Origin of the sequence: Pseudomonas fortuita, assembly GCF_026898135.2 — a bacterium.
GTDB classification, from domain to species: domain Bacteria; phylum Pseudomonadota; class Gammaproteobacteria; order Pseudomonadales; family Pseudomonadaceae; genus Aquipseudomonas; species Aquipseudomonas fortuita.
Genome location: NZ_CP114035.2, coordinates 283,331 through 339,258, shown reverse-complemented (window position 1 = coordinate 339,258; position 55,928 = coordinate 283,331). Strand labels below are relative to the sequence as shown.

The following is a 55,928-nucleotide window of genomic DNA, read 5'->3' as shown; positions in this document are numbered from 1 at the left end:
CCACGGCTTGACCGAAAGGACGCCAAATCATCGGATTACTGAAATACCCACTTACAAACGCACCAAAGGTGCTCCTCGGTAACACCCGTGCACCACCGCAATGCCAGAAAGTGCAACCTTGAGGTACAACCCTTTAGCCTGTGGCGCGTCCACAGATAAGGCTGCCCCCTGAGAACACCTTTGACCTAAAGGTCGGATTTACCCCTCGAATGGGCCAAAACCGCTTCCATGAGCGGGCTAAAGCTGGCACCATCGCGCCTTTTTTCATCAAGGCTCTGGTGCTGGGCGACACCTTCGCGGACATCTGCGCGACGTTACGCTGTAGCGATGCGACAAACTGCCCCACCAGTGCCCACAGTCCCTGGCAACCCTGTTGGCCGCCATAATGCCGCTATGCTAGCTTGGCGCACGCCAGGAAGGCCGCCAATAGCTGGGAACGCACCCGAACACATGAGGACCGCACATGGCTCAGGCCACGCCCGCGCTGGAAATCCGCAATCTGCACAAACGCTACGGCGAGCAGGAAATTCTCAAGGGCATTTCGCTGACCGCGCGCGACGGTGACGTGATCTCCATCCTGGGGTCGTCAGGCTCCGGCAAGTCCACCCTGCTGCGTTGCATCAACCTGCTCGAGAACCCGCACCAGGGCGAAATCCTGGTTGCTGGCGAAGCCCTCAAGCTCAAGGCAGCCAAAAACGGCGACCTGGTCGCTGCCGACAACCGCCAGATCAACCGCCTGCGCAGCGAAATCGGCTTTGTCTTCCAGAACTTCAACCTGTGGCCGCACATGTCGATCCTCGACAACATCATCGAGGCGCCACGCCGCGTGCTCGGCCAGAGCAAGGCCGAGGCCATCGAAGCCGCCGAAGCTTTGCTGAACAAGGTGGGCATCTACGACAAACGCCACAGCTACCCCGCCCAGCTTTCCGGTGGCCAGCAACAGCGTGCCGCCATTGCCCGTACCCTGGCCATGAAGCCTAAAGTGATCCTGTTCGACGAGCCCACTTCGGCCCTCGATCCGGAAATGGTCCAGGAAGTGCTTAACGTTATCCGCGCATTGGCCGAAGAAGGCCGTACCATGCTGTTGGTAACGCACGAGATGAGCTTTGCCCGCCATGTGTCCAGTGAAGTCGTCTTCCTGCACCAGGGCCTGGTCGAAGAGCAGGGATCGCCGCAGCAGGTCTTCGAGAACCCGAACTCGGCGCGTTGCAAGCAATTCATGTCAAGCCACCGCTAACGGAGCAATACATGCACACATACAAGAAGTTTCTCCTGGCAGCTGCTGCCACGCTGGTGATGTCGGCAAACGCCATGGCCGCAGAAAAACTGCGCATGGGCATCGAAGCCGCCTACCCACCGTTCAACAACAAGGATGCCAGCGGTAACGTGGTTGGTTTCGACAAAGACATCGGCGACGCCCTGTGCGCCAAGATGAAAGTCGAATGCTCGGTCGTCACCTCCGACTGGGACGGCATCATCCCGGCCCTGAACGCCAAGAAGTTCGACTTCCTGGTGTCGTCGCTGTCGATCACCGACGAGCGCAAGCAGGCGGTGGACTTCACCGAGCCGTACTACTCCAACAAGCTGCAGTTCATCGCGCCGAAAAACGTCGACTTCAAGACTGACAAAGAGTCGCTGAAGGGCAAGGTCATCGGCACCCAGCGTGCAACCCTGGCCGGCACTTACCTCGAAGACAACTTCAAGGGCGTGGACGTGAAGCTGTACGACACCCAGGAAAACGCCTACCTGGACCTGGTGTCCGGCCGCATCGACGGCATCCTGGCCGACAAGTACGTGCAGTACGAGTGGCTGAAAAGCAAAGACGGCTCCAACTTCGAGTTCAAGGGCGAGCCGGTGATGGACAGCGACAAGATCGGCATTGCCGTGCGCAAAGGTGACACCAAGCTGCGCGACGAGCTGAACAAAGCCCTGGCAGAAATCAAGGCCGACGGCACGTACAAGAAGATCAACGACAAGTACTTCCCGTTCAGCATCGAATGACCCGCCCTGACCGGCGCGCCCACGTGGCGCGCCAGTCCCTAAAATGACCTGCCCATGAATATCGACCTGCACGGATTCGGTCCGGCCATGATGGCCGGCACCTTGATGACCGTAAAACTGGCGCTTTGCGCCTTGCTGCTGGGGCTGGTGCTGGGCCTGCTCGGCGCCCTGGCCAAAACCTCACCGCTCAAGCCCCTGCAATGGCTTGGCGGCTTCTACTCGACCCTGGTTCGTGGCGTGCCCGAACTGCTGTGGGTACTGCTTATCTATTTCGGTACCGTCGGGCTGATGAACAGCCTCGGCGAAGCCCTGAACATGCCGGGCCTGGAGCTTAGCGCCTTCGCGGCGGGTGTAATCGCCCTGGGCCTGTGCTTTGGCGCCTACGCCACCGAAGTGTTCCGTGGCGCCATCCTGGCGATCCCCAAGGGCCACCGTGAAGCGGGCCTGGCGCTGGGCCTGTCCAAGGGCCGCATCTTGTCGCGGATCATCCTGCCGCAGATGTGGCGTATCGCCCTGCCCGGCCTTGGCAACCTGTTCATGATCCTGATGAAAGACACCGCGCTGGTGTCGGTAATCGGCCTGGAAGAAATCATGCGTCACTCGCAAATTGGCGTGACCGTGACCAAGGAGCCCTTCACCTTCTACATGGTCGCAGCCTGCATCTACCTGGGCCTGACCGTCATTGCCATGACCGGCATGTACTTCATGGAAAAACGCGCCGCTCGCGGCTTTGCGAGGGCTGAATAATGAATTGGGAAGTCATCTTCAAATGGCTGCCGCGCCTGGCCGAGGGTGCGGTCCTTACCCTGGAGCTGGTAGCCATTGCCGTGGTTGCCGGTTTGATCCTGGCCATCCCGCTGGGCATCGCCCGCTCCTCGCGCCACTGGTACGTGCGCGCCGTGCCGTTCAGCTACATCTTCTTCTTCCGTGGTACGCCGCTGCTGGTGCAGTTGTTTCTGGTCTATTACGGCCTGGCGCAGTTCGATGCGGTGCGCTCGAGCTCGCTGTGGCCGTACCTGCGCGATCCGTTCTGGTGCACGGTGCTGACCATGACCCTGCACACCGCCGCGTACATTGCCGAGATCCTGCGTGGCGCGCTGCAATCGATCCCCAAAGGTGAGATCGAAGCGGCGCGGGCGCTGGGCATGTCGCGGGGCAAGGCGCTGTTCTACATCATGCTGCCCCGTGCTGCGCGCATCGGCCTGCCGGCGTACAGCAACGAAGTGATCCTGATGCTCAAGGCCAGTGCCCTGGCCAGCACCGTGACCCTGCTGGAACTGACCGGCATGGCCCGTACCATCATTGCCCGTACCTACCTGCCGGTGGAAATCTTCTTTGCCGCAGGCGTGTTCTACCTGGTGATCTCGTTCCTGCTGGTGCAGGGCTTCAAGCTGCTGGAGCGCTGGCTGCGCGTGGATGCCTGCCAGGGTCGCTGAGACCTTACTGGCCATTTCGCGGGTGAACCCGCTCCCACAGGTACATCACAGGCCTTGAAACCTGTGCTAATCCTGTGGGAGCGGGTTCACCCGCGAAGAGGCCTTCAAACCCAACACACATCTACCCATGCCCAGCCACCTCCATAGCCACCACCTAAGCACCCGCTTCAAGGCCCTCGACCAGTTCCTGATCGAGCACCAACAGCTGTGGAAACCGCGCCCCTTCACCACCCTGCAACTGGCCTGGGAAACCACCCACCCCGAGCTTGCCGCCCATCTGCGCCAATGTTCCCTGGCAGACGCCGAAGCCGAAATCGCCACTGACCGCTTGCCCGCGCCCTTCCCGCAACTGGCCGAACAAGCCCAAAAGCTCGCCGCCCTCGGCAGCCTCCCGCAAACCGACCTGCCACCCGCCGCCCACCGCCTGGACGTCGCCGTCCCCGGCCGCAAATGGCAGCAGATCGAAGCCTTCGCCAGCCACCTGACCTTCCACCACCAGCCGCGCCACTGGCTGGACTGGTGCTCCGGCAAAGGCCACCTCGGCCGTCGCCTGCTGCAACCCGGCCAACAGCTGACCTGCCTGGAGTACGACGCCGAACTGGTCGCCGCCGGCCAGGCCCTTAGCGCACACCATCACTTGCCAGCACAGCACGTACACCAGGATGTGATGGCCAGCGACAGCGCCCGTCACCTGGCTAGCGACAAAAGCGTGGTAGCCCTGCATGCCTGTGGCGACCTGCACGTCCGCCTGATGCAACTGGCCAGCCAGCAAGGCTGCCGGCAACTCGCCGTAGCCCCCTGCTGCTACAACCGCATCGCGGCGCCGCACTACCAGGCGTTATCCACAGCCGCGAAAGCATCGAGCCTGCAGCTGTCGCTGGACGACCTGGGCCTGCCCCTGAGCGAAACCGTCACTGCCGGCGCCCGCGTGCGGCGCCAGCGCGACACCTCGATGGCCCGCCGCCTGGGCTTCGACCTGCTGCAACGCCAGCAGCGCCAGACCGGCGAATACCTGCCAACGCCGTCGCTGCCGGTCGCCTGGCTGGAAAAGCCCTACGAGCAGTACTGCCGCGACCTGGCCGATCTCAAACAACTGCCCTTGAACGGCAACCCGGACTGGGCCGCCCTGGAAGCAGCCGGGTGGCAACGACTGGCCGAGGTACGCAACCTGGAGCGCGTACGTAACCTGTTCCGCCGGCCGCTGGAATTGTGGCTGGTGCTTGATCGCGCCCTGTTCCTCGAAGAACAAGGCTATGAGGTACGCCTGGGCCTGTTCTGCGATTACCCGCTGACCCCGCGCAACCTGCTGATACTCGCGGAACGTGACCTTTAGCCGCAGCACAACCTGTGGATAAGTCTGTGAACAAGCTTTTGATTACCTGTTGGATCCAAGCGCTATTTCAAGGGTTTGGCTTATTCCTGGTCGCAGCTGCAGGCCAGTAAAAACAGGCATTTGCGCAAAGACCAGCGGCGTAGCGATGCGGCATGCCTTTCGCGCAAGCCGCCAATGCCACTTGTGCATAAACATTTCTTATGGTTGGCGCAAGCGGCTTTTGTGGAAGCGGCCTTGTGCCGCGAAAGGGCTGCAAAGCAGCCCCTCTCAAAGTCTCAGTGCGCCTTACCTTTGGCGATCTCGATATCGTTTATCAGCGCCTTGGCCATGTCGCACAGGTAATCGGCAGCCCCCAGGAATTTATGGTCGTCCTCCATATCCCCCTCGCGCACCAGGTGCTTGATGTAGCCCATCAGGATCGAGACATGCTCGTAGGCAGCGTCCACCGGAACGCCGGGTTGAACGCGAAGCAGATTTAGGGATGGGTTACCGGCTGCAAGGAAGGTTTCCACGCCTGCGGTGGTGACTGGCTCATCTTGTTTCATGGCAAATCCTCATTCACGAAAAAGGAGGCTGCCAAAAATCTTTCTCACGGATTTGGGGCGGCAGCCGTACGCGGGGTGAGAAACCGAGTGAATAAGGAAGCCCGGCCAGACCGAGGTCTGCCCACGTACGGCCACCATGACAGGTAGCGCTTATTCAAAGTCGGGCTCTCACACCCGGTCGCCTGAGCGACCCGAAAACGGTATCTGTGAGCCACTTCCCCGACAACAGCGATACTTCGGCGGCGCGCGTAGGATACTTCCGAAGCATCCAGATTCTGAAGCTTTTAGCCCCATGGTTCAGAATTGCCTTACACAGATAGCCGCGCTTACACGGCCCCCTGTGGGAGCGGGTTCACCCGCGAAGAGGCCATACCAGGCAACACAAGGCTAATGCTCACCCGCCGTAACGGTGTATCATCCGCCCCCAAATCATTAAAAAGTGACGTCGCGCGCTGCCCGCCAGCCCCGCGGCCGTCTGGCGTTGCGCCAGAACCGACAATGGACCAACGGACCCGACCATCGTGACCCGAGCCAAATCCTTCGCTTTGTTGACCCTTGCCCTGGCCATCACCGGCTGCGCCAGCGGCCCCTCGCCTCACCACAACAGCAACTTGGGCTGGAACCACCCCGGCATGCAACTGGGCGGCGACAACGGCCTGCCCCTGCGCACCGAAAGCCCCTGCCGCAAGCGCGGCTGCGACAACGACAAGCTGTTCTTCAACCCGGGCAAAAGCGAGCCAAGCGTCAACACCATCCACCGCGGCTGGTAGGAAAATTCTCCTTTTGGGCCGGTGACTTAGGTCTTTTGCGAACATTCGCAAGGAAGTGGTTTACAGGCGCCAAACGATCGTTATAATGACGCCCCATTGCCGGTATAGCTCAGATGGTAGAGCAACTGACTTGTAATCAGTAGGTCCCGGGTTCGATTCCTGGTGCCGGCACCATACGCAGTATCAAAAAAGGCTCACCGAAAGGTGGGCCTTTTTTGTTTTCAGTGTCGTTATGCCCCCTCACCCTCACCCCTCTCAAACCCTCCGCAACCCTCGCCGCACCTCTTTATCGGCATACATCAACTGATCCGCCGCTTTAAGCGCGGCCTGCAGCGAAGTCGCAGCGGGATCAACACTCGTAATACCAAAACTCGCACCCGCATAATCGAACCGGCAGTCGTCAAACTCGTAGCTACCAATCAGCAGCGGCACCAGCCGTCTGCGCATCGCTGCTGCAGTTTTGGCCATTTCGTCCGGGTGGACAGAAGCGGTCAAGCCGATCACAACGAACTCGTCGCCGCCCCAGCGCCCAAGTTCATCCGACGCCCGCAATCCACCCTGCAGGCGCCGGCTGCTTTCGATCAGGAACTTGTCCCCCACCTCGTGCCCGTACGTGTCGTTGATCGCCTTGAATTCATCGAGGTCGATAAACGCCACCAGCACCCCCTGCCCCGTTCGCTTCGCCAACGCGAAATGCCGATGCAAGGCAGCCAGGATTGCACGCCGATTCTTCAACCCGGTCAGCGCGTCATAGTTTGCCGCATAGCGTTCTTCCTGGCGGCGCAACAGCATCTGCCCGGCCACACGGCTGGAGAGCAAGATCAAGATCAACCCGAGCGCTGCTACAGAGGCACCGGTCCAGTAATACTGCTGACGCATCGGCTGCAGGTGATCAAGCTTTGCCAGCGTCAGCAGCTGATATTGCGCGTCGTTCAGAGGCTGGCGATGCACCAGATAAGGGTGCCCGTCAATGAGCCATTGATTGGCCTGACCCGCGTCTGCCACAGCGCGGATATCCATGGGCTCGCCCAGCTCTTCGTCGCCATCCAGGGGCCTGCGAATGTCGGGCGGAAGCAGTGCCGCCACGTTACGCAGCATGAAAGGTTCGCTGGACGCGGTGGTCACGCGCCCCTGACGGTTCACTATCAACGCAATGTGACGCCCCGTCAGGTACAGGGCTATGTCCGGGGCATCGAACTTGACCGTGACAGAGCCAAGTGGGTTGCCGTCGGCATCGTCGATGCGGCTGGCAACGAAATAGGAGGGGGTTTTGTTCAGGCGGGCGATGCCGAACATTTCACCACTGCCGGTGCGCAATGCATCGACGAGGTAGGCCCTGCCCGTATAGATCTGGCCAACGATGCTGAATGACTCCGCCCAGTTGCTGGCCGTCACCGTATCGTCTGAGAGGTTGTTCATGTAGATACGGGCATAGTGCAGATCGCTGGCCAATCTATCCATGAAATCACCGACGCTTCGCACCAGCGGGTCACGGGTGAAATTCGCAGCGCGCTCCTCCCGCGTGAGGGCCGCGAAGCCGGGTGGGTCATGGCGGTATCGGGCGGCGAGTTGGATCACCTCGCTTTGACGGGCCACCATGTTGGCCACGCTGGCCATCTCGGTGAACAGGCGGTCTACCACACGCCCCGTAATCTGGGCCTCGTATTCGGCGCCTGCCGACAGGTTGTCGAGCTCTTGTGCTGTAAGGCGCTGCGCTATCCACCCGCCCAGGCTTGCCACGAGTGCCAACCAGACGACCACAACGCCCAGCGTCACCCGGCGCATGATGGAAGGGATGTGCGTGCGTTGCCGCCGCTGCGGCGGATCGTAGCTCACGCCGCGCTTGCCGGTTGAATGGTGCTCCAAAGCAACTCCCTTTGCGATACAGCAAGGTGCATCATCGACTCTGCGATAGCCCACCACAGCAGGGCTCGCAAGATTGTAAAACATTCACCTCAGTGTATTGGCAGAACGTCTACTCACCAGCGACTGACTTTTTTCTTGAAGCAATCAGCTTCTTCTGCCGACACCCTACATGCGCCCATTTCGGATACCGAATGATGCCAGCCAAACCTTCTGGCCTGGCATGCGGTTGCGTGAGCTCACAACGCTATACGATTGTGACCGGCGCTTGTCGCTGCTGATCATTGATGCCATCGAACGGACTGAGGTCGCTGCGCGTGCCACCATCAGCAAGCACATGGGGCCATTGCATGGGGCGAGATTGATGCCGATCAAGCCATAAGCTTGGCCAGGGGTTTACGTTCAAACCAGGTAGCCCTGAGGGAGGATGAGCATGGCCAAGAGATTCCCCACAAACCCTCGCCACCCCGAGCGTATCTGCTGGGGTTGCGACCTGTACTGCCCTGCCAAGGCGCTAGCCTGTGGCAATGGCGCAGACCGGACCATGCATCCGGTGGAGCTGTTTGGCGAAGATTGGGATAGCTTCGAGGGCCATTTGGAGAAGCCGGTTGATACAGGGCACGCGGCAAAGCCCAGCTGAGAGAGGGCCGGTTGGGAGCGGGCTTACCCCCAAACCGACACCGTGGTGGATGGCACGGGCTTCGCCCGTGTTCGCGCAAGCCCGCTCCCACAGGGACCGCGCGCAGACCTGTGGGAACGGTTGGTCAGAACGCGGTGCTTACCGTCACCGACAAGTTACGCGGGTCACCATAGATGGCCCCGGCATAGAACCCGTACTGGGTGTAGTAATGCTTGTCGAACAGGTTGTTGGCGTTGAGGCTGACGCTGGTTTCATCGGTCAGCTGGTACTTGGCCATGGCATTCCAGATGGCATAACCGGACCAGTTCACATCAGTGGCACCATTGCTCACACCGTTGGTGGGCTGGCCAGCCGGGCTGGAAATGGCGCGGATGTTGGTTTGCGCAGTCACGCCGGCACCCACGGTCAGGCGGTCGAGCGGGCCGCTGAGGCGGTAGGTGGTCGAGGCCTTGAACAGGTGCGACGGGTCGCTGCGGCCGTCGCTGTCGACGCGGCGGAAGTGCAGGTAGGTGTAGCCGGCGTAAACGTTCCAGTTGGGGCTCAGGGCGCCCGCAACTTCCAGGTCGATACCGTCGGTTTCCTGGCCGGAACCGGCCTTGTACGCGTTGCCGCCAGTCGGGGTGGTCAGGTCGCCGTCGAGCACGGCTTTGTTTTCCTGCTTGGTGCGGAAGTACGCCGCCGAAGCGTTCAGGCGGCCATCGAACCACTCACCTTTGATACCCGTCTCGTAGCTTTGCCCACGAATCGGCTCGACCTTGCTGCCACTGCTGGTTTCAGATGATTGCGGGGTGAAGATGTCGGTGTAGCTGGCATATACCGAGTAGTTGTCATTGAGGTCGTACACGGCGCCCAGGTAGGGGGTGACGATGCCGTTTTCTTCCTGGCTGCTGCGCTCGCCGGCCACGCTGCGGGTCACAGAAGAATAGTTGCTGGTGCGCAAGCCAACGATCACCGACAGCGGGTCGGTGATGCTCAGGCGGGTGGCGGCATACATGCCCTGCAGCCGGGTGGTGGTCTTGCTGTGAAGGCCGGTGCGTGAGGCGATGAGGTCGTAGTCGTCATCCACGCCATTGCGCCAGTCCGTGACCGGGAAGCCGTTATTGGCGCGGAACTGGCAACCCAGTGCAGGTGCGCTGGCCATGCCATCGCCGACCATCGTGCAGGTGTACTGGGGCGACCAGCCGACGGTGCGGCTGTCGTTGTAGCCGACCATGGCCTGGTGGGTGCGGCCGAACAGCTGGAACGGGCCCGACAGGTCGATCTGCGCCGACTGCTGGGTGGTGTCGCTGGAGCTGTGCAAACCGTTCAGCACCGCGCCGCTGCCGTCCTGGTCCCAATAGCCGCCGTAGCTGCCGCGCCCAGCCGAGTTCACCTTGGCAAGGCCGCGGTGGTTCAAGGCCTCGGTAGTCGCCTGGGCGGCTTTCAGGTCCAACGTCCAGTCGTTGTCGAAGCGGTGCTCGAGCGAGCCGAACGCCGTACGGGTGGTGTACTCGCCAAAGCTCCAGCTGGGCACCACGTTGGTGCTGCGCGGCAAGTCGGTCTTGCTGCCGTCGCGGTACCAGATCGGGATGTTCGCGCCCCAGCCGCCACCCACGACCTTGTTGTACTCATACTGGTAACCGGCGCCCAGGGTGGTGGCGTCGTCCAGGTCGAACTCAAAATTGGCCAACGCGGCGCGAGAGCGCTCGGACTGGTTGTCGCGGAAGGAGTTGGCGTCCTGCTGGGTCATCACGAAGCGCGAACGCAGGCGGCCATCCGCGGACAGGGGCAGATTCAGGTCAGCACCCAGGCGACGTTTGTCCCAGCTGCCGTAAGTGGCGTAGGCGCTGCCGCCGAAAGTCTTGGTCGGTGCCTTGCGGATCAGGTTGACGGTGGCAGAGGGGTCGCCGGTGCCGCCCAGCAGGCCGTTGGCGCCGCGCACGATGTCGATGCGTTCGTACAGGTCCATGTTCAACGCATTGCCGCTGCCACTGAAATCGGACCCGCCCTGGGTCTGCAGGCCGTCGACCTTCCAGTTGCTGATCGAGTAACCACGGGCACGGTAGTCGGTACGCCCACCCACCTCGGATTTGTTGGCCGTTACCCCCGGCGTGGTTTCCAGCGCCTGCTCGATGGTGTGGATGTCGCGGTCATCCATCTGCTGGCGGGTAATGGTGGTGACCGATTGCGGCGTCTGGCGTGGCGTCAGCGCCAGGCCTGTGGAGCTGCGGGTGCTCTCGACCGTGTAGCCTAGCTGGCCAGCATCGTCGGCCGGCAGCAGAGCGCTGTCTTCGATCTGCGTGGCGTCCAGCTCCAGGGGTTTGCCGTCGGCAGCTGCGGCCCCGCCACTGATGGCGACGGCCACGAAGAACGCCAGCGGCTTGAGGCGACTGCCACTTTGGCTGATGGGGGTGAACACTTTCGGGATGCGCTTGGGATTCATTTGGGAAAGCTTCGTATTTGCAGATGATTTTTTGTTAGGATTCTAGGGATCGGCCCTCCCGGCTCCAGACCCGACATGTACGGGGATGTAATTGAACGTAACGAGCGCCACCGGCCCTCACCGAACAGGTGTTTTTCCGCATGAGCACGACCTTGCTGGTTGTCGACGATGACGACGAGATCCGCGAACTTCTTTGTGATTACCTGACCGATGCCGGCTACAACGTGCTAGCGGCAGCCGAGGGTGAACAGATGCGCGAACAGCTGGCCAGGCACAAGGTGGACCTGGTGGTGCTCGACCTGATGCTGCCGGGTGAAGATGGCCTTAGCCTGTGCCGCCAGTTGCAAGCGACGCGTGGTCTGGCCGTAATCATGCTGTCGGCCAAGGGCAGCACGCTGGACCGCATCATCGGCCTGGAAGTGGGTGCCGACGACTACCTGGCCAAGCCTTTCGAGCCACGCGAGCTGATCGCCCGGATCAAGGCCGTGCTGCGTCGCCCGCAACGCCTGGATCCCCCCGCCGACGAGCCCGCCGTGGTGGATGCCCAGCAGTTCGCAGGCTTTCGCCTTGAACACGTCAAGCGTCTGCTCACCCGCCCGGATGGCGAAACCCTTACCCTGCCGCGCTCCGACTACCGCGTGCTGCGCGAACTGCTGGACGCCAACAACCGGGTAGTGTCCCGCGACCAGCTGACCCGCAGCGCGTTTGGCCGCGACCACCTGCCCGACGACCGTTCGGTGGACATGTGCGTCAGCCGCCTGCGCCAGCAACTGCGCCGCGCGCCGGCGGGGGCCGCGCAAATTCTCACCATCCGCAATGAAGGCTATCTGCTGAGTATCGCCAACCTCGCGGCCGATGCCTGACATGCGCTGGCTTCGCCGGCTGTGGCCGCGCACCTTGTTTGGCCAGTTGCTGCTGATCATGGTCAGCGGCACGCTGTTGATCCAGTTGATGTCGAGCAGCATCTGGTTTGATGTGCGCTTTGCCCAGGTGCTCGAAGCCCCGGTGAGGCTAATCGCTGCACGCAGTGCACCGCTGATTGCCCAGGCCGACTGCCACGGTGGCACGTTGCAGGCGCCAGCCCATTACCAGCTGCGCTGCGCCGAGCACCTGCCCACGGCGGAGCATGACGAGCGTCGCGGGCGCAGGCGCATCGAGCTGTTGCTGCAACAGGCCCTCAAGTACGAGCTGGGGCATGCCCAGGACGTGCGCCTGATGCAGGTGCGACTGACCGATGAGCTGGGTCAGCCGATTGTCTGGCGCAGCCTGTTCGGCCTGCGCACGGCCCAGGCGCATATCCAGTTTGCAGTGCCGTTGGCCGATGGCCACTGGCTGACCATTGAGGGCCAGGAACTGCAGGGCTGGAGTGGCGAATCGGCCTGGGTGCTGATCAGCGACTACCTGTTGCGGGTGTATGCGCTGCGGATTGTCGCGGTATTGCTGGTGTGCCTGATTGCCGTGCGCCTGTGCCTGCGCCCGTTGCGACGCCTGGCCGACGCAGCGCGCGGCCTGGGCGGCAACCTCGAGCAGCCTCCCCTGGCGCTGGATGGCCCGGAAGAAGTGCGCCAGGCGGCGCAGGCGTTCAACGCCATGCAGCAGCGGCTGATTGCCATGGTCAATGACAAGGCCTACTTCCTGGCCGCCGTGTCTCATGACCTGCGCACCCCGCTGACCCGCATGCGCCTGCGCCTGGAGCGGCTGCCAGACGACGAACACCGCCAGCGCCTGCGGCAGAACATCACGCAGATGGACGACATGATCGGCCAGGTTCTGGACTACCTGCGCGCGGGGGAGCAGCAGAATTTGCAGCAGGTGGACCTGGACCGCTTGGTTGCGCGCCAGTGTGCGGACCTGGCCACTGCCGAAGAACCCCTTCCGGTGCACGGCCAGGTGGGTAGTTTGCGGGTAGATGCCTTGCTGTTGCAGCGCTGCCTGCAAAACTTGCTGGTGAATGCGTTGCGCTACGCCAAGCATGTTTCGGTCACGCTGGAACGGGCGGTAAGTGGAGTGTTCATCCATATCGACGACCGCGGGCCCGGGGTCGCGCCGGAGCTGCTGGCAACCATTACCGATCCGTTCGTGCGTGGTGAAGGGTCGCGCAACCAGGCATCCGGCGGGTATGGGCTGGGGTTGAGCATTGCCCAGCGGATTGCCGCCAGCCATGGTGGTGAGCTGAGGGTGTCGAACCGCGAGGGCGGTGGGTTGCGGGTCAGCATACTGCTGCCTGGCTAACGCTATTTTTCTGTGGGAGCGGCCTTGTGTCGCGATGGGCTGCGCAGCAGCCCCGGCGGTTTGTGCCGTGACACCAATACCTGGGGCTGCTGCGCAGCCCATCGCGACACAAGGCCGCTCCCACAACATGGGACTGCGCAATCAGGTAACAGTCTTTTACCGATTACCCAGGTTTTCCCTCCCCCGCCTTTGCCTATCCTATGCCCGGTCATCCTGCCTGCGATGGACCCATGAATCACTCTCTGCCCAGCCGCTACGCCTGCCTCGCCATCTGCCTGTTGCTCACCTTCGCCAGCCGGCCGCTGCTGCCCCAACATGCCTGGCTCTGGCCAATCACACTGATCACTGCCCTGCTCAGCCTGGTCGGGCTCAACGACCTGCGCCAGAGCCACCATGCGGTGCGCCGCAACTACCCGATCCTCGGCAATATCCGCTACCTGATCGAAACCATCCGCCCGGAAATCCGCCAGTACCTGATCGAGGGTGACGACGACAAGCTGCCGTTCTCCCGTTCGCAGCGCTCGCTGGTCTATGCCCGCGCCAAGAACGAAAGCGCCGAGAAAGCCTTCGGCACGCTCAACGATGCCTACAAGCCCGGGTTCGAATTCATTAGCCATTCGATGCTGCCAGTGGCCACGCCTGACCCGGCATCGTTTCGCATCGCCATTGGCGGGCCACAATGCCGCCAACCCTACTCGGCCTCGATCTTCAATATATCGGCCATGAGCTTTGGCGCGCTCAGCGCCAACGCTATCGCGGCCCTCAACCGCGGCGCGCGCATGGGCCGGTTTGCCCACGACACGGGCGAAGGCAGCATCAGCCCGTACCACCGTGAGCACGGCGGCGACCTGATCTGGGAAATCGGCAGCGGCTACTTCGGCTGCCGTACGGCGGACGGTCGTTTCGACCCGCACCGTTTTGCCGAACAGGCCCGCTCGCCACAGGTGAAGATGATCGAGATCAAACTCAGCCAGGGCGCCAAGCCGGGCCACGGCGGGATCTTGCCGGGGCACAAGGTCAGCCCTGAAATCGCCGAAACCCGTGGCGTGCGCGTAGGTGAGGACTGCATCTCACCGGCGGCGCACAGCGCCTTCCGCACACCGGTCGAGTTACTGCAGTTTGTGGCCAGCCTGCGCGAGCTGTCGGGCGGCAAGCCTGTGGGTTTCAAGTTCTGCCTGGGCCACCCGTGGGAGTTCATGGGCATTGCCAAAGCCATGCTGGCCACCGGCATCACCCCGGACTTCATCGTTGTGGATGGCAAGGAAGGCGGTACCGGCGCGGCACCACGCGAATTCAGCGACAACATGGGCGTGCCCATGCGCGAAGGCCTGATGTTCGTGCATAACACGTTGGTTGGCCTGAACCTGCGCTCCAGCATTCGCATTGGCGCTGCGGGCAAGATCGTCAGTGCTTTCGACATTGCCAGCGTGCTGGCCATCGGCGCTGACTGGGTCAACTCGGCACGCGGGTTCATGTTTGCCATTGGCTGCATCCAGTCGCAAAGCTGCCACACCAACAAATGCCCGACCGGCGTGGCCACGCAAGACCCACTGCGCCAGCGCGCCCTGGTGGTGCCAGACAAGGCTGAACGGGTGGCCAGCTTCCATCGCAACACGCTGCACGCACTGGCCGAAATGCTGGCCGCGGCAGGCCTGGAGCACCCTTCGGAGCTTAAGCCCAAGCACCTGGCCCGGCGCGTCAGCCCCAGCGAAATCGGGTTGTTTTCGGACCTGCACACGTTCCTCAAGCCAGGCGAATTGCTCAGTGGCTCGATTGAAAGCGAGTTTTATGCGCGGATGTGGCGGATGGCGCGTAGCGACAGTTTTGCGCCGGAGACAGGAGAACTGATGCCCGTTGCAGCAAAAACCGTGCGCCGAAAAGAAACAGCCCCGGCATAAGCCAGGGCTGTTCGATGCTTCAGATCAGGATCAGAAGATGCTGATCGGGTACTCGACGAATACGCGGACTTCGTTGCCGTCGTCGTTGTAACCGTTCTGCTGCACGGCATTGTTGGTACGCAGGAACGAGCTACGCAGTTTGATGGACAGGTCCTTGGCCGGGCCGTCCTGCACCACGTAACGGATCTGGTTGAAGATCTCGCGCTCTTTACCTTCGCCAAAGCCCTGTGGGTTGGCGACGTTACGGGTGTTGATGTTGTCACCCACCACGTAGGCCAGCTTGTAGGTCAGGCCCGGAATGCCGTAGGCACCGAAGTCCAGGCCGTAGCCCAGCTGCCAGGAGCGCTCGTCTTCGGCATTGAAGTCGGACCAGTACGAGTTGGCCAGGTAGATGGTCGAACCACCGTCACCCACGCCACCGGCGTTCTGGTAGAAGCCGTAGTTGTAGCCAGTGCTGCCGGTGCTGCGCTGGTGGGCGATGGTGAACGAGTGCGCACCGTACGCGTAAGTGGCTGCCAGGCTCCAGATGGTGTTGGAGTCGCCGTTCAGGCCAGCGGCTTGTACGTACTTGTTGTCGATGTCCGACTTGTAGCCGTTGAAGTCCAGGGTCAGGGACTGGTCGCTGGCGATCGGGAAGACGTAGTTCAAGCCCAGGTAGTGCTTTTTCATCACGTCTTCGTTGTCGGCGGTGTACAGCGAAGCGGTGAAATTGTCGGTGAACTTGTAGCTGCCACCGAAGACGTTGATCGACTTCAGGCCACCACCGTCGCGGCGCTCGGCGCTTTTGCGCGCTTCCTGGGTGAAGCGGCCGGCGTTCAGTTCCAGGCCCTCGATCTCTTTCGAGGTGATCAGGGTACCGGTGAAGCTTTCTGGCAGCAGACGCGCGTCGTCGTACTGCAGCACTGGCAGTGCTGGCATCTGGTCACCGTACTTCAGCACGGTGTTGGAGATGCGGAATTTCACAGCAGCGCCACCACGGGCCAGGTTGTGCGGCGAGCTGGCGTTGCCTTCGGCATTGGTGGTTTCGTGCGGCTTGAAGAAGTCGACGCCGCCGCCACCGTTGTGGCCTTTGCCGCCATCAAGGCGCACGGCGTACAGGCCGAATGCGTCGACGCCAACGCCGACGGTGCCTTGGGTGAAGCCGGAGGAGAAGTTGGCGATGAACGCCTGGCCCCATTCAACCTGGTCGTCGGTGCCGTGCTTCTTGTCACGGTTGATGTAGGCGTTGCGCAGAAGGACGTTGGCGTGGCTGTCCTCGATGAAGCCCTTGCTGTCGGCCTGGTCATTGGCCTGTGCCTGGGTCGCGGCGATCATCGCCAAGGCGACCAGGCTGATCCTGGTTTTCAACATGTTGTTTTCCTTATTTCTTAATCAAAAACGCTCTGCACTATGACGCCAGGAACCAACGCCCCTTCGTAGGTTCGACGCTATGCGGATCCAGCCTGGTGGGCCAGCCGGTAAGTGCACGGCAGCCCTCGGCAGCAGCATGGCCAAGATCATGGCCAGCAGGCGTTGGCCGAATCCTAGCCGTGTGCGATTACAAATGTCAAAAAGTCGTGAAATGCAGGTTGATATAACCAAAATTATCGGCAGCTCTAGTGCATTTCCATGCAGTGTTGGGCTATCAGCGGGCAATTTATCTTGTGTAGGAAATTGCCTTTGATCGAACGGACAGGTTCCCCTGAGCAGCCAAACACGCGGCCGCAGAGGTTGTTACAAACAGACACATATGTAAAGACAAGCCTTTACAAATACCCAAGCAAAGGCAAATAGCAAGCATTACCATTCGCGCCTTATTTTTCACCTGCCCGGTCCGGATGTGCCCATGCTTGTACCCTGCCGCCTTTCCCCCTTTACGCTTGGCCTGTCGCTCTTGTTCAGCGCCAGCCTGGCCACTGCTGCCACCACCACGCTGCCAGAATCGTCGGTTACCGCCGACAGCGAGCGCGAAAAGGACAACCCGCGCGTCAAGGAGGTGAGCACCGCCACCCGCACCTCGACGCCGGTGCGTTATGTGCCGCAGGCCATCGACACGGTAAAAACCGCCAATGTGCTGGACTACGGCAGCAACACCTTGGGCAAGGCGCTGGAGGGAATCCCCAACGTCAGCAGCGGCGCCGACACCCGCTTCGACAGCGTGCGCATCCGCGGCTTCGAGGCCAGCAACGACTTCTACCTGGACGGCATTCGCGACGACAGCCAGTACATCCGCGACCTGCACAATATCGAGCGGGTCGAGGTGCTGAAGGGGCCGGCGGCGGTGCTGTATGGCCGCGGTAGCCAGGGCGGCATTGTCAACAGGGTCAGCAAGGCACCGGAGCCTGGCCGCCGCTCCACCCTCGAAGCGCAGGCCGGCAGCGAAGACCTGCGCAGCCTGTATGCCGACCTCAGTGCCGACCCCAGCGACACAGTCAGCCTGCGCCTGAACATGGGCAACCAGGACAACAACAGCTTGCGCGATGGCATCGACGGCAGCCGCCAGCTGTTCGCGCCGTCGATCAGCTGGCAGATCACCCCCGACCTCAACTGGCTGGTGCAGTACGAATACAGCCGCTACAACCGCACGCCTGACCGGGGTATCCCCGGGGTGAATGGCCGCCCGGCCGACGTCAGCCGCAGCACCACCTACGGCGACCAGCGCGACTACATCGATGATCGCGCGCAGTCCCTGCGCTCGCGCCTGAACTACCAGCTGAACGAAACCTGGCAACTGCGCCATACCCTGGGCCTGATCAAGCTCGACAGCGCGTTCGACAACACCTATGTCACGGGCTACAACGCCGGCACCAATACCTTGACCCGCCAGCGCTGGCAGCAGGACCTGAACACCCGCAACCTGTTCAACAACCTGGAGGCCGAGGGCGACTTCGACACCTTGGGCCTGGAGCACAAGCTGCTGCTGGGCCTGGAGATTGGCAACCAGAAGCGTGACCCCGTGCTGTATACCGCTGGTAGCCAGACGCTGCCGGGCTTGGGCCAACCCAACCGTAGCCAGCAGCACAACGGCCGCCTGGTGCTGTCGAGTGACAACCACACGGTGGTCGATAGCCGCGGCATTTATCTGCAGGACCAGATCCGCCTGAACGATCAATGGCAGATCCTTGCCGGGGTGCGCTTCGACCAATTCGAGGTTGAAACCACCAACATGCGCAACCTGTCCGAGTCGCAGGACAGCAACAGCACCAGCCCACGCCTGGGCGTGGTGTACACACCGTGGCGTGACCATTCGTTCTACGCCTCGTGGAGCAAGACCTTCTCGCCGGTGGGCGGCGGCCTCATCGGCATTACTCCGGGTTCGCAGGGCAACACCAACGACACCAAGCCGGAGGAAACGCGCCAGAAGGAAATCGGGGTGAAGAGCGACTGGCTGGACCAGCGCCTGAGCACCACGGTGGCCATCTACGAGCTGGAGCTGTACAACCGCCGTACCCGCGACCCGCTCATCCCGGAAAACATCTTGCTAAGTGGCTTGCAGCGTTCGCGCGGCATCGAACTGACCGCCACTGGCAACATCGTCGGCAACTGGTATGTACGCGGCGGCATCGGCCTGCAGGATGCGATCATCGTCAAGGACAACAATGGCCAGGAAGGCAACCGCATCAATGATGTGGCCAAGCGCAACGCCAGCCTGTTCGTGACCTGGAAACCAGAGCTGGGCTGGTACGCCGAAACCGGCCTGACGCTGGTGGGCGAGCGTTATGCGGACAACCAGAACACCACGGTATTGCCAGGGTATGGCCGTTGGGATGCACTGGCGGGGTATCGCACCCATGACTGGGATGTGCGGGCGGCGTTGAGCAACATTGCCGACAAGACCTACTACAGCTCGGCGACCAGTGCGGCGCAGATTCAGGTGGGGGACCCGCGTAGCCTGGTGGTTACGGGTAGCTACAGCTTCTGATCGTTGTTGACTGTACTGGCCTCTTCGCGGGCGCGCCCGCTCCCACAGGTGTTTCACAGGTTTCGAGCCATGTGGTGACTCTGTGGGAGCGGGCATGCCCGCGAAGAGGCCGGTACAAGTAATACCGATCCGATCAGTGCCACACCGCCATCAGCGCCTGCATCTCTGCTTCGCTGATCAGCCCTTGAGGGTACCGCCCGGCAAGCAGACGTCGTGGGTCGGTCGTCCTGACCCTGATGCTTCCATGGTGTTTCAACCACTTCGCCAACACCTTGAGCGACTGGTGATTCACTGCCGATGGGCGCAAAGCCGACTCACTTGCTGCATTCATGTCTACACGTACTCCCTGGCCCGTGAGCGGCTAATTTACGTAAGTAATGTTACAGATCCGAGAGCGCGGCCAGGCCGAGCTATCTAATTGAAAAACAATACAAAACGTATGCCAGCCTGGGCGCCGGGTGTCGCCCGAAAAAAAGGCCCGTCAAATGACGGGCCTTTTTAATTCAAGCTGCGTTCAACGCTTGACCGGCGCCGGCTGCTGCTGAGTCAGGCAGTGGATGTTGCCGCCACCCAGCAACAACTCGCGGCCAGGGATCATCACCACTTCGTGGTCAGGGAAGATCTTTGCCAGAATCGCTCTGGCTTCAGCATCTGCCGGGTCGTCAAAGCTCGGCGCAATGATGCCACCGTTGACGATCAGGAAGTTCACGTACGAACCGGCCAGGCGTACCGACGGGTCACGCGCCTGGCTGCCGGCAACCTGATCGACACCGGCGCACTCTTCAGCGGTGGCAAACAGCGGCCCAGGAATCGGCATCTTGTGCACGATGAACTCACGGCCCTTGGCATCGCGGGTGTTTTTCAATACCTCCATGGCGGCGTGGCAGCGCGCATAATTGGGGTCGTTGGAATCATCGGTCCAGGCCAGTAACACTTCACCGGGGCGCACGTAACAGCAGAAGTTGTCGACGTGGCCGTCGGTTTCGTCGTTGTACAGGCCGTCCGGCAGCCACACCACGGTGTCGACCGTAAGCTGATCGCGCAGCACTGCTTCGATCTGCTCGCGGCTCAAGTGCGGGTTGCGGTTACGGTTGAGCAGGCATTCCTCGGTGGTGATCACGGTGCCTTCACCGTCCACGTGGATCGAACCACCCTCAAGCACAAAGCCTTCGGTCTGGTAACGCTGGCAGCGCTCCATTTCCAGCACCTTGGCGGCCAGTTCCTCGTCGCGGTTCCAGGGTGCGTACAGGCCCCCATCGAAGCCGCCCCAGGCATTGAAGCCCCAATCCACACCGCGTACTTCACCCTGGTCATTGATGACGAAGGTCGGGCCGGTATCACGCACCCAAGCGTCATCGTTGCTGATTTCGACCACACGAATATTTGGCTGGTCGAGCTGGCGACGGGCATTTTCGTACTGGCCAGCGGAGGCGGCGACGGTGACGGGTTCGAAGCGGGCAATGGCCTTGGCCAGGGTGACATGCGCGGCCTGCGCCGGCTTGCCGCCCAGGCGCCAGTTGTCCGGGCGCTCCGGCCACACCATCCACACCTGGGTTTGTGGGGCCCACTCGGCGGGCATGTGGAAACCATCGGCACGGGGCGTGGAGTTGAGGGTTTTCATGGGTGACCTCTGTGATGGCCCTGAGCCGGAGTGTGCTGGGGCGTTTGGCAATTTATAACCGATACATATCGATATTTGAAGCCCAATATATGCATAAAATCACACCATTCGGCGCTTTCAAATCGATAACAATCGGTAAATAAGTGGAATGGTGTGGGTAATGGAACGGGCTGCCGTCTACCAAAGCCACACCTTATGCATCCTTTTACAGGTACGCGCGGAAATTTCCGACAAGGCCGACTAGGGTCATTACGTGAGCAACGGGCCAGCGAGCCGCTATGAACATCATCCCTACCGCAATCCCTGAAGTACTGATCATCGAGCCGAAGGTTCACGGTGACAGCCGTGGTTTTTTCTTCGAGGCATTCAACGCACGTGAGTTCGCACGGCAAACCGGCGTGCGCACCGAGTTCGTGCAGGACAACCACTCGCGCTCCAACAAGGGCGTGCTGCGCGGCCTGCACTATCAGGTAGAAAACACACAAGGCAAGCTGGTAAGGGTGGTGCACGGGGAAATCCGCGATGTCGCCGTGGACGTGCGCAAAAGCTCGCCAACCTTCGGCCAATGGGTCGCCGTGCATCTGTCGGCCGACAACCACCGCCAACTCTGGATTCCACCCGGCTTCGCCCATGGTTTTGCGGTGGTGAGCGAGTCGGTCGAGTTCCTCTACAAGACCACCGACTACTACAACCCCGGCGCTGACCGCTGCATCCGTTGGGACGACCCGCAACTGGCCATCGACTGGGGGCTGCAGCAGCCACCGGTGCTGTCGGACAAGGACAAAGTCGGCCTGCCACTGGCAGAGGCGGAACTGCTGCCATAACTAGCGCATAATTGCGCCAGACTTTTCTGGCGCATTTACGTGATGATTGCAAAACCCACGCCCCCACGCCGTCCGCGCTGGCGCAGCCTGGCCTTGCTGGCCCTGTGCCTGGCCCCGTTGCTGTGGCCCCTGCATCACTTGGCCGAACGCTATTACCAGGAAGAGCTGGCCTCGCAGAACCGCCAGACCCTCGACCTGTACGTCGCCAACCTGCTCGGCACCCTGCACCGCTACGAAACCTTGCCGCAAATCCTCGGCGACCTGCCGGCGCTGCGTGGCGTGCTGGCCGACCCGTTCCGCCTGGAAGCGGTGACCAACGCCAACCGCCTGCTCAAGGACATCGTGCAGCAGACCGGTGCCGAGGTGATGTACCTGATGGACGTCAGCGGCAACACCTTGGCCGCGTCCAACTGGGACAAACGCGACAGCTTCGTCGGCCGCAACTTCGCCTTCCGCCCGTACTTCAACGAAGCCATGGCCGGCCACCTGGGCCGCTTCTTCGGCCAGGGCACCACCTCGGCCAAACGCGGCTACTTCTTTGCAGCAGCCGTGCGAGACCGCGAGCGAATCGTTGGCGTGCTGGTGGTCAAGGTCGACCTCGACCACACCGAGACCCTTTGGGGCCGCACCCCCGAGCAGCTGCTGCTGACCGATCACAATGGCGTGGTCATCCTGACGTCGCGACCCGACTGGCGCTTCCGTGCTACCCGCACGCTGACCGAGGCCGAGCGCCAGGCCATCATCGCCATCCAGCCCTACCCCACCCAGGCCCCACAACCGCTGATGCTCAACCCGGACGCCTGGATCACCCAGACCCGCGACATCAAGGAAACCGGCTGGCAGGTCAGCATCCTCGCCCCGCGCATGCTGGTCGATCGCTCGGTGCAAACGGTGATGGCCATCGGTGCCGGCACCCTGCTGGTACTGATGCTGCTGGCCGGCCTGGTCATGCAACGGCGGCGCCACTACATCGACCGCATCGACTTCGAAGCCCGTGGCCGTCAGGAGCTGGAAAAGCGCGTGGCCGAACGCACCGCCGACCTTGAAGGCCTGAACACCCGGCTGAAAAATGCTGTGCTGGAACGCGAGAACGCCCAGCAGGAGGCGGTGCGCGCCCAGGATGAACTGGTGCAGGCCGGCAAGCTATCGGTATTGGGCACCATGTCGGCCAGCATCAGCCACGAGCTCAACCAGCCGCTGGCCGCCATCCGCAGTTACGCGGAAAACGCCGAGATCCTGCTGGACCACCAACGCACCGATGACGCCCGCGGCAACCTCAAGCTGATCGGCGAGCTGACCGGGCGCATGGCCTCGATCATCGCCCACCTGCGCGCCTTCGCCCGCCGCGACCGGCATGCTCCGGAAAGCGTGGCCCTGCAGCCCGCCCTGGACGATGCGCTGGCACTGCTGGCCAAACGCCGCCGTGCAATGGCCGTGGAGCTGATCCGCGACCTGCCGGAGGCGACCTTGTGGGTACAGGCCGGTGAAACCCGCCTGCGCCAGGTGCTCGGCAACCTGCTGGCCAATGCCCTCGACGCCCTGACCGAAAAGGCCAACCCGCGCCGCTTGTGGCTAAGTGCCGAGCAGCGCGATGACTGCGTCTACCTGTACATCCGCGACAACGGCCCAGGTTTCAGCCGCCAGGCCCTGGAGCACGCCAAGGAGCCGTTCTTTACCACCAAGACCCGCACCCAGGGCCTGGGCTTGGGCCTGGCTATCTGTGAAAGCCTGATGCGCGCCTTGGGCGGTGAGCTGCTGCTGGCCAACCACCCGGAAGGTGGCGCACTGCTGACCCTGCAGCTGCGTGTGGCCGCGCCTGGCGCTACTTTGCCCAATTCGGAGGACCCCTCGGCATGACCACCGAGACATTGATCGACAGCCAAGCCCAGGTCATCCTGGTCGACGATGACCCGCACCTGCGCCAGGCCCTGAGCCAGACCCTGGACCTGGCAGGGCTCAAGGTGGTCGCCCTGGCCGATGCCCAAGGCCTGGCTGACCGTATCGAGGCCGACTGGCCCGGTGTGGTGGTCAGCGACATCCGCATGCCCGGCATCGATGGCCTGCAACTGCTGGAGCAACTGCACGGCCGCGACAGCGAGCTGCCGGTGCTGCTGATCACCGGCCATGGCGATGTGCCGCTGGCGGTGCAGGCGATGCGCGCCGGGGCTTATGACTTCCTGGAAAAACCCTTCGCCACCGACGCGCTGCTCGACAGCGTGCGCCGCGCCCTGGCCCTGCGCCGCCTGGTGCTGGACAACCGCAGCCTGCGCCTGGCACTGAGCGACCGCCAGCAACTGGCCACCCGCCTGGTCGGCCATGCGCCATCCATGCTGCGCCTGCGCGAGCAGATTGGCGCCCTGGCCGGCACCCGCGCCGATGTGCTGATCCTGGGTGAAACCGGCGCTGGCAAAGAGGTGGTGGCGCGCGCCCTGCACGACCTGTCCAGCCGCCGCGACGGCCCGTTCGTGGCGATCAACGCCGGTGCGCTGGCCGAGTCGGTGGTCGAGAGCGAGCTGTTCGGCCATGAGCCCGGCGCGTTTACCGGCGCGCAGAAGCGCCGCATCGGCAAATTCGAGTTCGCCAATGGCGGCACGCTGTTCCTCGACGAGATCGAGAGCATGAGCCTGGATGTACAGGTAAAACTGCTACGCATGTTGCAGGAGCGGGTGGTCGAGCGACTCGGCGGCAACCAGCTGATCCCACTGGATATCCGCATCATTGCCGCAACCAAGGAAGACCTGCGCCAGTCCGCCGACCAGGGGCGCTTTCGTGCCGACCTGTATTACCGGCTTAACGTGGCGCCGTTGCGTATCCCACCGTTGCGCGAGCGCGGCGATGACATCCTGGTGCTGTTCCAGCACTTCGCCGACGCCGCCAGCCAGCGCCATGGCCTGCCGCCACACACCCTGCAGCCACACCAGCGCGCCGTGCTGCTACGTCACGCCTGGCCAGGCAATGTGCGCGAGTTGCAGAACGCCGCCGAGCGTTTCGCCCTTGGCCTGGAACTGGCCCTGGACGGCCAGACGCCGCCGGCGACGGCACTTGCAGCGCCAATGCCGAGTGGCAACCTCAGCGAACAGGTCGAGCACTTCGAACGCTCACTGATCGCTGCCGAACTGGCCCAGCCACATGGCTCCATGCGCAGCCTGGCCGAGGCCCTGGGCATCCCCCGCAAGACCCTGCACGACAAGCTACGCAAGCACGGTTTGAGCTTTGATGGCGCCGGCGGCGGGCACGACGATCAAGAGGATCACCGTTGATGAACACCGATAGCCAGTACCTGCAATCCGTACTGCACAGCGATATCCCCCTGACCCGGGAAATGGGCCTGGAAGTAGTCGATTGGCAACAGCACACCCTGCGCCTGCAACTGCCGCTGGCGGCCAACGTCAACCACAAGAGCACCATGTTCGGCGGCAGCCTGTACTGCGCGGCCGTGCTGGTGGGCTGGGGCTGGCTGCACCTGCGACTGCGTGAGCTGGGGATCGATGACGGGCATATCGTCATCCAGGAAGGGCAGATCAGTTATCCGTTGCCGGTTACCGGAGCGGCGGTGGCGCGTTGTGCAGCGCCCGACGAAAAAACCTGGGAACGATTCATAGCCATGTACCAGCGCCGTGGGCGGGCGCGGTTGACGTTGGAAACCACCGTGAGCAATGCCGGACGTGACGAGCCTGCCGTGAAATTCAGCGGCCAGTACGTTCTGCACCGCTAGCCCGACAGCCGCTTGAAGCAACTGCCTGGCACACAACCCAAAGACTGGCGCAATCCCTGTGAGAGCGGTGAAATCCGTCAGATGAGGTTCAGGAAGGCCTGGCGCCATGCAGCATTGGCCGGCAATGCCAAAAAATACGGGTTAAGCAGCGACTCGCGCGGCGGATACCGGAACGGCAAGCCATCCAGCCCGATCACCTCGCCGCCGGCCCCTTCCACCACACCCTGCGCCGCTGCAGTGTCCCACTGCGAAGTCGGCGCCAGGCGCGGATAACAATCGGCACTGCCCTCAGCCAACAGGCAGAACTTCAACGAGCTGCCAATATTGGCCAGCTCCAGCTCTCCCACAGCGGCCCCAAGGCCGGCCAACAACGCTTCCTGCTCCGGGCTGGAGTGTCGACGGCTGGCCACCACGGTAAAACGCTCGCCCTGTGCAGGTGCGTTGCGTACCTGAATCAGCTGGGCTGCCTCACCGGCATCTGCACGCCAGGCCCCCATGCCGCGCCCACCAAAATAGCAGCGCCCATTGGTGGGCATCGACACCACGCCAAACACCACCTCGCCGTTTTCGACCAGGGCGATGTTGACCGTGAACTCTTCGCTGCCGGCAATGAACTCCTTGGTGCCGTCCAGCGGGTCGACCAGCCACCAGCGGCTCCAACCCTGACGCTCGGCCAGCGCAATGTTGCAGTCCTCCTCGGACAGCACCGGAATATGCGGCGCCAGCGCCAGCAGGCCATCGGCAATCACCCGGTGCGCCGCCAGGTCGGCGGCGGTAACCGGCGAGTCGTCGGCCTTGTTGGTCACGGCCACATCGGCACGCCAGAACGGCAGGATCGCCTCACCCGCCGACAACGCCAGTTTGACCACTTCGTGCATCAGTTGCAGGTCGTTCATAGCTCCAGCAGCCCCCGCTGAATCAGCAAGTCACGTGTCAGGTAAAGCGCCGCCAGGGCACGTCCCTCGGTGAACTGCGGATGCATGGCCAATGCCGACAGCTCGCGCAGGTTGACCTTGTCGACCCGCATCGGTTCTGGCTCATCGCCTTCCAGGCGCTCTTCGTACAAGTCGGTAGCCAGTACCACCTGGATCTTCTGGCTCATGTAGCCCGGCGACAGCGACAGCTCGGTCAGGTGCTCCAGCTGGCGTGCGCCAAAACCGGCTTCTTCCTTGAGCTCCCGGTCGGCTGCCGCCAGCACGTCTTCGCCCGGCTCGATCAGGCCCTTGGGCAACGACAGCTCGTATTCGTCGGTGCCACCACAGTATTCCTCCACCAGCACGGCATGCTCGGCGTCGAGCATGGCCACGATCATCACTGCGCCGTAGCCGTTACCCCGGCCCACCAGGCGCTCGTAGGTACGCTCAGTGCCATTGCTGAAGCGCAATTGCACGGCTTCGACGCGAAACAGACGGCTGCTGGCGACGATTTCGCGGCTGAGGACGGTGGGTTTCTGGCGCATGGGGCGGCTCCTTGGCGTGAACGGGTTACTATACCGTGGCTTGCCGACTGATCGAGAGTTTCCCATGCCTGTTATTCCCTGGTCTGCCATCGATACCGTCCTGCTGGACATGGACGGCACCCTGCTCGACCTGCATTACGACAACCGCTTCTGGCTGGAGCACCTGCCTCAGCGCTATGCCGAGCTGCACGGGGTGAGCCGGGCCATGGCGCAAATGGAGCTGCAGCCGCTGTTTGAGCGCAATGCCGGCACCCTGAACTGGTATTGCCTGGACTTCTGGAGCCGCGAGTTGCGCCTGCCGATCCGTGAGCTGAAGCAGGAAATCGCCGACCTGATCGCCCTGCGACCAGACGCCGATACCTTCCTGGCGGCAATCCGCAAGGCGGGCAAACGCGTGGTGATGATCACCAATGCCCACCGTGACTCGCTGTCGCTGAAGCTGGAGCGGGTGGAACTGGCACCGTATTTCGAACGGCTGATCAGCTCGCACGATTACGGCTACCCGAAGGAAAGCCCGCAGTTCTGGGATGCATTACAGGCAGACATCGGCTTTGAGCCGCAACGCAGCCTGTTCATCGATGACACACTGGCGATTCTGCGCAGTGCGCGGCAGTTTGGCGTGGGGCACCTGCTGGCGGTGCGCCAGCCGGATAGCAAGGCAGGGCCGCGGGATACCGAAGAGTTTGCGGCCGTCGAGGATTACCGGGAGTTACTGGTAGGCCTATGAGGCCCCATTCGCGGGACAAGCCCGCTCCCACAAGTTGGCCGCTGGGTTCAGGTTCAGCGGTAAAGCTATGGGGGGGCTTGTCCCGGAAGAGGCCGGTCCAGGCTGCGAAGATCAGTCAGGAATACGTAGCACCTGCCCCGGATAAATCTTGTCCGGGTGCGACAGCATCGGCTTGTTGGCCTCGAAAATCTTGTTGTACTGGTTGGCGTTGCCGTACACCACGACTGAAATGGCCGATAGCGTGTCGCCCTTTTTCACCGTAATGAACCTGGCCGCCTTCACCACTGGCCCTGTCACTGTAATCTGGTCATCCACGCTGGCCACACCATTGATGTTACCGGCTGCAAGAATGATCTTTTCCTTCTCCTCCTGGCTGGCCACCTCACCCTTGAGGATGATCTTGTCTCCCTCTACAGTGGCTTTGATGTTCGGGTTTCCCAGGCCGACACTCTCCACGTGCTTCTTGAGCTGCTCCTCGGCATTGGCATTGCCGGGGGTCAGCAGGTCGATCAACTTCTCGCCGGCTTCCTTCACGAAACTGAACAGGCTCATTGCGCTCTCCTTGTAGACGAAACCTTGGACTCACGAGTCTAGGCCAGCTTTTCCACTCCCGCCCCCTGTGCGACCAATCGACGCGGTCTATCAAGGCATAGACCCTAGCGATTAGACGCCGCCGGCCCGCAAGCCTAGGCTTGTGCTATCAGAAAGCCGCCGGTATTCAACGCCCCGATGAACAGCAAACCTCCGGTCTGCGCGGCCTCATCGCCTTTGTCCATGCCCGCCGCCAGCAACACCTACGATTACGTCCAGTTAACCGACGCCAGACGCGACAGCACACCGCTGGCCGAAGAAGTGGCCCTGGCCATTGTCTACAACGGCCTCAATCAGGCGGTGATGCTGGTAAGCCCCACCGACCTGGAGGACTTCGCCGTCGGTTTCAGTGTTGGCAGCGGCATTGTCGAAGGGACAGCAGACATCTACGACCTGAAGCTCTCCGGCAGCGGTTCGGCAATGTATGCCGACCTGGAAATTTCCAGCCGGGCGTTCTGGAACCTGAAAAACCAGCGCCGCCAACTGGCCGGCACCAGTGGTTGCGGCCTGTGTGGTGTCGAAGCCCTGGAGCAGGCGCTGCCGGACCTGGCCGTGCTGCCGGGTGCGCCCCTGCCCCCGGCCCAGTGGCTGGTGGGCCTGCGTGAACGCATCGATGCCTTCCAACCGCTGGGCCAGCATTGCGGGGCTGTGCATGCAGCCCTGTTCATGGACCGCCATGGCGAGCTTTTGCTCGGCCGCGAAGACATCGGCCGGCACAACGCCCTCGACAAACTGATCGGCGCCCTGCTGCGCCAAGGCATCGACAGCCAGGGCGGCTTGGCCATCGTCACCAGCCGCTGCAGCCTGGAGCTGATCCAGAAAGTACTGCGTGCCGGCCTCCAGACCCTGGTCAGCCTATCGGCGCCCACCGGCCTTGCCCTGCAATGGGCACGCAAGCACAACCTCAACCTCATCCATTTGCCCAAGCACAGCGCACCGCGGGTCTTCAGCCCGGCGGCGGAGTCGTAACAGCAGTGACCTCTTACCAGCACCTCCCGGACAACGCACCAGCCTCCACCCCTCGCTACAAGCCCTACCACGGCCCAGCCGGTGGCTGGGGCGCGCTGCGCAGCGTGGCCAAGGCATGGGTCGGCAGCGACAACGCACTAAAGAACATTCGCGCCCTGCTCAAGACCAACCAGAACGGCGGCTTCGACTGCCCGGGCTGCGCCTGGGGCGATTCGCCGGAAAGCGGCATGGTCAAGTTCTGCGAGAACGGCGCCAAGGCCGTGAACTGGGAGGCGACCAAGCGGCGCGTCGATGCGGCCTTCTTCGCCCGTTACAGCGTTACCTCGCTGCTGCAGCAAAGCGATTACTGGCTGGAGTACCAAGGGCGCCTGACCGAACCGATGGTCTACGACGGGCCCAGCGACCGTTACCTGCCCATCAGCTGGGATGCCGCCTTCGCCCTGATCGCTCGCGAGCTGAACAAGCTCGCCAACCCTGACCAGGCCGAGTTCTATACCTCGGGGCGCGCCAGCAACGAAGCGGCGTACCTGTACCAGTTGTTTGTGCGCGCCTATGGTACCAACAACTTTCCTGACTGCTCGAACATGTGCCACGAAGCCAGTGGCGTGGCCTTGGGGCAAAGCGTCGGGGTCGGCAAGGGCACCGTCACCTTCGACGACTTCGAGCATGCCGACGCTATTTTTGTCTGGGGGCAGAACCCCGGCACCAACCACCCACGCATGCTCGACCCGCTGCGTGATGCGGTGAAACGTGGCGCCCAGGTGGTGTGCGTAAACCCGCTCAAGGAGCGTGGCCTGGAGCGCTTCCAGCACCCGCAGAACCCGCTGGAGATGCTGACCAACAGTGACCGGCCGACCAACACCGCGTTCTTCCGCCCGGCGCTGGGCGGCGACATGGCGATGCTGCGCGGCATGGCCAAGTTCGTCCTGCAATGGGAACGCGAAGCCCAGGCCAAAGGCGAACCGGCCGTGTTCGACCATGCCTTCATTGCCGAACATGGTCATGGCGTCGACGACTACCTGGCAGTGGTCGATGCCACGCCGTGGGAACACATCCAGGCGCAGTCCGGGCTGACGCTGGCCGACATCGAGCTGGCCGCGCGCATGTACTGCCGTGGCAAGCGGGTGATCATGTGCTGGGCGATGGGCATCACCCAGCACCGCCATTCGGTGCCGACCATCCAGGAAATCGTCAACCTGCAAATGTTGCGCGGCAACATCGGCGCACCCGGCGCCGGTCTGTGCCCGGTGCGCGGCCACAGCAACGTGCAGGGCGACCGCACCATGGGCATCAATGAACGCCCGCCAGTGGCGCTGCTGGACGCCCTCGAAAAGCGTTTTGGCTTCCCCGTGCCCCGGCACAACGGCCACAACACCGTCGAAGCCATCCACGCCATGCTCGACGGCCGCGCCAAAGTATTCATCGGCCTGGGCGGCAATTTCGCCCAGGCCACGCCAGACACCGAGCGTACTGCCCAGGCACTGCGCAACTGCGAGCTGACCGTGCATATCAGCACAAAGCTCAACCGCAGCCACCTGGTGCACGGCAAGCAGGCGCTGATCCTGCCGTGCCTGGGCCGCACCGACATCGACCTGCAGGCCGACGGGCCGCAGGCGGTGACGGTGGAAGACTCGTTCAGCATGGTGCACGCCTCCAACGGCCAGCTGAAGCCGCTGTCGACGCAAATGCGCTCGGAACCTGCAGTGATTGCCGGCATCGCCGCTGCCACCCTGGGCAAGCAACCGGTGGACTGGCACTGGCTGGTGGCCGACTACGACCGCATCCGCGACCTGATCGGCGATACCATCGCGGGCTTCAGCGGTTTCAACCAGCGCTTGCAGCGTCCAGGCGGTTTTTACCTGGGTAACAGCGCTGCCAGTCGCGAATGGAAGACCAGCAGCGGCCGGGCCAACTTCAAGGCCAACCTGCTGCCGGATTCGTTGCTCGATGAGCGCGTGCGCGCCAGTGGCCAACTGCCCGACCTGGTCATGCAGTCGATGCGCTCGCACGATCAGTACAACACCACCATCTACGGCCTGGACGACCGTTACCGGGGCGTGCGCGGCCAGCGCGAAGTGCTGTTCGCCAACGAAGCCGACATCATCCGCCTGGGCTTCCAGCCGGGGCAAAAGGTCGACATCGTGTCGCTGTGGGGTGATCAGCATGTGCGCCGGGTGCAGGGCTTCACCCTGCTGGCCTTCGACATCCCGGCCGGGCAGGCAGCGGCGTATTACCCCGAGGTGAATCCGCTGGTGCCACTGGAAAGCATTGGCGATGGCAGCCATACGCCGACCTCGAAGTTCATTGCCATCAAACTGGAGCGCGCACGGGACGACGGGCGTATTCTGTAGAAACGAAAAAAGCCCTGTTCCATGGCGGTTCAGGGCTTTGTCATAAAGGTCTCAGACAGCCGAAAAACGATAAAGTTTCACAGCAAATACAGTAACTTAGAGAATTGTGTACAACTCGTGTTACTCGTCGGATTTCCGTTGCCAGCCACGCCGCTTAGCCTCAAATTCGCCTCGTCATCCCTATGAGGCTCTCTTGATGAAGAAGTACTCCTCGATTTTGTTGTTGTCTTTCAGCTTGCTCAGCGGCGTTGCCATGGCAGGCGGCAATACCGAGGCCGGCATTGGCGGCGCATTGGGTGGAGTACTCGGCTCCGTAGTGGGTAACTCCATCGGCGGTAGCACCGGCGGCGCCATTGGTGCCGGTCTGGGCGGCGCAGCCGGCGGTGCCCTGGGTGCCGACAAGCGCCAGCGTGGCGAGGCCGCTATCGGCGGCGCACTGGGCGCTGCAGGCGGTAACGTGGTCGGTCGCTCGGTGGGCGGCACCACCGGTAGCTACATTGGCGCAGCAGCCGGCGGTGGTGCCGGTGGCGCGCTGGGTAACTACATGGGCAACAAAGCCGACGAAGACGAGCGTCATGATGATCGCCGCTACCGTCGCGGCTACGACGACCGTCGCCACTACGACCGTGGTCGCCACTACGGCCACCGCAAGCACAAGCGCCACTGGCGCGACTGATGCCGCGGGCCCTGCCCCGGCAGCAAAAGCCCCGCCCCTGCCGGCGGGGCTTTTTTATGCCTGCTGTTCCAGTACCAGGCCAGACAGGACCACTTGCAGCGGTTCAGGCAGCACCGCAGGACGACCACTGGCACGCTCGATGAACACCTGCACTACCGTGCCTGCAGCACACGCCTCCGGTTCCCCCGGGCGGAACAGCGCCAGGCGGTACTCCACCGTACTACCCGCCAGGCGCGTCACTCCCAAGCCCACTTCGAGCACGTCGGGAAAGCCTGGCAGCGCATAGAAATCCGCAGCCGAACTGACCACGAATGCCGCCAGTTCACCGTCACGCAGGTCCACCTCGGCCTGTTCGGCGAGGAAGGCCTGGATCGCCGTTTCGAAAAAGCCATGCACGGTAGCACCGGCGATATGGCCATTGACGTCGTTGTCCGAAGGGCGGGTGAGGATGGGGTGGAAGTGGTAGAAGGCAGTGCGCTGAGGGGATTCGGTCATCTGTCTGGCTCTTGTCTTCGCAAATGTTGCTGACAGTGAAACAGAAATTCCAGATTTCCGCTGCCTGAGCCGGCCTCTTCGCGGGTAAACCCGCTCCCACAGAAATCGCCGTATCTGTGGGAGCGGGTTTACCCGCGAAGAGGCCGGCTCAGGATATCGTTCAAAAAAAAAGCCGCCCCAAAGGGCGGCCTTCTTGTAGCGCTGGGCTCAGCTTACAGCTGTGGGCCAGCAGCCTTGATGGCGTCGGAAACTTCGAACTTCTTGAAGTTTTCGATGAACAGCTTGGCCAGGCCTTTGGCGGCCTCGTCGTAGGCAGCTTTGTCAGCCCAGTTGGTGCGTGGGTTGAGCAGCTCGGTTTCAACACCTGGGACGACTTTTGGTACGTCCAGGTTGATGATGTCCAGGTGCTCGGTTTCGGCACCGACCAGCGCGCCGCTCTGGATTGCAGCGATCACCGCGCGGGTAGTCGGGATGCTGAAGCGCTTGCCAACACCGTAGCCACCGCCGGTCCAGCCGGTGTTTACCAGGTAGACCTTGGAGTTGAAGCCGTTGATACGCTTGATCAGCAGCTCGGCGTACTCGCCAGCCGGGCGCGGGAAGAACGGTGCGCCGAAGCAGGTGGAGAAGGTCGACTTGATGCCGCCGCCCGAACCCATTTCGGTAGAACCGACCAGCGCGGTGTAACCGGACAGGAAGTGGTAGGCCGCCTGCTCGTTGTTCAGGATCGAAACCGGAGGCAGAACACCGGTCAGGTCGCAGGTCAGGAAGATGACCGCATTAGGCTCGCCGCCCAGGTTCGCTTCGGAACGCTTGGCAACGTGCTCCAGCGGGTAGGCAGCACGGCTGTTCTGGGTCAGGCTGACGTCGGTGTAGTCGGCGTGCTTGTTGGCGTCGAGAACGACGTTTTCCAGCACTGCGCCGTGCTTGATGGCTTTCCAGATGACCGGCTCGTTCTTCTCGGACAGGTCGATGCACTTGGCGTAGCAGCCGCCTTCCATGTTGAAGACAACGCCTTCGCCCCAGCCGTGCTCGTCGTCACCGATCAGGTAACGGCTTTCGTCGGCCGACAGGGTGGTCTTGCCAGTGCCGGACAGGCCGAAGAACAGGGTCACATCGCCTTCTTCGCCGATGTTGGCCGCGCAGTGCATTGGCAGTACGTCGGCAGCCGGCAGCAGGAAGTTCTGCACCGAGAACATGGCTTTCTTCATTTCGCCGGCATAGCGCATGCCTGCGATCAGCACCTTCTTGGCGGCGAAGTTGATGATGACGCAGCCGTCGGAGTTGGTGCCATCACGCTCAGGCTCGCACACGAAGTTGGCAACGTTGAGCACCTGCCACTGGTCGCGGCGCGCCGGGTTGTACTGCTCCGGGTTGATGAACAGGCAACGGCCGAACAGGTTCTGCCAGGCGGTCTGGGTGGTCATCTTCACCGGCAGGTAGTGGTCGACGGCTGCCCCTACGTGAACGTAGGAAACGAAGTGATCCTGGGCGTTGTTGAACGCCTCGACGCGGTCCCACAGGGCGTCGAACTTGTCGGCCGGGAACTTGCGGTTGATCGGGCCCCAGGAAATAGCATCCTGAGTGGAAGGTTCTTCGACGATGAAACGGTCAGCCGGCGAACGGCCAGTACGGTGACCAGTCTCCACGACCAGTGCGCCAGTATCGGCTAGTACGCCTTCACCGCGTTGCAGCGCTTCTTTTACCAGCTCATCGACGCTCAGGTCGGTGTACACGGTGTTGTTGGCTTGCGTCATGAGATACCCCATCCGGCCCGAGGCCGAGTGCTCCAAACGTTTTGTAGTTGTCTTGAAAAAACTACTACAGCGAAAAAAGTGGCCGGATTATGCCAGAAACGCCCAAAAAAAGTAGGCCCCTCCTGTCAGAACTGCGCTTTTGCGCAATTCGACAGGAGATTGTCCTGTGATTAAACGTTTCAGTGGCGAGTTTCTGAGGCCACGTCTGTGCCGCCACCGGCAAACAGTTGCGCCACATCGCTGGCATCGAAGAAATAGCGCTCGTTGCAGAACTGGCAATCGATCTCCACCTGGCCGCCGCACTCTTCCACCAATGCCTTGGCGTCCTGTTCGCCAAGGCTGACCAGCGCATTGCCGGAACGCTCACGCGAACAGCTGCAATTGAAGCGCAACGGCTGGATGTCGAACAGGCGCACGGCATCTTCATGGTACAGGCGATGCAGCAACGTTTCGTTGTTTTCAGCCCACTCTTCAGGCTTGAGGGTCTTGGCCAGGGCCACCACGTGCTGCCAGCTGTCCTCACGCTCTTCATCATCCGGCTGGCGATCACGCGGCAGCTGCTGCAGCAGCAGACCGCGGGCCTTGCCGTTTTCGGCGTTGAGCCAGAAGCGCGTGTTCAGCTGCTGGGACTGGACGAAGTAGTTGGTGAAACATTCCGACAGGTTGGCGCCATCAAGGTCGACAGTACCCTGGTAGCGCTGGCCCTTGATCGGGTCGATGGTCAGGGTCAGGTGGCCGTCGGGCATCAGCTGCGACAGTGTGGCATCCGCGGGGATCTGGTCCGCTTCGTAGCGGGCCATGCCGCGGATTTCCCGGTCGCCGGAACATTCCACCATCAGCAGCGGAATCGGCCCAGCCGAGCGCGCCTGCAAAATCAGCAAGCCATCAAACTTCATCGCGCCCACCAGCAACGCGGTGGCGGCCATCAGCTCGCCGAGCAGCGCCTTGACCGGCTGAGGGTATTTGTGACGCGCCAACACTGCGGCATAGCTGTCATCGAGAGACACCCACTCGCCGCGCACATCGCGCTCGTCGAAGATGAAACGTTGGGTGAAATCGGTATCAGGCAAATCGCTCATAGGTTTCGGCTATCTAAAAAATGATGACAAAATGGTTACAAGGGTTGTCGAGAACCTGCGAGAACCCGTTACAGAGCGCTCACAAGGCGCTCCGATTTCCTGTTTGCAATAGAGGTATTTTATGGACAATCGACCACTGTTCCAAGCAAGGTGGTCCTGGGGGCCATTGGCAGCCTGTACGCTGCTTTCCGTCGCTCTACTGTGTTTCTGGTTATGGCCTTTTGGCCAGATCCTGTGCCTGACTTTCGACGAGTGGCTGTTCCGCAGCCTGAATGCGCCCTTGGCCGACAGCACCACCTGGCGCTACATCTGGACCGTCGGCAGCCTGCGCCCGTTCGACATCGTCGTCGGCCTGATCCTGCTGGCAGTGCTCATCCGTGGTGACTGGGTGTTCAAGGCAGCTCAGGTTCGCCAAGCGTTTTTCGGCTTTCTGGTCACGCTACTCCTCTTAGTGGTGATTCGCGCGCTGTTTTCCAAGTGGGTGGATGCAGCTGGCTGGCAGCACAAGAGCCCGTCGATGATGTTCGACGAGGTGGTGCACCTGAGTGACTACTACCCGAACCTGGAAGCCGCCTGGGAGCTCAAGGACCGTTCCAGCAAGAGTTTCCCGGGGGATCACGCCTCGGTACTGCTGATCTGGGCGCTGTTCATGAGCGTGTTCAGCCGCCGCCTGGTGCAGTACCTGGTGATCTGGGGGCTGGCGGTGCTGTTCATGCTGCCGCGCCTGGTGGCCGGCGCCCACTGGGGGCAGGATGACTACATCGGCGGGTTGCTGATGGCAGTGCTGGCGTTGGGCTGGAGCTATTACACGCCGCTGGCGGCCAAGGGCAGTGAGGCGTTGATGCGCTGGACTGCACCGTTGTTCAACCTGCTGGCCAGGTTACCGCTTGTCGGGCGGATGGCCGTGCTCCGCTAGACCCTTGGGGCTGCTACGCAGCCCTTTCCGACCGGTCCGGCGCCCCGGCATGGCCGCTCCCACAAAGCGCTGTGGGCGCTGGCTTGCCGGCGATGGGCCGCTAAGCGGCCCCGGCTATTCATAGCTCCCATGCAACTGGTGAATCTGCCGCCGCTGCTTCTTGGTTGGCCGCCCATCGGTAGTCACCCCCATGGCGCCCGCCTTGCGCATTTCGGCCGCCTGCTCACGGCGGCGCAGGCTTTCTTCGGTTTCCTCGTACAGCGTCTGCGCTTCTGGCGCCCCACGCCGCACCACCGACAACGCCTTCACCACCACGGTGCGCTCATCGAACCCGGTGCGCAGCACAAATTCGTCGCCCACTCGCGGCTCCTTGCCTGGCTTGCAACGCTCGCCCCGGCAATGCACCTTGCCGCTCTCGATCGCTGCCTTGGCCAGCGCCCGCGTCTTGTAGAAACGCGCCGCCCATAGCCACTTGTCCAGGCGAACCTTGTCGTCGTCTTCGGCTTTTTGTGCCATCCCGTTACCTCGGATTCTGTCTTTCATCGAACTGTACTACCTTCACATACGGATGCAAAAAGTCCCCGCCATGCTTACAGTTCACCACCTCATTCGCAGGGTGCGCTTCGTGAAGACATTTGACCATTTGAAAGTGATCGGCCTGCGTGAATGGATAGCCCTGCCCGACCTTGGCGTGGCAGGGCTGCGCGCCAAGATCGACACTGGTGCCAGCACCTCCAGCCTGCACGCTACCGAAGTGGAACCGTTCGAGCGCGACGGCCAGCCCTGGGTCCGCTTCACGGCGCACCTGGGCTCTGTGGTGCAGTTGCGCCACCGCCGCTGCGAGGCGCCACTGGTGACCATGAAGACCATCAAGAGCTCCAACGGGCACGCCCAGACCCGCTACGTCATTCGCACGTCACTGGCGCTGGGCGATGGTGTGTGGGAGGTGGAGTTCACACTCGCCTGCCGCAAGAACATGCGTTACCGCCTGCTGCTCGGTTCCAAGGCCCTGATCCACGGCCAGCTGGTGGTCAACCCTGGCCTGAAGTACGTACAAGACAAACCGGCCTTCCCGGCCACCCTTTCCCCTGTCACAGGTGCTGCATGAAGATCGCTGTGCTGTCGCGCAATCCGCGTCTGTATTCCACCCGCCGCCTGGTCGAAGCCGGTACCCAGCGTGGCCACGAAATGGTGGTGATCGATACCCTGCGGGCCTACATGAACATTGCCAGCCACAAGCCGCAGATCCATTACCGCGGCAAGCCGCTGGAGGGCTTCGATGCCGTGATCCCGCGCATCGGCGCTTCCGTCACCTTTTACGGCTGCGCAGTGCTGCGCCAGTTCGAAATGATGGGCGTGTACCCGCTCAACGAATCGGTAGCCATTGCCCGTTCGCGCGACAAACTGCGCTCGCTGCAATTGCTGTCGCGTCGCGGAATCGGCCTGCCCATTACCGGCTTCGCCCATTCACCCGACGACATTCCCGACCTGATCCAGATGGTTAATGGCGCGCCGTTGGTAATCAAGGTGCTGGAGGGCACCCAGGGCATTGGCGTGGTGCTGTGCGAAACCACCCAGGCTGCCGAGTCGGTGATCGAGGCGTTCATGGGGCTCAAGCAGAACATCATGGTTCAGGAGTACATCAAGGAGGCTGGCGGGGCCGACATTCGCTGCTTCGTGGTGGGAGACAAGGTGATTGCCTCGATGAAGCGTCAGGCCAAGCCGGGCGAGTTCCGCTCCAACCTGCATCGGGGGGGCGTCGCCAGCCTGATAAAAATCACCCCTGAAGAGCGGATTACCGCGATCCGGGCGGCCAAGGTGATGGGTTTGAGCGTGGCGGGGGTGGATATCCTGCGGTCCAACCATGGGCCATTGGTGATGGAGGTGAACTCGTCGCCGGGGCTGGAGGGGATCGAGGTAACCACCGGCAAAAACGTGGCCGGGATGATCATCGAGCACCTGGAGAAGAACGGCGGGCCGAATCAGACCCGGACCAAAGGCAAGGGCTGATTCAAGCCTGTACTGGCCCTATCGCCGGCAAGCCAGCTCCCACAGGATGACCACAACCTCCAGGCTTGTAGATTACCTGTGGGAGCTGGCTTGCCGACGATAGGGCCGGTGCGGTCAACCAGATTCATACAGCATTACGCGGCAGCAATAGCCCCAGCGGCAACCGCACCCGCGCTTCGATCCCCCCGCCAGACCGATTACGCAGTTCCACATTCCCGCCATGCTGGGCGGCGATCCGCTTGACGATCGCCAGCCCCAGCCCGGTGCCCTTGCCGCCCCGTGCCCGATCCCCACGAATGAACGGATTGAAGATGGTCTCCAGCTCCGACTCATCGATCCCGGTGCCACGGTCCAGCACGCTCAGCACCACGTACGGTGCGCTCTCGTCACCCGACACATAGGCCGCCACTTCGACCCCCTTGCCAGCATGGTGCAGGGCGTTGCCGATGAGGTTGCCCAACATGCGCTTGAGCGAAACGCGACGCAGCGGGAATGGAGGAATTGGCTCCAGGCACAGGCGCACACGTTCTTTCGGCTGGTTGTACGGCGCCACGACTTCACGCACCAGGTCAGCCAGGTCGACCTCTTCCACCGGCTCGTCACGGCCATCGCGGATGAAGGCCAGGAACTGATCGAGGATCGCATCCATGTCCTCGATATCGCGAACCATGTCGTCACTCAGGTCGCTGTCGCTGTTCAGCAATGACAACGACAGGCGCAGACGCGTCAACGGTGTGCGCAGGTCGTGGGAAACCCCGGCCAGCATCAGCTCGCGCTCGCGCCCGGCTTGTTCGACATCTTCGGCCATCTGGTTGAAGGCCTTGTATACCTCGGTCATCTCGCTGGGCGTGTCGCTGATCGGCAGACGCACACTGCGCCCCTGGCCCAGCTGACGAGCGGCGAACACCAGGCGCTTGAGCGGCTGGTTCAACTGGCGCACGAAGATCCAGGCCGACGCGGTGGACAACAGGCCGATCGCCAGGAACCAACCCAGCACGTTCCAGATTTTCTGCCCACGCAGCGGGTGTGGGTACAGTGGCACTTTCAGCCAGCCAGGGCCCAGGCTTGGCGCATTGACCCACAACGCCGGTGGCGCATGGATGCGCAGCCGCACCTCGGTGTCTTCGCCCAGCTCCGCCTGCATCTGCCGTTGGTAGATTTCACTGTAGGGCCAGTGCTGCTCACCCTCGGGCACACCCGACCCGGTCACGCGGATGAGGCCCGCCGCTTCGGCAATCCTGTCGCGGTTTTCTTCGTCGGCAGCCCAATAGGCGCGCAAGGTCAACGCCACACCGTGGCTGTACTGACGGTCGACCAGCACGTCCTCGTTCATCAGCAGGTAGACCAGGGTCAAAGCCTTGCTGAACAGGACGACGATCAACACCAGCCACAGGGTGCGGGCGAAGAAACTCTGCGGAAACCAGAGCGGTGTTTTCATGGACGACGCAGCATCATTTGCCCGCGTTTCCGTCTGGCACGAACACGTAGCCCACGCCCCAGACGGTCTGGATGTAACGCGGCTTGGACGGGTCCGGCTCGATCATGCGGCGCAGGCGCGAAATCTGCACGTCGATGGAACGCTCCAGTGCATCCCACTCCCGACCACGGGCCAGGTTCATCAGCTTGTCGCGGGTCAGCGGCTCGCGGGCGTGCATCACCAGGGCCTTCAGCACGGCGAACTCGCCGGTGGTGAGCATGTGCACTTCGTCGCCACGCTTGAGTTCGCGGGTGGCCAGCGACAGCTCGTAGTCGCCGAAGGTGACCGATTCGTCCTCACTGCCCGGCGCACCCGGCACGGCAGGCGCCTGGCGGCGCAACACCGCCTTGACGCGGGCCATCAGCTCATCTGGGTTGAACGGCTTGCCCAGGTAGTCGTCAGCGCCCAGTTCCAGGCCCTTGATACGGCTCAGCTCGTCGCCCTTGGCGGTGAGCATGATGATCGGGATCTGGTTGTTCTGCTGGCGCAGGCGCTTGCACGCAGACAGGCCATCCTCGCCCGGCAGCATCAGGTCGAGCACCACCAGGTTGAACACCTCGCGCTGCAGCAGGCGGTCCATCTGCTCGGTGTTGGGCACCGCGCGGGCACGGTAGCCCTTGCTGGTGAAGAAACGTTCCAGCAGGCTGCTGAGCCCCGGATCGTCGTCGACGATGAGAATCTTGTCACCTTCAGCGGTGTTTGCGGTGCCGGTCATGAATAACTCCTCTGATATCGCCGCGCATTATGGCGTAGCCATTGCTGCACGTTGCGTGAGCATTGTTAGCAGATTTTTCCCCCGGCGCCAGTTCCAGCTGGCTGGGCGCCATCACCGCAAGCCGTTTGCGATGGGTATAATGCGCGGCTTTCATCCAGCGCCGCCGGGATAAAAGCCCACAGGCGACCCCCGTATTCACAAATGTCAGGTGGTTTACATGGACAGCATCAACAGCCGTATCGCCGAGGAACTGGGCGTACGCCCCCAGCAGGTCGAGGCGGCCGTGGGCCTGTTGGACGAAGGCTCGACCGTGCCCTTCATCGCCCGTTACCGCAAGGAAGTGACCGGTAGCCTGGACGACACCCAGCTGCGCCATCTGGAAGAGCGCCTGCGCTACCTGCGCGAACTCGACGACCGTCGCGCCAGCATCCTGTCCAGCATCGAGGAACAGGGCAAGCTGACCCCTGAACTGGCCCGCGAAATCAAGCTGGCCGACACCAAGACCCGCCTCGAAGACCTGTACCTGCCGTACAAGCAAAAGCGCCGCACCAAGGGCCAGATCGCCCTGGAAGCCGGCCTCGGCGAGCTGGCGGACGGCCTGTTCAACGATCCGGGCCTTGTGCCAGAGAGCGAAGCCGCACGCTTCGTCAACGCCGAAAAGGGCGTGGCCGACGTCAAGGCCGCGCTGGAGGGCGCCAAGTACATCCTGATGGAGCGCTTTGCCGAGGACGCCGCCCTGCTCGACAAGCTGCGCAATTTCCTCAAGCAGGAGGCCGTGCTCAGCGCCCGCGTGGTAGCCGGCAAGGAGGAAGAGGGCGCCAAGTTCCGCGACTACTTCGCCCACGACGAACTGCTGCGCAACGCACCGTCGCACCGTGCCCTGGCAATCTTCCGCGGGCGCAACGAAGGTGTGTTGAGCGCCTCGCTGAAAGTGGGCGAAGAACTGCCTGGCACCCTGCACCCGTGCGAAGTGATGATCGGCCACCACGTCGGCGTCGAAAACCGCGGCCGCCCGGCCGACAAATGGCTGGGCGAGGTGGTGCGCTGGACCTGGAAGGTCAAGCTGTACACCCACCTGGAAACCGACCTGTTCGGCGAACTGCGCGACAACGCCGAAGGCGAGGCAATCAACGTGTTCGCCCACAACCTGCACGACCTGCTGCTGGCCGCCCCGGCCGGTCCGCGCGCCACCCTGGGCTTCGACCCGGGCCTGCGCACCGGTTGCAAGATCGCCGTGGTCGACGCCACCGGCAAGCTGCTGGACTACACCACGGTGTATCCGCACGCGCCGAAGAATGACTGGGACCGCACCCTATCCATCATGGCTGCACTGTGCGCCAAGCACTCGGTGGAGCTGATCGCCATCGGCAACGGCACCGCCAGCCGCGAAAGCGACAAGCTGGTGGCAGAGCTGGTGAAAAAATACCCAGCGCTGAAAATCACCAAGATCATGGTTTCCGAAGCCGGCGCTTCGGTGTACTCGGCATCGGAACTGGCCGCCCGCGAGTTCCCGGACCTGGACGTGTCGATCCGTGGCGCCGTTTCGATTGCCCGCCGCCTGCAGGACCCGCTGGCGGAGCTTGTGAAGATCGACCCGAAATCCATCGGTGTCGGCCAGTACCAGCACGACGTGTCCCAGCTGAAACTGGCGCGTGGCCTGGACGCCGTGGTCGAGGACTGCGTGAACGCCGTGGGCGTGGACGTGAACACCGCCTCGGTGGCGCTGCTGACCCGTATCTCCGGCCTTAACGCCACGCTGGCGCAGAACATCGTCGCCCATCGCGATGCCAACGGCCCGTTCGCCACCCGTGCAGCCCTGAAAAAGGTCAGCCGCCTGGGTGAAAAAACCTTCGAACAGGCCGCCGGCTTCCTGCGTGTGATGAACGGCGACAACCCGCTGGACGCCTCCGCAGTGCACCCGGAGGCCTATCCGCTGGTGCAGCGCATCGCCGCCGATACCGACCGCGACATCCGCTCGCTGATCGGCGACAGCAGCTTCCTCAAGCGCCTGGACCCGAAGAAGTTCACCGACGAGTCCTTCGGCCTGCCGACCGTCACCGATATCCTGCAAGAGCTGGACAAGCCTGGCCGCGACCCACGGCCCGAGTTCAAGACCGCCACCTTCCAGGACGGCGTCGAAGACCTCAAGGACCTCGAACCCGGCATGATCCTGGAGGGTGTGGTGACCAACGTCACCAACTTTGGCGCCTTCGTCGACATCGGCGTGCACCAGGACGGCCTGGTGCACATCTCGGCGCTGTCGGAGAAGTTCATCAAAGATCCGCGTGAAGCGGTCAAGGCCGGCGACGTGGTCAAGGTCAAGGTCATGGAAGTGGATATCCCGCGCAAGCGTGTCGGCCTGTCCATGCGCATGAGCGACACCCCAGGCGAAAAAGTCGAAGGCAGCCGCGGTGGCAACCGTGGCAATGGCGGCAACCGCCAGCAGCCGGCCCAACGCCCGCGTGAAACCGCCACCGCCGCGCCGGCCAACAATGCCATGGCCTCCCTGTTCGCCAACGCCAAGCAGTTGAAGAAGAAGTGATGGACGTACCCCGCGAATACGTCGAAAGCGCCTTCAGCCAGCTGCTGGGCTGCCGCCTGCAACGCCTGGACACGGGTGTTGCAGAGGTGGCCCTGCCGCTGGAGCCGCACTTGCGCAACCGTGGCCAGAAGCTGCACGGCGGGGCGATCTTCAGCCTGGTGGACATCGCCATGGGCCTGGCCTGCTCGGCCAGCCATGGCTTTGACCAGCAAAGCGTCACCATCGAGTGCAAGATCAACTACATGCGCGCCGTCAGCGATGGCGAAGTGCTGTGTACCGCCCGTGTGCTGCACGCCGGGCGGCGAACCCTGGTGGTCGACGCCGACGTAGTCCAGGGCGACAAGCTGGTGGCAAAAGCGCAAGGAACCTTCGCGGTTCTCTAGCTCACCAAGCAGTATCTGCGGTATTTTCAGCAGTGCGCTGGCACTGCTGGAACCCGCGTAAACCAGGCGACAACGCCAGTTCCTTTCTTCCTACCCTTGTAGACCGTTATCTCTACCCCCATATTGGGGCGACTGACGCGTGAAGGAATACATCTTGAGCGAACTCCTCAACCGCCGCCTGAGCCTGCTCGGCGCCAATCTTCCCCTGCTCAAGCAGTGCCTGCACGGTATTGAGCGCGAATGCCTGCGCGTGACCGATGAAGGTCGCCTGGCCCAGACCCCGCACCCGGAAGCACTGGGATCGGCGCTGACCAACGAGCAGATCACCACCGATTATTCCGAGTCGTTGCTGGAGTTCATCACCCCTGCGCTGGCCGACCCGGCCAAGGTGCTCGAAAGCCTCGAAGAGACCCACCGTTTCGTCTACAGCAAGCTGGGCGACGAATACCTGTGGAGCCCTTCGATGCCGTGCACGCTGCCGGCCGAGGAGGACATCCCGATCGCCGAGTACGGCAACTCGAACATCGGCAAGCTCAAGCACGTGTACCGCAAGGGCCTGGCCCTGCGCTACGGCCGCACCATGCAGTGCATTGCCGGCATACATTACAACTTCTCGCTGCCCGAAGCCCTGTGGCCACTGCTGCGCGAAGCCGAAGGCAGCACGCTAGACGACCGCGACTACCAGTCGTCGGCCTACATCGCGCTGATCCGCAACTTCCGCCGCTACAGCTGGCTGCTGATGTACCTGTTCGGCGCCTCGCCGGCGCTGGACAAAGGCTTCCTGCGTGGCCGCCCGCACCAGCTCGAAGAGCTGGACGCCGAAACCCTGTTCCTGCCCTATGCCACCAGCCTGCGCATGAGCGACCTGGGCTACCAGAGCAACGCCCAGGCCGGCCTCACGCCTTGCTACAACAACCTGGCCAGCTACACCGACAGCCTGCGCAAGGCCGTGGGCACGCCCTACCCGCCTTATGTTGAGGTCGGTACGCACGTGGACGGCGAATGGGTGCAGCTGAACACCAACATTCTGCAGATCGAGAACGAGTACTACTCGAACATCCGCCCCAAGCGCGTTACCTACACCGGCGAGCGGCCGATACAGGCCCTGACTTCGCGTGGCGTGCAGTACGTGGAAGTGCGTTGCCTGGACATCAACCCGTTCCTGCCGGTAGGTATCGACCTGACCGAGGCACGCTTCCTCGACGCGTTCCTGCTGTTCTGCGCCCTGGAAGACAGCCCTCAGCTGGACAACGGCGAGTGCGGCCAGTGCACCGACAACTTCCTGACCGTGGTCAAGGAAGGTCGCCGCCCGGGCCTGGAGCTGCACCGCAATGGCCAGCCGATCAGCCTGAAAGGCTGGGCCGGCGAGCTGATCGAGCGCATCCGCCAATTGGCCAACCTGCTCGACCAGGCGCAAGGCTCTGATGAGCACGCCAAGGCGCTGGATGCCCAGCAGGCCAAGGTCGACGATGCCTCGCTGACCCCGTCGGCCCAGGTGCTGGCACGCATGACCGAGCATGACGAAAGCTTCGTCCAGTTCTCGCTGCGCCAAAGCCGTGTGCACGCCGAGGCTTTCCGCGAGCAACCTCTGAGCAATGACAAGCAGCAGGCATTCGAAACGCTGGCCCGCGAATCGCTGGCCAAGCAGTCCGAGCTGGAACAAGACGAAGTCGGTGACTTCGACCTGTTCGTCGGCGCCTACCAGGCCAGCATCCTGGCAATCAGCAACTGATGAACCGCACCGCCACCCCGCGCAAGCCGCGCGCCAGCAGCCAGGCCAGGATCGAGGCGATCCTGGCGGCTGCGCGTGAGCTGCTGGCCGAACAAGGGGTGGCAGCACTTTCCATCTACAGCGTGGCTGAGCGGGCACAGATTCCGCCGTCGTCGGTGTATCACTTTTTCGCCAGCGTGCCGGCCTTGCTGGAAGCGCTGACGGCCGATGTGCACCGGGCGTTTCGCGAAGCGCTGGGCGCAGCGATCGACAGCAGCGCGTTCAGCACCTGGCACGAACTGTCACGGCTGATCGAAGAGCGCATGCTTGATATCTACAACGAGGATGCGGCGGCGCGGCAGCTGATTCTGGCGCAGCATGGCCTGAGCGAGGTGGTGCAGGCCGATCGGCAGCACGACATGGAACTGGGCGACTTGATGCACAAGTTGTTCGACCAGCATTTTCACCTGCCGGTGATGCCGCTGGATGTGGACGTGTTTGCGCTGGCCATGGAGCTGAGTGACCGGGTGTATGCGCGGTCGGTGCAGCTGCATGAGGCGATCACACCGCGCATGGCCGAAGAAGGCAAGCGGGTGTTCGAGGCGTATCTGGGGTTATACCTGCCGCCGTTTCTGGCCAAGCGTTCCTGCTGAAGTTATTGGGGCCGCGTTGCGGCCCATTCGCGGCAAGGCCGCTCCTACAGGAGATCGCATTCCCGTGTAGGAGCGGCCTTGTGTCGCGATAGGGCTGCCAAGCAGCCCCAATATCGAGCAGCATCACAGCTTGGCGATAGACACTTCAGTCGACTTCACAAAGGCAATCACTTCGCTGCCGACCTGAAGCTCCAGCTCTTTTACCGAGCGGGTGGTGATGACCGAAGTGACGATACCCGAGGCAGTCTGCACGTCGATTTCCGACAGTACCGGGCCTTCGAGGATCTCTTTCACGGTGCCTTTGAACTGGTTGCGGACGTTGATGGCTTTGATGGTCATGATGTCATTCCTTCTCTATGGCTTCAGTCTGGTGAGTGAGTCATTCAGTGCGCCCAACGCAGCTGCGTGGGCAGAGGGGCTACAGGATCCGGCTCGGGCGCAGTGCCCGGGGCCGACAGAACACGGTTGAGCACTTCGCTTTCCAGCGCGGCCAGGCGGTGCGAACCACGCGCGCGGGGCCGTGCCAGGTCGACGGTGAGGTCGAGCCCGACCTCGCCGTCCTCGATCAGGATCACCCGGTCAGCTACGGCTACCGCCTCGCTGACATCGTGAGTGACCAGCAGCACGGTGAAGCCGTGCTGACGCCACAGGCGTTCTATCAGTTGCTGCATCTCGATACGGGTCAATGCATCCAGCGCACCCAGCGGCTCGTCCAGCAGCAGCAGGCGTGGCTGGTGGATCAGCGCCCGCGCCAGGGCCACGCGCTGTTTTTGGCCACCCGACAGGGCTGCCGGCCATTCATTGGCGCGGTCGGCCAGGCCAACCGCCTCCAGCGCTTCCAGCGCACGTGGGCGCCAGTCACCCGACAGGCCCAGGCCAACGTTGTCGATCACCTTCTTCCACGGCAGCAAGCGTGCGTCCTGGAACATCAGGCGGGTTTCTTCGCGGGCCTCTTCCAGCGGCGCAGCGCCGGCCAGCAACTGCCCGGCCGTAGGCTGGTCGAGCCCGGCCAGCAGCCGCAGCAGGGTGCTTTTGCCGCAGCCGCTGCGGCCGACGATGGCAACGAACTGCCCCGCCGGAATGTGCAGGTCGATGCCCTTCAATACTTCGCGCTGGCCAAAGGTCTTGCGCAGGCCGTTAGAGGCCAGCGGGATGCCACGCAACAGGCGTGGCGGCTGTTCCTTGAGCACGGTCATGCGCCCTCCTTCTTGGCCACTTGATAGGCCGGGTGCCAGCGCAGCCACACACGTTCCAGGCCGCGAGCGGCGAGGTCGGCGAGTTTGCCAAGCACGGCATACAGGACGATGGCCAGTACCACCACGTCGGTCTGCAAGAACTCCCGGGCGTTCATCGCCAGGTAACCGATGCCGGCGTTCGCCGAAATGGTCTCGGCCACGATCAGGGTCAGCCACATGAAGCCCAGTGCGAAACGCACGCCCACCAGGATCGATGGCAGTGCACCCGGCAAGATCACCTGGCGGAACAGGCCGAAGCCGGACAAGCCATAGCTGCGCGCCATTTCTACCAGCGCCGGGTCGACATTGCGGATACCGTGGTAAGTGTTCAGGTAAATCGGGAACAGCGTGCCCAGCGCGACCAGGAAGATCTTTGCCGACTCGTCGATACCGAACCACAGGATCACCAGCGGGATCAGCGCCAGGTGCGGCACGTTGCGGATCATCTGCACCGAGCTGTCGAGCAGGCGTTCGCCCCAGTTCGACAGGCCAGTGATAAAGCCCAGCACCAGGCCGATGCTGCCGCCGATGGCGAAGCCCAGGCCGGCACGCCAGCCACTGATGGCCAGGTGTGTCCAGATATCGCCGCTGCGCACCAGCTCGACGCCGGCGCTGACGACAGCGCTAGGTGCCGGCAGGATGCGCGTCGACAGCCAGCCAGCGCTGACCGCCAGTTGCCAGACTGCCAGCAGCAGCACCGGCAGTGCCCACGGCGCCAGGCGCTGGGTCAGGGTGGAGGAAGTTGCACGACTCATGGCCCGGCCCTCAGCTCTGTGACACGGACTTGGGCAGGATGTCGTTGGCCACCATCTCGCCGAACGGGCTTACGTAGCCACCGGTTTTGGGTTGCTCCGGGCGCTGTACATCAAGGTGCGGGAAGAGCAGTTCGGCAACCCGATACGACTCTTCCAGGTGTGGATAACCCGAGAAGATGAAGGTATCGATCCCCAGGTCGGCATATTCCTTCACCCGCGCCGCGACAGTCGGGCCATCGCCTACCAGTGCGGTGCCGGCACCGCCACGTACCAGGCCAACGCCTGCCCACAGGTTGGGGCTGACTTCCAGGTTGTCACGGTTGCCGCCATGCAGGGCAGCCATGCGCTGCTGGCCCACCGAGTCGAAGCGCGCCAGCGAGGCCTGGGCACGGGCGATGGTGTCATCATCCAGGTGCGAAATCAGGCGGTCGGCGGCGGCCCACGCTTCTTCGTTGGTTTCGCGCACGATCACGTGCAGGCGGATACCGAAGCGTACTTCACGGCCTTGAGCAGCGGCTTTTTCGCGCACCTGGGCGATCTTTTCGGCAACGGCTGACGGTGGCTCGCCCCAGGTCAGGTACAACTCGACCTGTTCGGCGGCCAGGTCTTGGGCGGCCTCGGACGAACCGCCGAAATACAGCGGCGGGCGTGGTTGCTGAATCGGCGGGTAGAGCAGCTTGGCGCCCTTCACCTGGATGTGCTTGCCGTCGTAATCGACGTTTTCGCCTTCCAGCACCTTGCGCCAGATACGGGTGAACTCGACCGAGGCTTCGTAGCGCTCCTGGTGGTTCAGGTGCAGGCCATCACCGGCCAGCTCATCCGGGTCGCCACCGGTCACCAGGTTGAACAGCGCACGGCCATTGGACAGGCGGTCCAACGTTGCAGCCTGACGTGCTGCCACGGTCGGCGAAATGATCCCTGGGCGCAGGGCAACCAGGAATTTCAGATGCTGGGTCACAGGAATCAGCGACGCTGCCACCAGCCACGAGTCCTCGCAGGAGCGCCCGGTAGGTATCAGCACCCCACCAAAACCAAGGCGGTCGGCGGCCTGCGCGATCTGCTGCAGGTAACCGTGGTCGACCGCACGCGCGCCGTCGGAAGTGCCCAGGTACTTGCCGTCACCGTGGGTCGGGAGGAACCAGAAAATGTTAAGGCTCATTGGAGTTGTCTCCTCAAGGGTGGCTCAGCCAGGGCGGCGCCCCGGCACGGGCGAATCAATCAAGGCGCGCTAGCGACCTTGGCCGGGGGTGTCCAGATCACGTCCTTGATGCTCAGCGGCTTGGGTATGAGCTTGAGCGCCTGGAAGGTGTCGGCGACTTTCTGTTGCGCGGCCACTACCTCGGGGGTCAGCGGTGCAGCACCGTAGCCTTGGCGCTTGACCGAGGTCAGGGTGATGTCTGCGGGCAGGCCGAGCAGCGGTGCGACCTGATCGGTCACTTCCTGCGGGTTGGCCTGGGACCACTCGCCCACCGCGCGCACTTCTTCGACCAAGGTGTTGATCACCGTCGGGTGCTGGGTCGCATAGTTGCGGGTGGCCAGGTAGAACTGGTGGTTGTCGACCAGGCCCTTGCCATCACGCAGGGTGCGCGCCTGCAACTGTTGTTCGGCGGCGGCCTGGTACGGGTCCCAGATCACCCAGGCATCGACGCTGCCACGCTCGAATGCGGCGCGGGCATCGGCCGGGGGCAGGTAGACCGGCTGGATATCGCTGTACGTGAGGCCGGCGTCTTCCAGTGCACGGACCAGCAGGTAGTGCACGTTGGAGCCTTTGTTGAGGGCGACTTTCTTGCCCTTGAGTTCCTTGACCGACTGGATTGGCGACCCCTTGGGCACCAGGATCGCCTCGCTGTGCGGCGCGGGCGGCTCGTAGGCCACGTAGAGCAGATCAGCGCCGGCGGCCTGGGCAAATACGGGTGGGGTCTCGCCGGTAACACCAAAGTCGATGGAGCCGACGTTCAGCCCTTCAAGCAGCTGCGGGCCGCCGGGGAATTCGGTCCACTGCACCTGCACGCCTTGCTCGGCCAGGCGCTTCTCCAGCGTGCCCTTGGCCTTGAGCAGCACCAGGGTGCCGTATTTCTGGTAACCGATACGCAGGCTTTCGGCCTGGGCTTGGGTAATGGCGCCGAAGGACACAGCCGCCGCAAACAGGGCGACCAGACCGCGACGCAAGAAGACTGTGCGCATGGCGCTCTCCTGTGCGAATGAGGTTCGGGTTGCACCTGCTTGCCTCGTTGTCGGGCCAGTAAGGTGGTGAAGCGGGTAGTGCCGTTCAAATGCTCCAGCGGGCGCTGATCAGGCGTTCGTTCAGCACACCGGGGGCCACGGGGCGTGGCCGACGGGCCAAGGCAACGTGGAAGGTTTCAAGCGAGTCGTGCAGGCGCTCTTCCAGCGCTTGTACCAACTGCGCGGGCTTGGTGCCTTCTGCGTAAGCCACCTGGCTGTCGTCGGCGAAGATCCCTTGCAGGGTCTCTTGCGCCTTGAGTGCCGACAGCACCGGCTTCAATGCGTAATCCACCGCCAGCATGTGGGCGATGCTGCCGCCGGTGGCGATTGGCAACACGATCTTGTGGGCCAGGGCGCGTTCGGGCAGCAGGTCGAGCAAAGTTTTAAGGGCACCGGCAAACGAAGCCTTGTACACCGGGGTGGAAACGATCAGGCCATCGGCCTGGGCTACCAGCTGCTGGAAGTGCTGCACATGCGGGCTGTCGAAGCGGGCGTGCAGCAGGTCTTCGGCGGGGAAGTCACGTACCTGGAACGTCACCACCTCGACGCCACGGTCCTGTAGCCACTGGCGTGAACGCTCTAGCAGCACGCCGGAGCGTGAACGGAGACTTGGGCTACCACCGATTGAGACAACCAGCATTGCTGCGCTTCCTTGTGTTCTGTTGGAGGTGACATTAACAGCTGCTACATATATCTAGAAATCATATTTTTTCATTTGTTTATTCCATTATTGTCTTTGCTCGCGACGCGGCCCACACATTCTGCGCAGGCATAAAAAAGGGCCGTCGAAACGGCCCGAAAATCCCTGCTTGGCTAAGAGCAATGCAACGAGGAATCCATTAACGGTTTGGCTGAGGGGTCAGGCGCAGATAGGGTTTGACCGCCCGATATCCTCTGGGGAAGCGCTGCTTGATCTCTTCCTCATCTTTGAGCGAAGGCACGATCACCACCTCATCGCCGTCCTGCCAGTTACCGGGTGTGGCGACTTTGTGGTTGTCGGTCAGCTGCAGCGAGTCGATCACCCGCAGGATCTCATTGAAGTTGCGCCCGGTACTGGCCGGATAAGTGATGGTCAGGCGTACCTTTTTGTTCGGGTCGATGACGAACAGCGAGCGCACAGTCAGGGTGTCACTGGCGTTCGGGTGAATCAGGTCGTACAGGTCGGACACCTTGCGGTCGGCATCGGCAATGATCGGGAAGTTGACCACCGTGTTCTGGGTTTCGTTGATGTCCTCGATCCACTTATGGTGCGAGTCGACCGGGTCTACCGACAGGGCGATGGCCTTGACCCCGCGCTTGGCGAAGTCGTCCTTGAGTTTGGCGGTCAGGCCCAGCTCGGTGGTGCACACCGGGGTGAAGTCGGCCGGATGGGAGAACAACACCCCCCAGCTGTTGCCCAGCCACTCGTGGAAGCGAATTTTGCCTTCGCTGGAATCCTGTTCGAAATCGGGGGCGATATCGCCGAGTTTAAGGCTCATGGGCTGCGGCTCCTTGGCTGGGTTCTGTACCGTATGGGTTCAATGTGCCTGCATTCGGTTAAAAACAAAAAGAATAAATAACGATTTATTTATAACCATAATGCATACAAATTTGCAGGCACAAAAAAGCCTCGCATCACGCGAGGCTTCTTGTTCAGCTACGGCTTACAGGAAGTTGTAAGTGTAGTTGAAGATCAGACGGGTCTGATCCTGGTCAGCCAGCGAACTGGTGCCGGTGCCGCGGTACACACCGTGACGCAGGCTGGCGCCCAGGCCCTTGAAGGTGCCGTCCTGGATCACGTAGTCGATACGGGCATCACGCTCCCACTCGCTGAAGTGGCCGTTGCCGTTGGCATTTTTACCGTCTTCACCTTTCAGGTAGGCAACCGATGCTTTCAGGCCCGGCACGCCCAGGCGAGCGAAGTCGTAGGCGTACTGACCGAAGGTGGTGTTTTCACCGGCCTTGGCGAACTGGTTGATCATGCTGTCAGTGAACAGGTAGAAGCTGGAACCGCCGGCGCCTTCGTTGCGGCCATTACCATCTACCACGCTGCCCTGGTTCAGCCAGACGAAGCCACCGTCGTCATTGACGCGCTGATGGCCGAGCATCAGCGAGTGGCCACCCAGGGTGTAGGTGAACATCGCGGACCAGGTCTTGTTGTCGACCTCGCCAGTGTTCTTGGCATAGCCACCGTTGTTGTTGAAGCGGTAGCCGGCCTCGCCGTTCTTGCCGTCGCTGCTGCTGTCGAAGTAGCGCAGGTCGGTCTTGAACGACTGGTCGTCAGCGATCTTGAACACGTGAGTCGCGCCCAGGAAGTGCTGCTTGTAGAAGTCTTCCAGGTTCGAGTAGTAGTACTGCAGGGTCAGGTCTGGCGTGAGCTTGTAGTCCAGGCCGCCGTAACGGAACTTGTTGCTGTCCTGGGTAGCACCCGCTACCGACAGGCCGGTACGGTTGCTCGAAGCACGGCCCATGGCGTGGGTCAGCTGACCGGCGTTAATGGTCAGGTTGTCGATTTCCTTCGACTGGATGGTGCCACCCTCGAAGGTTTGCGGCAGCAGACGGCCATCGTTGGAGACCAGGATCGGCAGGTTCGGCGCCAGGGCGCTACCGTAGTGAACTTCGGTCTTCGAGAAGCGTGCCTTGGCGTTACCACCCACACGGGCCCACTGGCTTACAGCCGAACCGTCGGTGTCGCTTGGGAAGAAGGAGCTGTTGTCAGGGTGCTTGCCGCGGCCACCATCCAGGTGAATACCCCACAGGGCCTGGACGTCCACACCGAAACCAACGGTGCCTTCAGTGAAACCGGACAGGTAGTCGAGCTTGAAGCCCTGACCCGATTCACGGTTGTCAGCGCCACCGTCACGGTTGTCGTTGTTGAAGTACATGGTGCGCGAGCTAAGCGACAGTTTGCTGTCTTCGACGAAACCGGCAGCGCCTGCTTGTTGGGCGAGAACCCCCAGTGCCACGGCCAGGGCCAGGCTGGACTTGTACATGTTTTGCTCCTCTACGTTCTAATTTTTGTGTATCTCTGGCGGAGGGATCTGCTGCCCCTTCTCACCGTGGATTGGCGATTTAGTCCCAAAGCGTGACCACTAAGTCAATCGTTTCTAAACGTTTCGCGACTTTGGTCTAAGACGCCAGCTGCGCTACAGGATAATGACAATCCTATAAATCCAAAATGACCGTTTTATGAATTGGTAAGATTTTTACGGAATATGGTTGGAACCTTTACTGCCAAACGTTGTAGCAGCCTCGCCATTGATAACCATAAGTTATTTGCAAACGTTTGCTCATAACCTAATACCGTATCGTTCTATAGGGACGACAAAGCCTAGCAGCCCGCTCTGATTTCGCCACTGGGCAGGTTGCCCCACAGAAGCGGCGGCCTTTTACGGTCTTTGTGGGAGCGGCCTTGTGTCGCGATGGGGCGCGAAGCGGCCCCAGGACTTCAGCTTCGCCGCGTAAAATGCCGGGGCCGCATTGCGGCCCATCGCGACACAAGGCCGCTCCCACAAAGACCGCACTCCCCTTGGGCTTAAAGCATTTGGCTCCTAAGCTAATGCAAAAAAGTTATTTATTTAGAAATTCTTAGATCATTTAGTCTTCTCGCCATCCAACACCCTGATTGCCTGACGAGAGGTCCACCATGATCCCGCACGCTCCGCTGCGCCTGTTCGCTGCCCTGACCCTCGCCAGCACCAGCTGGTTTGCTCAGGCCGCCGACCTGACCGTGGCCTATCAGACCACCGTCGACCCGGCCAAAGTGGCCCAGGTCGATGGCGACTACGAAAAAGCCAGCAAGGCCAGCATCGACTGGCGCAAATTCGATAACGGCGCAGACGTGATCACTGCGGTGGCCAGCGGCGACGTGCAGATCGGCTACCTGGGCTCCAGCCCGCTGGCCGCTGCCGCCACCCGCAAACTGCCGGTCGAAACCTTCCTCATCGCCACCCAGATTGGTGCCGGTGAAGCCTTGGTCGCCCGCGACAGCATCAAGACGCCACAAGACCTGATCGGCAAGAAGGTCGCCGTGCCGTTCGTTTCCACCGGCCACTACAGCCTGCTGGCCGCCCTGAAAAGCTGGAACATCGACCCCTCCAAGGTCCAGATCCTCAACCTGGCGCCGCCGGCCATCATTGCCGCCTGGAAACGTGGTGACATCGACGCCACCTACGTCTGGGACCCAGCCTTGGGCGTGGCCAAGGAAAATGGCAAGGTGCTGATCACCTCTGGCGAACTGGCCCAGAAAGGCGCACCTACTTTCGATGCCTGGATTGTGCGCAAAGACTTCGCCGAGAAGCACCCCGAGGTGGTCAAAGCGTTTGCCAAAGTCACCCTCGATGCCTACGCCGACTACCGCAAGGACCCGAAAGCCTGGCTGGCCGACAAGGGCAACGTAGACAAGCTGGTGAAGCTGTCCGGCGCCAAGGCCAGCGACATCCCGGTGCTGCTGGAGGGCAACGTCTACCCACTGGCCGCAGACCAGGCCAACGCCCTGGGCGCGCCGACCACCCAGGCACTGACCGACACGGCCAACTTCCTCAAGCAGCAAGGCAAGGTCGACGCCGTACTGCCGGACTACTCGCCGTACGTCAGCGCCAAGTTCCTTCCAAACTGATCCGGAGCCCGTCATGGCCTTGCTCGAGCTGGAGCGCATCAGCGCACAGTACCCTGGCGCCAGCACCCCGGTGCTGGCCGACATCAACCTGAGCCTGGGGCCACGCCAGCTGCTGGTGGCCCTGGGGCCTTCCGGCAGCGGCAAGACCTCACTGCTCAACCTGATCGCCGGCTTTGTCGCCCCCAGCGGCGGGCGCATCACCCTCGACGGCGTACCGGTGCAAGGCCCTGGTGCCGAGCGCGGCGTGGTGTTCCAGGATGATGCCCTGCTGCCATGGCAGAACGTGCTGGGCAATGTCGCCTTCGGCCTCGAACTGGCCGGCGTGCCCCGCGCCCAGCGTGAGGCCAAGGCCCGGGAAATGCTCGCCCTCGTCGACCTTGATGGCTTCGGTGAGCGGCGCATCTGGCAATTGTCCGGTGGGCAGAAGCAGCGCGTTGGCCTGGCCCGCGCGCTGGCGGCCGACCCACGGGTATTGCTGATGGATGAACCGTTCGGCGCCCTCGACGCGTTCACCCGCGAGCAGATGCAGGAACTGCTGCTTCAGGTGTGGCAGCGCACCGCCAAGCCGGTGTTCCTGATTACCCACGACATCGAAGAAGCGGTGTTCCTCGCCAGCGAGCTGGTACTGCTGGCGCCCAACCCGGGGCGCGTGGTGGAACGCCTGCAACTGGACTTCGGCCAGCGCTATGCCGCTGGCGAATCGGCCCGGGCCATCAAGTCCGACCCCGCCTTTATCGAAACCCGCGAGCATGTACTGGCGCGGGTGTTCTCCCAACGCCAAAGCCTGCAGGAGCGCGCATGAGCAGCCTGGACCTGCCGGTCGCCGGCAAACACACCGCACAAACCCGGCCCGCCGCCAAGCTGCGCCGACCACTGTCCACTCGCTGGATCAGCACCCTGACCTTGGCCAGCCTGCTGCTGGTCTGGTGGCTGGTGACGGCCGCCGGCTGGATCGAGCCCCTGTTCCTGCCCTCGCCCGGCGACATCCTGGCCAGGGCCTGGACCCTGCTGACCCAGGGCTACATGGACGCCAGCCTGTGGCAGCACCTGGGCGCAAGCCTGGGCCGTATCGGCCTGGCGCTGGTGGCCGCGACCCTGACCGCGATCCCGGTCGGCATCGCCATCGGCTACAACCGCGTGGCCCGTGGCATCCTCGACCCGCTGATCGAGTTCTACCGGCCCATCCCGCCGCTGGCCTACCTGCCGTTGATCGTCATCTGGTGCGGTATCGGCGAGCTGTCGAAGGTGCTGCTGATCTACCTGGCGATCTTCGCCCCGATCGCCATTGCCACCGCCACCGGTGTGCGCACGGTCGACCCGGCCAAGCTGCGGGCGGCGCAGTCGCTGGGCGCGACCAAGGCCCAACTGATCCGCCATGTGATCCTGCCCAGTGCGCTGCCCGACATCCT

General features: G+C 62.5%; 53 protein-coding genes and 1 tRNA gene (1 of these 54 cut by a window edge). 31 read left to right on the top strand and 23 right to left on the bottom strand.

Translation table 11 applies throughout. The features are described 5' to 3' along the window. Positions 1-463 precede the first annotated feature (463 nt). From OZ911_RS01510 to OZ911_RS01490, 5 genes are all read left to right on the top strand, one after another. Positions 464-1,237 (top strand): ABC transporter ATP-binding protein, encoded by a 774-nt coding sequence (locus OZ911_RS01510; protein WP_016484496.1) that lies wholly within the window; start codon positions 464-466, stop codon positions 1,235-1,237. 11 nt (positions 1,238-1,248) lie between these two features. Continuing rightward, positions 1,249-2,001 (top strand): ABC transporter substrate-binding protein, encoded by a 753-nt coding sequence (locus tag OZ911_RS01505; RefSeq protein ID WP_016484495.1) that lies wholly within the window; start codon positions 1,249-1,251, stop codon positions 1,999-2,001. 54 nt (positions 2,002-2,055) lie between these two features. Then, complete coding sequence (locus OZ911_RS01500) at positions 2,056-2,748, top strand: ABC transporter permease (RefSeq protein WP_016497593.1); 693 nt, start codon at positions 2,056-2,058, stop codon at positions 2,746-2,748. Further along, a complete protein-coding gene (locus OZ911_RS01495; RefSeq protein WP_016497592.1) occupies positions 2,748-3,437 on the top strand; it encodes an ABC transporter permease in 690 nt (229 codons plus the stop codon). Before OZ911_RS01500 ends, OZ911_RS01495 begins: the two co-directional genes overlap by 1 nt. A gap of 127 nt (positions 3,438-3,564) precedes the next feature. Further along, complete coding sequence (locus OZ911_RS01490) at positions 3,565-4,770, top strand: methyltransferase (RefSeq protein ID WP_023047077.1); 1,206 nt, start codon at positions 3,565-3,567, stop codon at positions 4,768-4,770. A 275-nt stretch (positions 4,771-5,045) separates the two neighbouring features. Here OZ911_RS01490 and OZ911_RS01485 read toward each other — a convergent pair whose 3' ends face one another. Further along, the gene (locus tag OZ911_RS01485; protein ID WP_023047076.1) at positions 5,046-5,315 is read right to left on the bottom strand and encodes a DUF3077 domain-containing protein; all 270 of its coding nucleotides are present in this window, start codon (positions 5,313-5,315) and stop codon (positions 5,046-5,048) included. Between the two features lie 521 nt (positions 5,316-5,836). Between OZ911_RS01485 and OZ911_RS01480 the strand changes: the two genes are divergently transcribed. Both OZ911_RS01480 and OZ911_RS01475 read left to right on the top strand, forming a co-directional pair. Further along, positions 5,837-6,085: a hypothetical protein gene (locus tag OZ911_RS01480; RefSeq protein ID WP_023047075.1), complete on the top strand. Its 249-nt coding sequence runs from the start codon at positions 5,837-5,839 to the stop codon at positions 6,083-6,085. Between the two features lie 98 nt (positions 6,086-6,183). After that, a tRNA-Thr gene (locus OZ911_RS01475) sits at positions 6,184-6,259 on the top strand. An 81-nt stretch (positions 6,260-6,340) separates the two neighbouring features. On the opposite strand, the gene OZ911_RS01470 is transcribed toward OZ911_RS01475, so the two are convergent. Beyond that, the gene (locus OZ911_RS01470) at positions 6,341-7,951 is read right to left on the bottom strand and encodes a GGDEF domain-containing protein (RefSeq protein ID WP_023047071.1); all 1,611 of its coding nucleotides are present in this window, start codon (positions 7,949-7,951) and stop codon (positions 6,341-6,343) included. A gap of 169 nt (positions 7,952-8,120) precedes the next feature. On the opposite strand from OZ911_RS01470, the gene OZ911_RS01465 reads away from it, so the two are divergent. Then, a complete protein-coding gene (locus OZ911_RS01465; protein WP_016484434.1) occupies positions 8,121-8,330 on the top strand; it encodes an Abi family protein in 210 nt (69 codons plus the stop codon). 51 nt (positions 8,331-8,381) lie between these two features. After that, the gene (locus OZ911_RS01460) at positions 8,382-8,588 is read left to right on the top strand and encodes a DUF3079 domain-containing protein (protein ID WP_024717587.1); all 207 of its coding nucleotides are present in this window, start codon (positions 8,382-8,384) and stop codon (positions 8,586-8,588) included. A 124-nt stretch (positions 8,589-8,712) separates the two neighbouring features. On the opposite strand, the gene OZ911_RS01455 is transcribed toward OZ911_RS01460, so the two are convergent. Then, a complete protein-coding gene (locus tag OZ911_RS01455; protein WP_268968553.1) occupies positions 8,713-11,010 on the bottom strand; it encodes a TonB-dependent siderophore receptor in 2,298 nt (765 codons plus the stop codon). 140 nt (positions 11,011-11,150) lie between these two features. Between OZ911_RS01455 and OZ911_RS01450 the strand changes: the two genes are divergently transcribed. The 3 genes from OZ911_RS01450 to OZ911_RS01440 all read left to right on the top strand — a co-directional run bounded on the left by OZ911_RS01450 (position 11,151) and on the right by OZ911_RS01440 (position 15,140). After that, positions 11,151-11,873 carry a response regulator gene (locus tag OZ911_RS01450; RefSeq protein WP_016484432.1) on the top strand — a complete coding sequence of 241 codons (723 nt, stop codon included), beginning with the start codon at positions 11,151-11,153 and terminating at the stop codon, positions 11,871-11,873. Position 11,874: 1 nt separating this feature from the next. Next, on the top strand, positions 11,875-13,242 hold the full coding sequence (locus tag OZ911_RS01445) for an ATP-binding protein (protein ID WP_024717586.1): 1,368 nt from the start codon (positions 11,875-11,877) through the stop codon (positions 13,240-13,242). A gap of 230 nt (positions 13,243-13,472) precedes the next feature. Beyond that, entirely contained in the window at positions 13,473-15,140 is a 1,668-nt protein-coding gene (locus OZ911_RS01440) for an FMN-binding glutamate synthase family protein (protein WP_023047067.1), read from the top strand. A gap of 30 nt (positions 15,141-15,170) precedes the next feature. Here the strand turns inward: OZ911_RS01440 and OZ911_RS01435 are convergent, their stop codons facing one another. Continuing rightward, on the bottom strand, positions 15,171-16,490 hold the full coding sequence (locus OZ911_RS01435) for an OprD family porin (protein WP_023047066.1): 1,320 nt from the start codon (positions 16,488-16,490) through the stop codon (positions 15,171-15,173). A gap of 475 nt (positions 16,491-16,965) precedes the next feature. Between OZ911_RS01435 and OZ911_RS01430 the strand changes: the two genes are divergently transcribed. Further along, positions 16,966-19,041 carry a TonB-dependent receptor gene (locus OZ911_RS01430; RefSeq protein ID WP_016484428.1) on the top strand — a complete coding sequence of 692 codons (2,076 nt, stop codon included), beginning with the start codon at positions 16,966-16,968 and terminating at the stop codon, positions 19,039-19,041. Positions 19,042-19,174: 133 nt separating this feature from the next. Here OZ911_RS01430 and OZ911_RS01425 read toward each other — a convergent pair whose 3' ends face one another. After that, positions 19,175-19,372, bottom strand: coding sequence for a hypothetical protein (locus OZ911_RS01425; protein WP_016484427.1), 198 nt, complete (start codon positions 19,370-19,372; stop codon positions 19,175-19,177). Positions 19,373-19,555: 183 nt separating this feature from the next. After that, positions 19,556-20,662, bottom strand: coding sequence for an agmatine deiminase (gene aguA, locus OZ911_RS01420; RefSeq protein WP_016484426.1), 1,107 nt, complete (start codon positions 20,660-20,662; stop codon positions 19,556-19,558). 278 nt (positions 20,663-20,940) lie between these two features. Here aguA and rfbC point away from each other — a divergent pair, with 278 nt between their 5' ends. The 4 genes from rfbC to OZ911_RS01400 are packed head-to-tail and all read left to right on the top strand — an operon-like array spanning position 20,941 to position 25,201. Continuing rightward, complete coding sequence (gene rfbC / locus OZ911_RS01415; protein WP_016484425.1) at positions 20,941-21,486, top strand: dTDP-4-dehydrorhamnose 3,5-epimerase; 546 nt, start codon at positions 20,941-20,943, stop codon at positions 21,484-21,486. Positions 21,487-21,528: 42 nt separating this feature from the next. Continuing rightward, positions 21,529-23,343, top strand: a complete 1,815-nt coding sequence (locus tag OZ911_RS01410; protein ID WP_016484424.1) for a sensor histidine kinase — start codon at positions 21,529-21,531, stop codon at positions 23,341-23,343. Next, positions 23,340-24,746: a sigma-54-dependent transcriptional regulator gene (locus tag OZ911_RS01405; protein WP_016484423.1), complete on the top strand. Its 1,407-nt coding sequence runs from the start codon at positions 23,340-23,342 to the stop codon at positions 24,744-24,746. Before OZ911_RS01410 ends, OZ911_RS01405 begins: the two co-directional genes overlap by 4 nt. Beyond that, complete coding sequence (locus tag OZ911_RS01400; protein ID WP_016484422.1) at positions 24,746-25,201, top strand: thioesterase domain-containing protein; 456 nt, start codon at positions 24,746-24,748, stop codon at positions 25,199-25,201. The genes OZ911_RS01405 and OZ911_RS01400 overlap by 1 nt, the downstream gene beginning before the upstream one ends. Before the next feature lie 77 nt (positions 25,202-25,278). On the opposite strand, the gene cysQ is transcribed toward OZ911_RS01400, so the two are convergent. Continuing rightward, positions 25,279-26,097 carry a 3'(2'),5'-bisphosphate nucleotidase CysQ gene (gene cysQ / locus OZ911_RS01395; RefSeq protein ID WP_016484421.1) on the bottom strand — a complete coding sequence of 273 codons (819 nt, stop codon included), beginning with the start codon at positions 26,095-26,097 and terminating at the stop codon, positions 25,279-25,281. Then, complete coding sequence (nudE, locus tag OZ911_RS01390) at positions 26,094-26,660, bottom strand: ADP compounds hydrolase NudE (protein ID WP_016484420.1); 567 nt, start codon at positions 26,658-26,660, stop codon at positions 26,094-26,096. Before nudE ends, cysQ begins: the two co-directional genes overlap by 4 nt. A 64-nt stretch (positions 26,661-26,724) precedes the next feature. Here nudE and yrfG point away from each other — a divergent pair, with 64 nt between their 5' ends. After that, positions 26,725-27,387, top strand: a complete 663-nt coding sequence (yrfG, locus tag OZ911_RS01385) for a GMP/IMP nucleotidase (RefSeq protein WP_016484419.1) — start codon at positions 26,725-26,727, stop codon at positions 27,385-27,387. 111 nt (positions 27,388-27,498) lie between these two features. Here yrfG and lysM read toward each other — a convergent pair whose 3' ends face one another. Beyond that, complete coding sequence (lysM, locus tag OZ911_RS01380; RefSeq protein WP_016484418.1) at positions 27,499-27,939, bottom strand: peptidoglycan-binding protein LysM; 441 nt, start codon at positions 27,937-27,939, stop codon at positions 27,499-27,501. Positions 27,940-28,116: 177 nt separating this feature from the next. Here lysM and fdhD point away from each other — a divergent pair, with 177 nt between their 5' ends. The 3 genes from fdhD to OZ911_RS01365 all read left to right on the top strand — a co-directional run bounded on the left by fdhD (position 28,117) and on the right by OZ911_RS01365 (position 31,974). Beyond that, positions 28,117-28,947: a formate dehydrogenase accessory sulfurtransferase FdhD gene (gene fdhD / locus OZ911_RS01375; RefSeq protein ID WP_070086869.1), complete on the top strand. Its 831-nt coding sequence runs from the start codon at positions 28,117-28,119 to the stop codon at positions 28,945-28,947. Between the two features lie 5 nt (positions 28,948-28,952). After that, on the top strand, positions 28,953-31,298 hold the full coding sequence (locus OZ911_RS01370) for an FdhF/YdeP family oxidoreductase (protein WP_268968552.1): 2,346 nt from the start codon (positions 28,953-28,955) through the stop codon (positions 31,296-31,298). 196 nt (positions 31,299-31,494) lie between these two features. After that, complete coding sequence (locus tag OZ911_RS01365) at positions 31,495-31,974, top strand: glycine zipper domain-containing protein (RefSeq protein WP_016484415.1); 480 nt, start codon at positions 31,495-31,497, stop codon at positions 31,972-31,974. 54 nt (positions 31,975-32,028) lie between these two features. Here OZ911_RS01365 and OZ911_RS01360 read toward each other — a convergent pair whose 3' ends face one another. The 3 genes from OZ911_RS01360 to hslO form a co-directional block, all read right to left on the bottom strand. Further along, entirely contained in the window at positions 32,029-32,469 is a 441-nt protein-coding gene (locus tag OZ911_RS01360; RefSeq protein WP_016484414.1) for an acyl-CoA thioesterase, read from the bottom strand. Between the two features lie 212 nt (positions 32,470-32,681). Then, complete coding sequence (locus OZ911_RS01355; protein ID WP_016484413.1) at positions 32,682-34,223, bottom strand: phosphoenolpyruvate carboxykinase; 1,542 nt, start codon at positions 34,221-34,223, stop codon at positions 32,682-32,684. A gap of 179 nt (positions 34,224-34,402) precedes the next feature. Beyond that, entirely contained in the window at positions 34,403-35,302 is a 900-nt protein-coding gene (gene hslO / locus OZ911_RS01350) for an Hsp33 family molecular chaperone HslO (protein ID WP_023047202.1), read from the bottom strand. A 121-nt stretch (positions 35,303-35,423) separates the two neighbouring features. Here hslO and OZ911_RS01345 point away from each other — a divergent pair, with 121 nt between their 5' ends. Further along, positions 35,424-36,218, top strand: a complete 795-nt coding sequence (locus OZ911_RS01345; protein ID WP_016484411.1) for a phosphatase PAP2 family protein — start codon at positions 35,424-35,426, stop codon at positions 36,216-36,218. 114 nt (positions 36,219-36,332) lie between these two features. Here the strand turns inward: OZ911_RS01345 and OZ911_RS01340 are convergent, their stop codons facing one another. Further along, on the bottom strand, positions 36,333-36,734 hold the full coding sequence (locus tag OZ911_RS01340) for an Hsp15 family ribosome-associated heat shock protein (RefSeq protein ID WP_016484410.1): 402 nt from the start codon (positions 36,732-36,734) through the stop codon (positions 36,333-36,335). 109 nt (positions 36,735-36,843) lie between these two features. On the opposite strand from OZ911_RS01340, the gene rimB reads away from it, so the two are divergent. After that, positions 36,844-37,326, top strand: a complete 483-nt coding sequence (gene rimB / locus OZ911_RS01335; protein WP_024717584.1) for a retropepsin-like aspartic endopeptidase RimB — start codon at positions 36,844-36,846, stop codon at positions 37,324-37,326. Beyond that, the gene (gene rimK / locus OZ911_RS01330; RefSeq protein WP_012316721.1) at positions 37,323-38,228 is read left to right on the top strand and encodes a 30S ribosomal protein S6--L-glutamate ligase; all 906 of its coding nucleotides are present in this window, start codon (positions 37,323-37,325) and stop codon (positions 38,226-38,228) included. Before rimB ends, rimK begins: the two co-directional genes overlap by 4 nt. Before the next feature lie 124 nt (positions 38,229-38,352). Here rimK and OZ911_RS01325 read toward each other — a convergent pair whose 3' ends face one another. Next, entirely contained in the window at positions 38,353-39,666 is a 1,314-nt protein-coding gene (locus OZ911_RS01325) for an ATP-binding protein (RefSeq protein ID WP_016484408.1), read from the bottom strand. Between the two features lie 13 nt (positions 39,667-39,679). Next, on the bottom strand, positions 39,680-40,420 hold the full coding sequence (ompR, locus tag OZ911_RS01320; protein ID WP_016484407.1) for an osmolarity response regulator transcription factor OmpR: 741 nt from the start codon (positions 40,418-40,420) through the stop codon (positions 39,680-39,682). 217 nt (positions 40,421-40,637) lie between these two features. Here ompR and OZ911_RS01315 point away from each other — a divergent pair, with 217 nt between their 5' ends. The 4 genes from OZ911_RS01315 (at position 40,638) to OZ911_RS01300 (ending at position 45,709) form a co-directional block, all read left to right on the top strand. Continuing rightward, the gene (locus tag OZ911_RS01315; RefSeq protein WP_023047203.1) at positions 40,638-42,962 is read left to right on the top strand and encodes a Tex family protein; all 2,325 of its coding nucleotides are present in this window, start codon (positions 40,638-40,640) and stop codon (positions 42,960-42,962) included. Next, positions 42,962-43,345, top strand: a complete 384-nt coding sequence (locus OZ911_RS01310; RefSeq protein ID WP_016484405.1) for a PaaI family thioesterase — start codon at positions 42,962-42,964, stop codon at positions 43,343-43,345. The genes OZ911_RS01315 and OZ911_RS01310 overlap by 1 nt, the downstream gene beginning before the upstream one ends. A gap of 154 nt (positions 43,346-43,499) precedes the next feature. Next, positions 43,500-45,077 carry a glutamate--cysteine ligase gene (gene gshA / locus OZ911_RS01305; protein ID WP_024717583.1) on the top strand — a complete coding sequence of 526 codons (1,578 nt, stop codon included), beginning with the start codon at positions 43,500-43,502 and terminating at the stop codon, positions 45,075-45,077. After that, positions 45,077-45,709 (top strand): TetR/AcrR family transcriptional regulator, encoded by a 633-nt coding sequence (locus OZ911_RS01300; RefSeq protein WP_023047204.1) that lies wholly within the window; start codon positions 45,077-45,079, stop codon positions 45,707-45,709. Before gshA ends, OZ911_RS01300 begins: the two co-directional genes overlap by 1 nt. 123 nt (positions 45,710-45,832) lie before the next feature. Here the strand turns inward: OZ911_RS01300 and OZ911_RS01295 are convergent, their stop codons facing one another. The 8 genes from OZ911_RS01295 to OZ911_RS01260 all read right to left on the bottom strand — a co-directional run bounded on the left by OZ911_RS01295 (position 45,833) and on the right by OZ911_RS01260 (position 52,894). Beyond that, positions 45,833-46,048 (bottom strand): TOBE domain-containing protein, encoded by a 216-nt coding sequence (locus OZ911_RS01295; RefSeq protein WP_008095172.1) that lies wholly within the window; start codon positions 46,046-46,048, stop codon positions 45,833-45,835. A gap of 44 nt (positions 46,049-46,092) precedes the next feature. Then, a complete protein-coding gene (ssuB, locus tag OZ911_RS01290; protein WP_019096900.1) occupies positions 46,093-46,905 on the bottom strand; it encodes an aliphatic sulfonates ABC transporter ATP-binding protein in 813 nt (270 codons plus the stop codon). After that, positions 46,902-47,699: an aliphatic sulfonate ABC transporter permease SsuC gene (gene ssuC / locus OZ911_RS01285; RefSeq protein WP_016484401.1), complete on the bottom strand. Its 798-nt coding sequence runs from the start codon at positions 47,697-47,699 to the stop codon at positions 46,902-46,904. The genes ssuB and ssuC overlap by 4 nt, the downstream gene beginning before the upstream one ends. 10 nt (positions 47,700-47,709) lie before the next feature. Continuing rightward, positions 47,710-48,858: an FMNH2-dependent alkanesulfonate monooxygenase gene (ssuD, locus tag OZ911_RS01280; RefSeq protein WP_016484400.1), complete on the bottom strand. Its 1,149-nt coding sequence runs from the start codon at positions 48,856-48,858 to the stop codon at positions 47,710-47,712. Positions 48,859-48,917: 59 nt separating this feature from the next. Further along, positions 48,918-49,883, bottom strand: coding sequence for a sulfonate ABC transporter substrate-binding protein (locus tag OZ911_RS01275; protein WP_070086760.1), 966 nt, complete (start codon positions 49,881-49,883; stop codon positions 48,918-48,920). 85 nt (positions 49,884-49,968) lie between these two features. Further along, positions 49,969-50,562 carry an NADPH-dependent FMN reductase gene (ssuE, locus tag OZ911_RS01270; protein ID WP_016484398.1) on the bottom strand — a complete coding sequence of 198 codons (594 nt, stop codon included), beginning with the start codon at positions 50,560-50,562 and terminating at the stop codon, positions 49,969-49,971. A gap of 199 nt (positions 50,563-50,761) precedes the next feature. Beyond that, on the bottom strand, positions 50,762-51,400 hold the full coding sequence (locus OZ911_RS01265) for a peroxiredoxin (protein ID WP_023047205.1): 639 nt from the start codon (positions 51,398-51,400) through the stop codon (positions 50,762-50,764). A gap of 165 nt (positions 51,401-51,565) precedes the next feature. Continuing rightward, positions 51,566-52,894 carry an OprD family porin gene (locus OZ911_RS01260; protein ID WP_016484396.1) on the bottom strand — a complete coding sequence of 443 codons (1,329 nt, stop codon included), beginning with the start codon at positions 52,892-52,894 and terminating at the stop codon, positions 51,566-51,568. 653 nt (positions 52,895-53,547) lie between these two features. On the opposite strand from OZ911_RS01260, the gene tauA reads away from it, so the two are divergent. The 3 genes in view from tauA to tauC are tightly spaced (at most 13 nt apart) and all read left to right on the top strand, a layout consistent with a single transcriptional unit that may run on beyond the window. Continuing rightward, the gene (tauA, locus tag OZ911_RS01255; RefSeq protein WP_016484395.1) at positions 53,548-54,519 is read left to right on the top strand and encodes a taurine ABC transporter substrate-binding protein; all 972 of its coding nucleotides are present in this window, start codon (positions 53,548-53,550) and stop codon (positions 54,517-54,519) included. Positions 54,520-54,532: 13 nt separating this feature from the next. Beyond that, on the top strand, positions 54,533-55,321 hold the full coding sequence (gene tauB / locus OZ911_RS01250) for a taurine ABC transporter ATP-binding subunit (RefSeq protein WP_016497543.1): 789 nt from the start codon (positions 54,533-54,535) through the stop codon (positions 55,319-55,321). Further along, positions 55,318-55,928 carry the 5' portion of a taurine ABC transporter permease TauC gene (gene tauC, locus OZ911_RS01245; RefSeq protein ID WP_060518078.1) on the top strand. The gene runs 229 nt beyond the window's last position, so the window shows 611 of its 840 coding nt (coding positions 1-611); the start codon lies at positions 55,318-55,320; its stop codon lies beyond the right edge, outside the window. Before tauB ends, tauC begins: the two co-directional genes overlap by 4 nt.

Coding starts and splice junctions, on each gene's coding strand:
- ssuD (WP_016484400.1), bottom strand. CDS start 48,858: ATGAGCCTTAACATTTTCTGGTTCCTCCCGACCCACGGTGACGGCAAG.
- ssuC (WP_016484401.1), bottom strand. CDS start 47,699: ATGAGTCGTGCAACTTCCTCCACCCTGACCCAGCGCCTGGCGCCGTGG.
- ssuB (WP_019096900.1), bottom strand. CDS start 46,905: ATGACCGTGCTCAAGGAACAGCCGCCACGCCTGTTGCGTGGCATCCCG.
- OZ911_RS01300 (WP_023047204.1), top strand. CDS start 45,077: ATGAACCGCACCGCCACCCCGCGCAAGCCGCGCGCCAGCAGCCAGGCC.
- OZ911_RS01260 (WP_016484396.1), bottom strand. CDS start 52,894: ATGTACAAGTCCAGCCTGGCCCTGGCCGTGGCACTGGGGGTTCTCGCC.
- OZ911_RS01295 (WP_008095172.1), bottom strand. CDS start 46,048: ATGACCATCAAAGCCATCAACGTCCGCAACCAGTTCAAAGGCACCGTG.
- OZ911_RS01310 (WP_016484405.1), top strand. CDS start 42,962: ATGGACGTACCCCGCGAATACGTCGAAAGCGCCTTCAGCCAGCTGCTG.
- OZ911_RS01440 (WP_023047067.1), top strand. CDS start 13,473: ATGAATCACTCTCTGCCCAGCCGCTACGCCTGCCTCGCCATCTGCCTG.
- OZ911_RS01340 (WP_016484410.1), bottom strand. CDS start 36,734: ATGGCACAAAAAGCCGAAGACGACGACAAGGTTCGCCTGGACAAGTGG.
- OZ911_RS01495 (WP_016497592.1), top strand. CDS start 2,748: ATGAATTGGGAAGTCATCTTCAAATGGCTGCCGCGCCTGGCCGAGGGT.
- OZ911_RS01345 (WP_016484411.1), top strand. CDS start 35,424: ATGGACAATCGACCACTGTTCCAAGCAAGGTGGTCCTGGGGGCCATTG.
- cysQ (WP_016484421.1), bottom strand. CDS start 26,097: ATGAACGACCTGCAACTGATGCACGAAGTGGTCAAACTGGCGTTGTCG.
- OZ911_RS01315 (WP_023047203.1), top strand. CDS start 40,638: ATGGACAGCATCAACAGCCGTATCGCCGAGGAACTGGGCGTACGCCCC.
- OZ911_RS01445 (WP_024717586.1), top strand. CDS start 11,875: ATGCGCTGGCTTCGCCGGCTGTGGCCGCGCACCTTGTTTGGCCAGTTG.
- OZ911_RS01275 (WP_070086760.1), bottom strand. CDS start 49,883: ATGCGCACAGTCTTCTTGCGTCGCGGTCTGGTCGCCCTGTTTGCGGCG.
- nudE (WP_016484420.1), bottom strand. CDS start 26,660: ATGCGCCAGAAACCCACCGTCCTCAGCCGCGAAATCGTCGCCAGCAGC.
- OZ911_RS01505 (WP_016484495.1), top strand. CDS start 1,249: ATGCACACATACAAGAAGTTTCTCCTGGCAGCTGCTGCCACGCTGGTG.
- OZ911_RS01425 (WP_016484427.1), bottom strand. CDS start 19,372: ATGAATGCAGCAAGTGAGTCGGCTTTGCGCCCATCGGCAGTGAATCAC.
- OZ911_RS01465 (WP_016484434.1), top strand. CDS start 8,121: ATGCGCCCATTTCGGATACCGAATGATGCCAGCCAAACCTTCTGGCCT.
- ompR (WP_016484407.1), bottom strand. CDS start 40,420: ATGACCGGCACCGCAAACACCGCTGAAGGTGACAAGATTCTCATCGTC.
- OZ911_RS01430 (WP_016484428.1), top strand. CDS start 16,966: ATGCTTGTACCCTGCCGCCTTTCCCCCTTTACGCTTGGCCTGTCGCTC.
- OZ911_RS01460 (WP_024717587.1), top strand. CDS start 8,382: ATGGCCAAGAGATTCCCCACAAACCCTCGCCACCCCGAGCGTATCTGC.
- hslO (WP_023047202.1), bottom strand. CDS start 35,302: ATGAGCGATTTGCCTGATACCGATTTCACCCAACGTTTCATCTTCGAC.
- OZ911_RS01510 (WP_016484496.1), top strand. CDS start 464: ATGGCTCAGGCCACGCCCGCGCTGGAAATCCGCAATCTGCACAAACGC.
- tauB (WP_016497543.1), top strand. CDS start 54,533: ATGGCCTTGCTCGAGCTGGAGCGCATCAGCGCACAGTACCCTGGCGCC.
- OZ911_RS01265 (WP_023047205.1), bottom strand. CDS start 51,400: ATGAGCCTTAAACTCGGCGATATCGCCCCCGATTTCGAACAGGATTCC.
- OZ911_RS01355 (WP_016484413.1), bottom strand. CDS start 34,223: ATGACGCAAGCCAACAACACCGTGTACACCGACCTGAGCGTCGATGAG.
- OZ911_RS01450 (WP_016484432.1), top strand. CDS start 11,151: ATGAGCACGACCTTGCTGGTTGTCGACGATGACGACGAGATCCGCGAA.
- OZ911_RS01485 (WP_023047076.1), bottom strand. CDS start 5,315: ATGAAACAAGATGAGCCAGTCACCACCGCAGGCGTGGAAACCTTCCTT.
- OZ911_RS01490 (WP_023047077.1), top strand. CDS start 3,565: ATGCCCAGCCACCTCCATAGCCACCACCTAAGCACCCGCTTCAAGGCC.
- fdhD (WP_070086869.1), top strand. CDS start 28,117: ATGAACAGCAAACCTCCGGTCTGCGCGGCCTCATCGCCTTTGTCCATG.
- rfbC (WP_016484425.1), top strand. CDS start 20,941: ATGAACATCATCCCTACCGCAATCCCTGAAGTACTGATCATCGAGCCG.
- rimK (WP_012316721.1), top strand. CDS start 37,323: ATGAAGATCGCTGTGCTGTCGCGCAATCCGCGTCTGTATTCCACCCGC.
- OZ911_RS01435 (WP_023047066.1), bottom strand. CDS start 16,490: ATGTTGAAAACCAGGATCAGCCTGGTCGCCTTGGCGATGATCGCCGCG.
- OZ911_RS01325 (WP_016484408.1), bottom strand. CDS start 39,666: ATGAAAACACCGCTCTGGTTTCCGCAGAGTTTCTTCGCCCGCACCCTG.
- ssuE (WP_016484398.1), bottom strand. CDS start 50,562: ATGCTGGTTGTCTCAATCGGTGGTAGCCCAAGTCTCCGTTCACGCTCC.
- OZ911_RS01405 (WP_016484423.1), top strand. CDS start 23,340: ATGACCACCGAGACATTGATCGACAGCCAAGCCCAGGTCATCCTGGTC.
- OZ911_RS01455 (WP_268968553.1), bottom strand. CDS start 11,010: ATGAATCCCAAGCGCATCCCGAAAGTGTTCACCCCCATCAGCCAAAGT.
- OZ911_RS01500 (WP_016497593.1), top strand. CDS start 2,056: ATGAATATCGACCTGCACGGATTCGGTCCGGCCATGATGGCCGGCACC.
- OZ911_RS01365 (WP_016484415.1), top strand. CDS start 31,495: ATGAAGAAGTACTCCTCGATTTTGTTGTTGTCTTTCAGCTTGCTCAGC.
- OZ911_RS01410 (WP_016484424.1), top strand. CDS start 21,529: ATGATTGCAAAACCCACGCCCCCACGCCGTCCGCGCTGGCGCAGCCTG.
- OZ911_RS01400 (WP_016484422.1), top strand. CDS start 24,746: ATGAACACCGATAGCCAGTACCTGCAATCCGTACTGCACAGCGATATC.
- lysM (WP_016484418.1), bottom strand. CDS start 27,939: ATGAGCCTGTTCAGTTTCGTGAAGGAAGCCGGCGAGAAGTTGATCGAC.
- yrfG (WP_016484419.1), top strand. CDS start 26,725: ATGCCTGTTATTCCCTGGTCTGCCATCGATACCGTCCTGCTGGACATG.
- tauA (WP_016484395.1), top strand. CDS start 53,548: ATGATCCCGCACGCTCCGCTGCGCCTGTTCGCTGCCCTGACCCTCGCC.
- aguA (WP_016484426.1), bottom strand. CDS start 20,662: ATGAAAACCCTCAACTCCACGCCCCGTGCCGATGGTTTCCACATGCCC.
- OZ911_RS01360 (WP_016484414.1), bottom strand. CDS start 32,469: ATGACCGAATCCCCTCAGCGCACTGCCTTCTACCACTTCCACCCCATC.